Source organism: Cyclobacterium sp. (assembly GCF_014762705.1).
In the GTDB taxonomy this organism is placed as follows: Bacteria; Bacteroidota; Bacteroidia; order Cytophagales; family Cyclobacteriaceae; genus Cyclobacterium.
Genome location: NZ_JABURL010000091.1, coordinates 1 through 57,671 on the forward strand (window position 1 = coordinate 1; position 57,671 = coordinate 57,671).

Here is a 57,671-nt window from a genome sequence, read left to right on the forward strand (position 1 = left end):
CCAGTTATTCGGCAATTAGAAATCAGGCAGGCATCACGAAAACGGCACAAAGTGGGATGCCAGGATAAGCTATGAGGGAAAAATGGCAGATTCCCCCAAAAAGGATCGGGGCAGGTAATGTATCAAATAAAAACCAATTATTGACGGCCGGAACATTTGATCCAAATCAAGGAAAATAATAGGAAAGCCAAATGCCATTCAATTCAAGACAGGCACTTTTTCCCGTTTTTGCTGTTCCACCCTTTCTGGTTTTTTACCTTTTTTAGCCTTGACCTTTCTCCCGTACCACAATAAAAACCCGGTGATGGGCAAAGAGGCAATGATCAGGCTCAACAAAAAGGCCAGCACCTTACCAGGGAAACCCAAAATGGCACCCACATGCACATCATAGTTGATCCGCATGATTTTTTGCGCGACTGTGGCCTCGTGAAAACGGTTCCAAATATGATCCACGGGTAATTCTTCCAAAGTATTCGGATCAAAATACCGGTAATCCATCTTCCAGTAGGTACCCGCATCCGGATTGGCATTGGCGGCTATGGCCCCATTCTCCGTTTCAGGAGGATGAACTTCTATCCAGTCTGCATCCGGATATGCTGCTCTCATGTTGAGCCAGACTTGATCCAGGGCCGGTAAATCTCCCTGATAGGATTGAGAGGAAGTGGATTCGGGCGTGTAATATTCCACATAATCTTTCCCTCCTGAAGCTACTGAATAGACCCCATCCCTAAACCAGGTAAAACCCCAAACCAAACCGGTAACCGCAAATACCAACCCAAAGGCCATCACATAAAAGCCAATAACACTGTGCAGATCATAATTCTTTCTTTTCCAACTCCCGTTTAGCTTTAATGAGAAACGCTGGCTTTTCGCCTTTTTATTTTTTGGCCACCATAGGATCAATCCGGAAATCATCATGACCAAAAACACCAGCGTAAAAGAAGCCACTACAGGCTGTCCGATTTCCGGAGGGAGCCAGAGATAAAAATGGCCATCCAACACCAGGCGGAAAAAGTCAGCAAATTCATCCTTGACTTTCAATACCTCTCCGGTATAAGGATTGACATACACGAAATAGTAATAGTGCTCCTCAAAACTATAATAAATGGCCTGAGCGGATCGATCAGGCTTTGGGTATAGTATGGCATGCAGGTGCTTATCGGGCAATGCCTGGTCAGCCTTTTCCCAAATTTGAGTAGGGGGTAAAACAGGACTTTGCTGTGGTTCTACAAATCTGTAAGACTGGGTTAAATCCTGAATTTCTGACTGAAAGGCATAAATACAGCCGGTAATCGCTACTATAAACACCACAAGCCCGGACGAAAGTCCGAGCCAAAGGTGAATTTTCCCTATTGCTTTTTTGATCTTCATTAAAATCTGTAATTGAGGCTAAAGGCTACATTTCTTAATTGCTGAGGAGTCACCGTGGACCAACCGGAATAATACCTTTCATTGGTCAGGTTATTGACCTTTAAGGACACCAGGTACTGATTTCCAATACCTGCATAAGACACAACTGCATTAAACACCTGATAGGCTGGCAGCGCAAAGGTACCGATATTGGCCCTGTTTAAAGTGAGGTGCTCGCTTGCTGCATTTCCACCAAAACCGAGCCCTACTCCTGTTAAAGGCCCTGTTGGAATGGTGTAACTGGCCCAGAAATTAACCAGTTCTGCAGGCCCCGATTCTTCAGGCCTGAGACCTAAATACCCACTATTCTCATTGTCTTCGGTTACTTCCGTATTATTATTACTGTAGCCTGCTACCAGATTCAGCCCATCTATAGGATTGGCAATCAGGCTGAATTCAAACCCTTTACTTACCACTTCTCCACCTTGTATGGAATTGTTGACATTATCAGGATCGGTCATCAGCCGGTTTTTTACACCGATGTTGTAATAACTTGCCGTTGCGGAGATTTTATCTTTATAAATATTGGATTTCACCCCAAATTCATACTGATTGGCTTGCTCCGGATCAAAAATTTTAAGTCTGGGATTTGACCCATCCGCATTGCTTACATTGGCAGGAGCCAGATTGACAAATCCGTTCATGTAATTGCCAAAAAGCGAAACTTTCTCCGGAACCACTTGATAGACCAAACCCAATTTGGGCGAAAGAGAAGTCTGGCTTTTAACTTCCTCTTCTATCCAGTAATCGGTTTTGCCATTAAAATTGTCAATACGCAGACTGGCCATTAGGGAAAGTGCATCAGAAAATTCAATGACATTGGAAATATAAGCACTAAGCACTTCACTGCTTCCTGTAGAATTGCCCTCAAATGAATCCTTCACCAGGTCATCCACCCCAGCCCGGGTCAGCACACCTGTATCGTTGCCATCTGAAAGGGTTACGACGCCATTGCCCACCCAGCCTGTACTGCCGTTAAAAACAGAAGACCTGAAATAATCGACTCCGATAACTGTCTTGTTCCTGAATGCGCCCAACATGAAATCGCCAATAAAATTTTGTTGTATGTCTGTGGTGATGGTCTGCCCATTCCTGTCAGATATATACCGGGTAAAGGAATCTCCGTCACTGTTGTCAAAAAGATAGTGGTAATAGCCATCCGATTTGGTAGAACTTCTTGACAATACGGTTTGAGAGGTCCATGAACCATTGATTTCATAAAAAGCCTGGGCCTGAATCCCGTAAGAGGAATTTTTGATATCCAATCCATTTCCCGTAAAGGAGGTCTCATAGTTCCTGTCAAAGAGTTCCATGTTGGAAAAAGTCAAAGGATTGGAACGATTGAGGAAAATCATGGGTGCATTTACGGAAACGGCATCCAGAAATTCGGTGTTGATCAGAAACCTGAGTTTTTCACTTGCCTTGAATTTGAAGGAAGGGGCAATAAAAAAGGACCGGCTGCTACCTGCATCCTGAAAAGTGTTTCGTGTTTGGTAAGCAGCATTCAGACGAACCGCTGAAGTTTCGGATACCGGCTCATTGATATCAGCTGTCAGGCGATTTAAACCGAAACTCCCAGTCACGAAACCCACTTCTCTTCTAGCCTGGTCCAAAGGCTTTTTGGTTGAAATGTTGATCAGGCCTCCGTAGGAGATCATCGGGCTACCAAAAAGGGTTCCTGATGGCCCCTTGATCACATCCACACTTTCCACATTGGCAGGATCAAGTCCTCCGTTATTCACACTGGGCATGCCATTGACCATGGTAGGTTGTACGGAAAAGCCCCGCATGGTATAGTATTCTGCACCATCACCACCCCGTCCCGTAGATTCCCATAAACGGGTTACTCCAGTGGCATTTTTGAGGGCATCATTCATGTTCGTTACCACCTGTTCTTTCAATAATTTGCCACTGATTGAATTGTAAACCTGTGGATTTTCCAGGTCTTTTAAAGGTAATTTGGAAACGGTAAAGTTACTATCGGAGTAAAAACGGTTGGCATTGAAGTCGGTTACCAAGACCTCCGAGAGATCGGTTGAACTTTCTGCCAGCCTAAAATCTACAGTCAACCTTTGTCCCGGCTTCAATTCAATGCTTTTCTTCTGGCTTTTGATGCCTACGAAAGATGCCTGCAGGGAGTAAGTCCCTGCTTCCAAATCCCTGATCAAAAATCGCCCTTGCCTATCGGTAGTGGCTCCTTTGGCCAGGCCTGTGACAGCAACATTTACAAATTCCAGTGGCTTGTTGTCCACCGTTGTTACCCTGCCGGTGACAGACCCGTTTTGAGCATAAGCTACAGAGAAAGCAAAAAGTAAAAAAACTGCTATCAATAAGGAGTACTTGTTCTTCATTGTATGTATAAATTTTGACAGGACAAAAGTATTAATAAGATCAATTCTAAACAATGCTATTTGGAAATAATCTTAATTAATTGAAATGATAGAAATTATCTATCTCTATCGGAAAAGTATTCGGGAATTTCCAAAGAAGGAGGAAAAAAAGTATGCCATTTCGGATTGAAACTCCTGTATCAGGACTTCCGAAGGCAGGCCAGGCATTGGGCAAAGGTTTCTGATCATTTTCAGGGAAAGTGGAATTTTCCGGTTTAATAGAAAATGGAAAAGAGGTTGCGTTAATGTAGTATCCATACAATAAGTATAGCTATTTTTTGTAGTTTTAAAACTGCAAAAAACACCATCTTCGGACCCAAACTCAATCACATTTTTGAAAAAATGCTTTTCGCATCAATCGTTTTTTGCAGTGGGAAGCAATTCATGTTCCGGACAATCCACCCGTAATTCATTTTCAGCCAGAGAGCTTTTCAAAAGTTTGCAGTAATGCATTCCCTCACGAAGCTGGTAATTGGTGCAGGTAAAACACATGCGTTGAATAGTGATGATCCCGGATTTGTTCAAGTCATAAATCAATTTAAGCAATCCGTTGAGCATGATTGTTTTCTGTTCCTCCGATAGATTTCCTATGGGCTGCTCCATGGAAGAGGCGAATAGGGATGCTTTTTTTGCTATTTTCTTCCCCTCAGTTGTAAGCGAAAGCGAATAACTTCGCGTGTCTACAGGGTCTGTTTCTTTGCTAACCAGGTTTTTGGCCAAAAGTACTTTTACACTGTCACTAATGGTGGCTTTGGTCATGTTAAACTCATCTGCCAGGTAGCCTACCTTGCATTTCTCTATGGAATGAAAAGAAATAAAAATTAGAATCTGCATTTGTATGGGACTGAGCGCATTTTCTTTGCTTTCGTTCCAAAGCAAAACCCTGAAAGCTTCCGATATTCGCTCCAAAGCCACTACAATTCGGCTTTCGACCTTTTGATTTTGCTCGTTTAAATTAAATGATGAGTGTTGCTTCATTTTTTATTCAATTTTTTCCACATAAATCCAGGCCTTCTTCCCTGAACCAACTGTTTCGCGAATTCTATGATATTGACTGACTTCATAATGGTCGGTTATCACAAGTTCGGACTCCGTTATCTCAAATAGTAAGCCCTCTATAAAATCTGTCTTATTTTCTGATTTTATAGCAATTGGTTGGTATTCAAGTTGACTTTTGGCAAGTACCGAAGATTCTGTTATTTGTATTTTATCGAGCCTATATCCGGCCAATGTATCCCGCTTTCCCTTTACGATCCGGCCATAATTTTCAAGCTGTACTTTCTCTGACCCTAAAGTACCATAAGAAAAGAGTAAATGTATTGTTTTTTCCATTGCATTTTTTTCTACTTCAATTATCGAATAAGCCATTGGTTCAATGCAGGCTGCATTTTTTTGAGGCTGAAAATAAGTCAGGAACCCAAATTTAATTAGGATTCCTAACCTATAATGTCAAATTTTTTTAGCCTTTCAGGTCATCTATAGATGCTCCGAAATTGAGATGAAGCACATTCCCGTTTGGAGTAAGCAGTGCAGGAACTGATTTTACACCCGCCTTTTCTGCTTCGGGTATCCGGTTACTTTTCTCGCCAATGTGAACGATTTCCACATTGTTGGCTCCAATGAGATTTACAATGTCCTGTTCTGCGCTGACACATACAGGACAACCCGCATGATAGAAAATTGATTTTGCCATTTGAATAAAGTTTAAAGTGTTGACTGGCGATATTGCCTTGTCAAATATAGTAAGGATTCCTTACTATTCAAATGATTTATTTTTATTCATGCAACCCAGCCCTATGGCTGAGACCTCGGAACTACCAATTTTCCCTTTTTAAGATTCCTTTTGCGCATCCGAGTTCCATTTTGATTAAACAATGCAAATTTCGGAAGGCTATAGGCAAAGAAATAATAGGAATCAAACCAAAGATTACGTAATTCAACCATAAATTGGCAACAGCAGATCATACTTTCTGCCAGTGGAGAAAAAATTCAGCGATTAATGAGTGTTTTCTACTGAAACAAATCCGTTACTTCTCTTTAGCAAGTAGTGGGTCCCGGGGTTTACCAGGTTTAAGCCTGGTCTTGGGAAAAATAATTTTTAGGCTTCCAACAATAAATATTGAATTATTACGCCCAAACTCGGTTTTAAAAAATAGTGGACAGTGGAATTCATTAATTTTAATAGATGTTTATTACCGTTCATTAACCTGTAAATATAGGGAACTAGAAATAGCCAACAAGCCGGGTATGTATGGATTTTTTTTCTGAATGAGCTTTTTGGCCTCTTCTCGAAAAGGAGCAATCGTATCTACCCTATAATTCATTAAGAAAATCACTTAATAGTTGTGCTTTTTTCATTCTTGTAGATACATGAGTCAAAAATACAGAAATTGGGACATGAAAAACTAAACGTATACCATGATAGGACATGCCCACACTACCTCTCGCAAATCCTCCCTTCGCCCGGATTTCAAACCCCGGTTCTCCTCCTGACACCTCTGGGGAGTTGGAGCGGATGGGTATAAAAAAAACCTACCCTGAAGAGGATAGGTTTTTTGTGTCGTCCTCCCGGGACAATTTTCGAACCATTTTTTGGAAGATTTAAAATTATTAGCCTCGAAAAACGATGCGTAAGTAATTAAAAATAAACCACATATATTGAATTTATTTTTCTTCGTATACAATCAGAAAGAGAAAGATTCGTCTTGGTTCGAACTAACCGGTGCAAAAGTATGAAGAAAATATCGAGAAGCAAGGAGACACCGCTGTTTCTTATCATTTTTATTTTGACAGGCTAAATTTACGCTTCCTTTCAACAAGAGATGTAAAGCTCCAATTATGAGGTTGCAGCAAAAAAAAATCTCCCAACTTGGGTAGTACTTGGGGAAATATTGTGCTCAAAATCATAAAGTTTGTACTTCATTTGGGAATACTTGTCTCTAAAAAGCCTGTAGCCCCATAAAATTGGCGGATATGAAACACGCTCTACAAAACATCATTTTGGAGATACACCAAAAGGAAGACAAGATTTCATCGCAAGGCAAAACATTGATTGATGAGGCCTACGAAATGACACTGTATCTCCAAGACCTACTATTCTCGGCTAAAGGACACATTATCGAGAATGGCTTCTGCAACGATGCTGAAGAAATCAACTTCTTCCGAACGATAAAACCGCAGATACTCGGTAAACTAATCTACTACAACAAGGTTTACCGCATTGAAACAGCCTGCCCCGTGGACAACGGGAAAATGTATTATGGATATTTTTCAACGCAGTTGGCCAACCTAAAACGGGAATACATGGCACATGTCTGTAATACCGATTTTTACCGTTATTACCGCTCAGGACGAACGGATCGTGACGACACCTATTTTAAGCGTGGAAATATCAATTACCACGATGGACTTAACAGTATAGTGTTCGAGATAGATCCGTTATTCTCAACTTTTTTTGATTACAAGATCGCAAGGATCATTGCCAATGAATTGCTTTATTCCTACCTGCTGACCAAAATCAATCCTGAAGAAAACCCGGACACCATATTGCAGAAGCCGGAAAGTTCCAATGACGTTTTCTGGACAGACAGCAAAAACGCGCTCATTGAATTGGTTTATGCACTTCACGCTTCCGGTGTTATTTCACATGGTAAGATCGGCATCCGAAAAATAAGCCTGATGTTCCAGATACTTTTCCGTATTCCTCTCGGAGACCTGCATCACGCTTTTCACCGGATGAAAACCCGGGCTGGTTCGAGAACCGCATTTCTGGATCAGTTGAAATTATCTCTCGAAGAATACATGGATAAAGATCTTTGACAGCATCCAAAAGGTCAAGTTCAAGGCAGTGCATTTTATGTGCTGCTTTCTTTTTGCCCATATCCGCCAATTGGTAAAATCTCTGTTCCGTTCTCCAACGATATACTCTACAAGAATTAACCCATTGTTTTTCAGCTAATTCTCATTACTGCTAAAATTTTAAAAAAACAGCTAAACCAATTGGCTAGCCTTGGCAGACAAACCCTTCCACACTCCTGAATTTTGTAATGAAACAAAAACGGAGTCCTTATGAATATTGATAAAATGGAATTTACGGCATGGATGGAACGCATTATGGGGCGCTTTGACATACTTAGCGACCATTTAGAGGATGTGCAGAAAAAACGCAACTGCATAGATGGTGAGGAGTTGCTCGACAATCAGGATCTGCTCCAGATGCTAAAAATAAGTAACCGTTCCCTGCAACGCTACCGCTCCATCGGCAAGTTGCCCTATTACACCATAAGTGGAAAATTGTATTACAAGCTCTCCGACGTCCATCGCTTCATCCGTGAGAGTTTCAGGGCTCCGGTCCCCAAAACGAACGCCAACAAGTGACAAACACTGCCAGTGGATGCCAATTGAAGCAAAACGATGAGTACGTCTTTTACTTTCGGCACTGAACTTTAAAATTTTCAAGCGATGAGTGAGCAAACGTTAGATAAACCACAAGTACCGGAACAACTCTCGGACATATTGCTGGTACTGGATAAGGAGAAAAAGAAAATCCAGGCTGTAAAAAGCATTGACAAAAATGGGAAAATGGAAACGGTTGATCCTACAAGGAAAAACCAGAACCAGTTTATGCGGGTGGACAGACATGGCGATTTCTTTTCCAACTTCTTCTCCAACTTTTTCAGCCAGTTGAAGAACCCCACCAACTTCTCTTTTTTCAAAGTTCCCTCACCTATTGCCATTGATACGGCGGATAAAATGCAAAAGCAGGTAAGCAGTCCAACTCCTGAAGGCGAACACCTACTAAAACAGCACGAGATCAAACCGGAAATAAAAGAGAAACAAAAACAAGAAAATCAAAATGATATGGAAACGACACAGAAAACCCCGGAAACCAGCGAATACCGCTACAAGCTGGAACAGATTGATTGGGAAACCATGAACAATCTTGGATTAGGTAAGGAGCGCCTTGAAAAAATGAACCTCCTTGAACCTTTACTGAAAGGCTATAAGACCAACGAACTTGTACCGGTAAGCCTAAACCTTGGTACTGCGGTAACCCGAATGGACGCCCGCTTATCCCTGCAACCCAATGATGACGGACAGGTGGTGGTTGCCATTCACGGCATCCGTAAAGAGCCAAACCTGAACTTTGAGTTTTTCGGCCATAAGTTTACCGATGAGGACAAGAAAAATCTACTCGAATCAGGAAATATGGGACGTGTGGTTAACCTGACCAATCCCAAAACAGGCGAAACACTTCCGTCCATTGTCAGCGTAGACAGGCTGACCAATGAACTGGTCGCATTACGGACGGATTTTATCAGAATCCCGGATGAGATCAAAGGGGTAAAACTGGGCGATGCGCAAAAACAAGCCTTAATGGAAGGTAAACCGCTTTATCTGGAAGGTATGATTTCCAGGAAAGGAACCGAGTTTGCGGCTATGGTTCAGTTCAACGCGGACAAACGCTATGTGGAGTTTCTTTTTGACAGGAACAATTCCAATCGGCAAACACAGAGCAATGTTCAAAACAATCAGCAAAACCAGCCGCAGGAAGCTCCACGAACATTCCGGGGCAAGGAACTGGACGAAGAGCAATACAATAAGTTCAAAGCCGGTCAAACGGTGTACGTAGATGGCCTGGTGGATAAAAAGGGGCAAAAATATCAGGGATATATCACGCTGAATCAGGAAACAGGCAGAACGGAATTTTCTTTCCGAAATCCTGATAAGCTCAAAGAGCAGGCAAAACCTACCGAACCCCACAAAACCCAAACAGCAGTCAACTCAGAGGGAAAAACCAACGAAGCTACCAAGAATATCAAAGAGCCTTTGAAGACAGCGCAACAAACCCCGAAAGACAAAAAACAGCAGCAACAACAGGAAAAACCCAAAACACCTGCAAAGGCCAGAAGCAGAAAAATGTAGTAAAGTATGAAAACAGTCATTGCAGAAAAACCAAGTGTAGCAAGGGAAATAGCCAGCCTGTTGGGAGCCACCGAAAAGAAGGAAGGTCACCTGACAGGCAACGGCTATTTTGTTACCTGGGCATTCGGACACCTTGTCGGGTTGGGAATGCCCGAAGATTATGGCATAACGGGATTTGACAAAGCAGCTTTGCCGATATTGCCCCATCCGTTTTTACTGGCAGTCCGCAAGGTGAAAAAAGACAAAGGCTACACCACCGACGCAGGAGCGATAAAGCAACTGAAAATCATTGAACAGCTTTTTAACCGAAGTGATGGCATTATCGTAGCGACCGATGCCGGACGTGAGGGCGAGCTCATATTCAGATACATTTACGAGTACCTGAAATGCATCAAGCCCTTTCAGCGACTTTGGATCAGTTCCCTTACGGAAAAAGCCATTAAACAGGGTTTTGACAACCTCAAAGACGGAAAGGAGTTTGACGGACTATACCAAGCGGCACAAGGCAGAAGTCGTGCAGACTGGCTGGTAGGAATCAATGCCACGCAGGCACTCTCCATTGCGGCTGGCAATGGTGTTTATTCGCTTGGACGGGTACAGACGCCAACACTAGCTTTGATATGTAGGCGTTACTTGGAAAACAAAAACTTTTCGGTACAGAAATACTGGCAGATACAGTTGTCGCATACCAAGGAATTCATCGAGTTTAAAAGCCTTTCCAAAAATAAGTGGGATAACCAAAAACTGGCAGAGGACACCTTGAAATCCATAGAGAGAAACGGGAATACGGCTGCTGTCACATCCGTAGAAACCAAAAACGTTACAGAACAGCCGCCCTTGTTGTTTGACCTGACCGGCTTGCAAAAAGAAGTAAACAAAAAACTGAACCTATCTGCGGAAGAAACCCTCAAAATTGCTCAAAGTCTTTATGAGAAGAAGTTTATCACCTATCCACGTACCGGAAGCAAGTACATACCCGAAGATATGTGGACAGAGATTCCCAATCTCATAAGAGCTTTGCAGGATAGGGACACCTGTAAACAAGCCGTTGCCAAAGTGAAATGGGGACGTTTCAATAAACGCATCGTGAATGACCTGCGCGTGACCGACCACCACGGGTTATTGACTACCGACACAATCCCATCGGCACTGAATGCAAAGGAAAATGCGGTTTATGATATGATTGCCTTTCGACTACTCGAAGCGATTTCCGGTGCCTGCACCAAGGAGGCCACTCATATTACTTTACAGGCATTGCATTACGATTTTACGACAAAGGGCTGCAAGGTGCTCGAACCCGGCTGGCGTTCCATCAAAGGTAACTTCACCGATGATGATGCAGAACCTATAGAGGATCTACCGGACATAAAAGAAGGTGATGTACTCAAAATCAAACAAGCCGCAGTTTTGGAAAAGAAAACCAAGCCTCCCGTATTATACACCGAAGCAGGGCTTTTGTCGGCTATGGAAACGGCGGGAAAGGATATCAAGAACGAGGAAGAACGGAAAGCTTTGCAGAATATCGGTATTGGCACTCCGGCTACAAGAGCCGCAATAATCGAAACCCTGTTTACCCGCAATTATATCCAGCGGGAAAAGAAATCTTTGATTCCTACGGAAAAGGGATTGCAGGTATATGAGTTGGTCAAAGACCGGAAAATTGCAGACGTGGCCATGACCGCCGAATGGGAACTGGCACTTCAGAAAATCGAAACCAGTGAAATGAATGCCATAGCATTCCAAAAGGAAATGGAGGCCTATACCAAATCCATCACCGGAGAACTGTTGCAAACTTCCATTGCCAAGGATAATTCACCCGAACTTGTCTGTCCGAAATGCAAAAAACAAAAACTGCTCATCCGGGATAAAATCGTGAAGTGTCCGGACGAGGCTTGTAATTGGGTCCAGTTTCGCATTGTTTGCGGCGTGCAAATCGGCATTGTTGATATTGAAAGCCTGGTGGATAACGGCAAAACATCGCTTATCAAAGGAATGAAAAGCAAGGCGGGAAAGACGTTCGATGCCTATATCGTCTTGAACGACAAAGCTGAAAGCTCCTTTGAATTTGAGAAGCGGAAAAAGAAATAGTTTATATAGATCTTATTCAACGGCGATAAACGCCGTTATTTTTATTTTATATAAACAAAAATATTTACGTATCTTTGTTTTGACGGCGATAAACGCCGCCTAAAATAAATTATGTAAACATGGCATCCAATCCTGAAAGACGACGATTATTGGAACAGATAATACCCGAAAGTATGATTGTAACCCGTAACTGGCTTATGGAAGAGGCTTCTTTGGACAAACATGCCATAGACAACCTGGTAAAAAGCGAACAGTTGAAATTACTGTGGAAAGGGCTATATACAAGGGGGAGTATCCTGCTTTCCTGGCAAAGTATGGTCTATACCTTGCAAACCGTTATGAAAACGGATTATGTGGTAGGTGGGCTGTCGGCTCTTGAATTAAAAGGGTTTTCGCATTACATACCCGTTTCCCAAAAAGAAACCATCCGTCTATACGGTAATGATAAATTACCCTTATGGACGAACGAACTATCGGAAAACATAGCTTTTATACGCCATACCCGGAATGAACTTTTCTCCGGTATGGAAAGAGATATTTCCGGGAAATACACCAGTTCCGTTTCTTGGAAAGAAGGTTTCAAAGACCTGAAAATATCATGCCCGGAAAGAGCCTGCTTGGAAATGCTCAACGACGTTCCCAGAAAAATATCATTTGAACATGCAGATCAGCTCATACAAGGAATGACCTCCCTTTCCCCCCGAACCTTGCAACGATTATTGGAGGCGTGCACAAATGTCAAAGTCAAACGGCTTTTCCTTTGGTTCGCTTCAAGGCATAATTATACATGGTTTTCAAAGCTGGATACGGAACATATAGCCCTTGGGTCCGGCAACCGGGTAATTGCAAAGGAAGGAGAGCTTGATAAAACATATAAAATAACCGTACCCAAGGATTTTCAACCCTAACAGATGAAGAAAGACAGTATTTATTACCGGCAGGTCCAGTTATTGGTACGCATCCTGCCACTTTTGGACAGTGAGAAATGTTTTGCCCTGAAGGGCGGAACCGCCATCAACCTTTTTTACAGGGAACTTCCCAGACTATCAGTTGATATTGATTTGCTCTACCTGCCCTCAGAGGGACGTGAAGAAGCACTCGCTAATATCCGTGAAGCATTATCGAGATTGAGCGAACTGATTAAGAAAACCATTCCGGGCATTCGCATACAGAACACGCACGAACAGGGGAACGCACTCCGTCTTATTCTGCAAGTGGAAGATATACGTGTCAAAGTGGAGTTGTCACCGGTTATCCGGGGATCGGTATTCCCTGAGGTTCGCATGGAAGTTTGTGAAACCGTAGAGCGTGAATTTGGTTACGCCGAAATACAGGTAGCATCATTACCCGATTTATACGCGGGGAAGATTGCCGCGGCATTGGACAGGCAACATCCCCGTGATTTGTTTGATGTAAAGTTTCTGCTCGAAAATGAGGGGTTTACGGAAAATCTACGAAAAACATTTCTTGTGTTCCTGATCAGCCACCAGCGACCAATGGCTGAACTGCTTGCGCCACACCGCAAAGACATACGTGAAATATATGAATCAGAATTCGCACAAATGGCAGAGGTGGATATTTCCGTAGAAGTACTGGAACGGACAAGGGAGCAACTGGTGACCGTTATCAATAAAGAAATGACTCCAGATGAGAGGGCATTTTTGTTGTCTTTTAAAGAACGAAAACCGCAATGGGAGTTATTGGGTCTGCCCAATATGGAGGAAGTCGCTCATTTGCCATCTGTTCAGTGGAAACTGCTCAATCTCTCAAAAATGGACGAAAAGAAACACAGGCAAGCAGCCGAGAAACTGAAAGAGGTACTTTTCAATAACAAAACGTGATATTTTAAAAGCATCCTATTGTTGGCAGGATAATTCAAATTCTTGACAATCCCATAAATGCCCTCCGACATTCCGGAGGGTTTTTGATTTTAATTACTGTCCTGTAAAAAGCAACGATAAGCCAAGTCCTACCCTTCAACGCCAAGCCCTGCCACTTCTATAAAAATCCCTATTTGCTGCTCTAATTTTAGACTTCAAGAAAATTCTAAAGAAAATTAGTATGGATACGCAGCGAAAAGACTTGTCTTATTTCAGGCTACAGCTACAAGAACTATTAAATACCAGCTTTCCCGAAAAAGCTTTTGACACAAAATTTATAGACCAGCGTTCCTCCTGGGCTGCCAATGCCTATGAGGGCGCTTTTATGGCGGGAAATCCCATAGAACAATGCGATGAAATAGCAAATTACATTCTTTTTGAGGGCTTGCATTTTTCCAGATTCGATACCGTTTTCCAAGTGGTCTGCAATGAGTTCGACACCAATATGGCAGATGAGGAGTTGCGACCGTTCGCCCTGAAAATGCTCCCTATTTGTGAACCTGTTTTCGCTCGATATGAACTGACCGATGATTTCGCATACGGGTATGAGTTTGACCTGCTCTATACCGAACTCACCGGAACCATAGCCATCTGGATAGAGGAAAATGGGCTTCAGTAAAAGGCAACATCTCCAACAGAATATTGATGCTTTACGGATTGCTTTTAAACTGGAAAAGGAGAAACGACAAGCCACCGTAGGCGAAAGACTGCTCTTGATGCAATACAGCGGATTTGGCGGTCTTAAATTCGTGCTGAACCCCATAGCAAACGAAACAGACATCAATCATTGGAGAAAAACCGAACACGATCTTTTTCCACTTACGCAGGAACTCCACCAGCTACTCAAAGAAAACTCCCAGGACGATAAGCAATATCGCAGATATGTGGATAGTATGAAAAGCTCCGTACTGACAGCTTTTTATACCCCGCCACAAGTCATTGATGCAATTTCATCAACCTTGCGTGACAGCGGTCTGAAGATGGATAAATTTCTAGAACCCTCCGCAGGAATTGGCTCATTCATCCAGTCCTTTTCAGAAAGCCAAATCCCAAGTATTACCGCTTATGAAAAAGATCTGCTCACCGGCAAGATTCTAAAGCAGCTATATCCCGAAAGTAATATCCGCATCAGCGGTTTTGAGGAAATACCCGAAAGGGAACAGAATACTTATGATGTGGTTGCCAGCAACATCCCGTTCGGCGATACTTCCGTGTTTGACCTTTCCTATTCTAGGAGTAAAGACACGGCAAAAGTACAGGCGGCCCGGAGCGTCCACAATTACTTTTTCCTGAAAGGAACGGATATGCTCCGTGAGGGTGGTGTATTAGCGTATATCACTTCACAGGGGATTCTAAATAGTCCGAAGAACGAGCCAATCCGCCGGGCATTGATGGAGAATAATAACCTGGTTTTAGCCGCTCGATTGCCCAATAACCTGTTTACCGACTATGCCGGAACAGAGGTTGGCAGCGATCTGATTATCCTCCAAAAGAACACGGCAAAGCAAAACCTGAGCGAAGTTGAAGAACGGTTTTGTCAAAGCAGGCAAACAGAATATGGCACCCCGGGTAATGCCATTTTTCAGGACAACACAAGAATTGTACATACCGACTGGAAATTAGACACTGATCCCTACGGACAGCCTGCATTAATCTACACGCATAAAGACGGTACGAATGGTATCGCTAAAGACCTCAAACAAATGCTTTCCGAAGATTTTGGAAAGCACTTGAATTTGAATTTATACAAAGAGGAACGGAACGATCAGTCCTTTATACAAAGTCCTTTCACTCCAACGGTTAATCCTCCGGTTATCGATCCTGTCATCATTAGGCAGGAACCGAAACCCGTACCTGCTGCCTATCAAGAAAGTCCAAAAGAATTAAAACAGCTAAGCATTTTCGACCTGTTTGAAAATACAGACGAACCCGTAACAGTTGCTGCTACATCCAAAGGAACGCTACAACCCAAAAGGCAAACCTCTAAAAAAAGAAGGGCGGCAATAGGTCGCCAGACAAACCTGTTCGGTGGAGTGATGCAACAACCACATACACCACCAAAACCTAACGGAACTGCACAAATAAACGGAAAAAAACAGGAAGCTATCGGTGACCTGTTTTCACAAATAAACGGGAATGGTCAGACTGAAAAGCAAGCCGATTCCAGCATTATTGCTGAACCTGCCCCGTATAGTGGCGAATTGCAACCCTTCCACAGAAACGATTGCCTTGTAGTGGATAAGGGATGGGTGGGTCATTTGCAGGATGTAGATACAGCAGACGGTTCGGCTATTTTCCACCCGTTACAATTACCGCCTTTACAAAAGGCAAGAGCCGAAGCCTATATCGAAGTGCGTGATGTTTACCAAAAGCTCTATATCAAAGAAGCGGAACAACAGCGTGAACATCAAGAAGAAAGGGAAAAGCTTAACCGCCTTTACGACGTCTTTGTCAAAAGGTGTGGCAACCTTAATAGTGCCGAAAATATCAAGCTCATCAAAACAGACAGTTCCGGAAAGGAAATCCCTTATCTGGAGCGTGTTGTTGGCGGGGTGGTGCATAAAGCGGATATATTCCATCGTCCTGTAAGTTTCTCTACCGCAACATTAGCTACCGACAATCCTAAAGAGGCATTGGCGGCTTCGCTCAACAAATACGGAAGCGTGGATCTGGGCTATATGTCCGAAATCAGCGGTATGACCGACGATGCCTTGAAAGAAGCCCTGCATGGTCGTATTTTTTACAACCCACTCCAAAAGGAATACGAAATATCCGAACGCTGGATTGCTGGCAATGTGGTCGAAAAGGCTGGAGAGGTACACGCCTACCTCAAAAACAATCCCGATGATACGGAAGCGAAAGCAAGTCTTACCGTTCTGGAAGAAGCCCGACCAAGGCGTATCGAGTTTGAAGAGCTGGATTTTAACCTCGGTGAACGCTGGATACCCACTGGTATTTACGCCCGTTTTGCTTCGCATTTGTTTGATACGGAAGTGCTGATCCATTATTCCGATAGCACCGATGACTTTTCGCTAAAATGCGACCGGAAGAATGTGCATATATGGGACAAATACGCCGTCAAATCGGAAAGCCGAACCTTTGACGGGATAGCCCTGCTAAAGCATGCATTGGTCAATACTACACCCGATATTACCAAGAAAATTAAGGTCGATGATAAAGAGGTCAAGGTGCGGGATATGGAAGCCATCCAAATGGCGAACACCAAGATTGACGAAATCCGAACCGCTTTTTCCGACTGGCTGCATGCGCAAAACGATGAGTTTAAAAAGCGGCTGACAGACCAATACAACGACACCTTTAACTGTTTTGTCCGCCCAAATTACGACGGAACCCATCAGGACTTTCCGGGATTGGACCGCAAGGGATTAGGTATGCAAGACCTGTATTCCAGCCAGAAAGATACCGTCTGGATGATTAAGCTAAATGGCGGCGCCATTTGTGACCATGAAGTAGGTGCAGGAAAAACACTGGTTATGTGTACCGCTGCACAAGAAATGAAGCGATTGGGATTGGCACACAAACCTATGATTATCGGGCTGAAGAGTAATGTTCACGAAATAGCCGAAGCCTACCGAACTGCCTATCCGCATGCCAAGATATTGTATCCCGGCAAGCAGGATTTTACGCCCAAGAACCGCCTGCGGATTTTCGGGGAGATTAAAAACAACGATTGGGACTGCATAATCCTTACGCACGACCAGTTCGGAATGATTCCCCAATCGCCCGAAATGCAAAAAGAGATCCTCGAAATCGAACTGGACAGTGTGGAGCGGAATCTCGATGCGCTCCAAGCCCAGGGGAATGAAGTAACTCGGGGGATGCTTGCCGGAGCAATCAAACAGAAAGAAAACCTTGAAGTCAAGCTAAAGACATTGCAATACGATATCGAAAACCGCAAAGACGATGTCGTGGATTTCAAAATGATGGGCATCGATCATCTATTCATAGATGAAAGCCACCAGTTCAAAAACCTGATGTTCAATACCCGGCATAACCGTGTTGCCGGATTGGGCAATATGGCAGGGAGTCAAAAGGCGATGAACCTGCTCTTTGCCATCCGGACCATTCAGGACAGGAAGGATAGTGACATGGGAGCTACCTTTCTTTCCGGGACAACTATCAGTAATTCGCTGACAGAACTGTACCTGTTGTTTAAGTACCTCCGCCCACGTGCTCTGGAAAAACAGGGCATTAACTGTTTTGATGCCTGGGCTGCCATATATGCAAGGAAAACGACGGACTATGAGTTTTCGGTAGCCAATAACATTGTGGCGAAAGAGCGTTTCCGCTACTTTATCAAAGTGCCGGAGCTGGCTCAATTCTACTCTGAAATCACGGATTACCGAACGGCAAAGGATATAGGTATTGACCGTCCCGAAAAGAACGAGGTATTGTACAATATTCCACCCACACCGGATCAGCAGGTATTTATCCAAAAGCTGATGGAATTTGCCAAAAACGGTAATGCCACTTTGCTTGGGAGGGAACCGTTATCGCAAAGGGAGGAAAAGGCAAAGATGCTCATCGCCACCGATTACGCCCGTAAGATGTCGCTGGATATGCGTATGGTAAGCGGCAGGTACGAAGACCATCCCGACAATAAGGCTTCGCATTGTGCGGTAAACATTGCCAAATATTACAACAGGTACAACACACAGAAAGGAACACAGTTCGTGTTCTCCGACCTGGGCACCTATAAGCCCGGTGAATGGAATGTGTACTCCGAGATCAAACGCAAGCTTGTGGAAGATCACGGCATACCCGCACACGAAGTTCGATTCATTCAGGAAGCCAACAATGATAAGAAACGTAAGGAACTCATTAAGGGAATGAACGAAGGTAAAATCCGGGTGCTGTTTGGTTCTACCAGCATGCTGGGTACCGGGGTCAACGCACAGAAAAGAGCCGTTGCCGTGCATCATCTGGACACGCCGTGGAGACCGAGCGACCTTGCCCAACGGGATGGTCGGGCTATCCGCAAAGGCAATGAGATTGCCAAATTCTTCGCCGACAATAAAGTGGATGTTATCATTTATGCGGTAGAAAAATCATTGGACAGTTATAAGTTCAACCTTTTGTACAATAAACAGCTATTTATCGACCAGCTAAAATCCAACAACCTCGGCAAACGTACTATCGACGAAGGCAGTATGGATGAAAAATCGGGAATGAACTTTTCCGAATATGTAGCAATTCTTTCCGGCAATACTGACCTGCTGGACAAAGCCAAGATAGAAAAGCAGATTGCCGGATTGGAAAGCGAAAAACAAGCCTTCAACCGCTCCAAATTCAGTTCCAAGTACAAGCTGGAAGATACTATGGCAATGCTTGAAAGCGCCGAATCCCGCTTGCAGCGGATGAGTCTTGATTGGAATAATCTACAGGAGCGGATACAAAAGCGTTCGGACGGTACTGTTGCAAACCCCGTTCTGCTGGACGGATTATCACCCAATGCGGATATAAAACAAATTGGTGCAAAGCTCAACCAAATTGCTGACAAAGCCCGCACCGGAGGTGATTATCAGGAAATAGGCAGCTTGTATGGCTTTCAATTACTGGTCAAAACCGAAACATCTGAAAAAGAGGGGATGGATATACGGGTAAACCGCTTCTTGGTTCAGGGCGAAGGCAATATCAAATACACCTATAACAACGGTATCATCGCCAAAGACGAAAAGCTGGCCGCAATGAACTTTTTGAATGCCTTGGAAAAACTGCCCGGTTACATGGAGCAGGAACAGAAGAAAATAGCGGAACTTCAAAAAGATCTGCCAGTTCTCAAAGAAGTAGTAAACGGTACATGGGCAAAAGAAAGCAGATTAAGCGAGCTAAAAACCGAGTTGGCAGCTGTTGACCGTAAAATACAGCTATCCATTTCTCCTGAACCCAAGGAAGAGCAAAAAACGGCTGAGGTTATAGAACAAAGCCCTCTGGCAACCGTCGATATGGCTAACTCAAACTTGATGAGGAATGGAATTCACTGATCCCGAGGGCTATAATTTCACCCGTTTTGGGGAAATTAATTTTGCAACAGGAGTTACCCACAGTTACAGTTACACAGTTGTTATTGGGTATTTTTCTTGTCTTCGCCACGCCACTTTTCATTTGTTCTAATATCGGAATATGACACATATTGTCCAGTATTTGGCGCCCAATCAAAGTAAACTGCCTTCCCTAGTTCAATGTCCTTAGTCTGGTCTGTTGTCAGGGACAATTTTTGTTCAAATAATTTCTCCGTTTTATTGTTAGGGGTTTCAGCATATACTTCAAGTCTATATTCTCCAGAAACGAAATTCCATTGTTCATTTTTCGGCAGTAAAAAATGATGATAAACTGATATACCTGTCTTACTTGCAAAAAGTCCGCTACCTCTGACAATCCCATTGTCACCGTAAGCCCAAACATTAAAATTTTGTATTGTCTCAGCCCGGTGAATTTTCACAAACATATTTTGAATGTGTTGCCCTTGGTCAGCAGTCGCATAAAGTAATGTCCGAATAAATATTTTTGGTTCATCATTGCCATTTTGTCCAAGAAAACAGATGATTGAAGGTCGTGTCATTTTTAAACTGCCTTTCCTAATTCTCGTCAACCAAAAAGTTAGTCCAGAAATGATAAGTGATATTATTGAAATTGTCAAAGCCATGTTTTCTGTTGTCAATTGCCTGCACATCGGTTTCTGTTTTAAAAGGCCCTATGCCCCAAATATACGCATTAATCCCCTGTGTACGGAGACCATCGTAGCCCTTCCAACAATCACTTCTCATCCTGTTCATCCATCTTTTTAACAAGGCTTTCCCGCAGGGTGTCGATGAATTTGGTACGGTTGATTTTCCTGCCGCGCAGTTCCAGGTAGGTATGGTAAAAATCCCCTAGGTCAACATTGAACATCTTTTCAATTTTTTTTGTGATGACTTTTATATCAGCGTTTCCGTGGTCAAATACACCCTGAGCATGCATGGCATAGATGAGTTCGATTAAGGCCGTTTTGCTGCTCGTCCAGTTTAGGTTGGGATTTTTCGCCATTCGCTTGTCCAAGTAACGGGAATTATAAAGCTGGTCTTCGATATATACCTGTATCAGATCATTGGCTATAATTTCGGCAACCTTATAGTCGTGGGAGGAGGAAAAGTTGTGATCTGACTGGATATAGTACGGTTCTAAACAGAGTTTGTAATCGTGTTTTCCCCTGACAAAGAGGATTTCATCCAGGTAGGTGTTATTGGTGCGATAATACTTGTAAAACTCAAGATTCTCGTCAAAATACCGCTTGAGTTTGCGCAATTCCCTATTCAGGTACTTTTTAGTCGCTTTACAACCGTAAGGTTTCTTAGTCTCTATCCTGTAGATTGAGTTAAAGAAAATCAGCTTTGAGACGATAATCGGTTTCCTGTGTTTGAAAAACTGAATTTCCTCGTTGGTGTCCTTAAACCCCTTTGTTAAAACATGCTCTTTAACTGTAGCCAGGCATCGAACAATAAGCTCAATTCCAGCCTCGATGCGCTGTATTGAAAAATCAGGTTCGATCTCCAATTCTTTTATTCCTGATTCCAGTTCCAGCAACCTTTGATTGAAAAATTTCTCCATAACGTAATTATGTTTGATGATAAAATTATCTTGAAAGATATGTTTTTCCGGGTATATGAACCTTTTAATACCTTCTTGCCTTAGCATCAGCGTATTATTATAGAGCTACCCGTTATTTTTGTTTTCGCTCTCTTTCACAACAAGATGCTGCAAGCTTGGATCATTTTTGATTCGCTCCAGCTCGTTCCCGACAATACCCAAAATGTCCGATTTTATCTGGCGGTAATTGTTTTCAATCTGTTCTTTCATCTTATCCTCTCCCTGCTCATCAACGAAAGAAAGAATCTGAGGTATCTCCCGATACGCTTTGGTTTCGGCGGCAACCTTTTCATTGTCCACGACAATTTCAGCGTGAAAAATCTTTTGCTCAATGCGTTCATCGTAATTATCCGATACTGATCCCACGAACATCCCCTGCGTAAGCGTTGAGATTTTGGAAGCAGGTATCAAGCTGTCCATTTGAGTGGATATGGAGGTTGATTTGTCGTTTCGATTAATGGTCAGGCTCTGGCGTTTCTGCAATACCTTGCCAAAGCGTTCCGAAAGATTCTTGGCGGTTTCACCAACCACCTGACCACTGAATACATTACCAACGGTATTTTGTATCACTTTGCTTTCCTTATCGCCGTAGTCACGGGTTAGTTGCGAAAAATCCTGAAATCCCAAACATACAGCCACTTTATTACTTCTGGCAGTTGCGATTAAGTTATCCAACCCCCTGAAATAAATCGTGGGCAGCTCATCTATGATCACGGAGCTTTTCAATTGCCCTTTTTTGTTGATAAGCTTGACAATCCTTGAATTGTACAAGCCCAACGCTGCCGAGTAAATATTTTGCCGGTCGGGATTGTTTCCCACACATAGAATTTTTGGCGCTGCCGGATTATTGATGTCCAGCGAAAAATCGTCTCCGGTCATTACCCAATACAACTGCGGACTGATCATCCTTGACAAGGGGATTTTTGCCGAAGCAATCTGCCCTTGTAACTGATCTTGTGCGCCACCTTGCCAGGCATCCATAAAGGGCGATAGATAATTTTCCAGTTCAGGATAGGAAGTCAAGATCGTGAAAACGTCTGCGTATTTTTTATTCAACAACTCGATAGCGTGTGGAAACGTACAGTATTTTCCATTATCATAAATTTTGAGAAACCAGATGATCGCTGCAAGCAATATAATTGGGGATTCCACAAAGAAATCTCCCTGCTTTTGTATCCAGCTACGGTTCAGGTTTAGCATGATGGTATAAGCTGCCTCGTAAGCATCGGATATGTCCGTCATAAAGTCGGGGTTCAACGGATTACAACGATGGCTTCTCCGTGGGTCGTCAAAGTTGATGACGTAAAACTTCGGTTTTACCTTGTACTTATCGCTGTGCTTCAATAAATGGTTGTAGGCAATGGTGGAAAGGTCGTCAAACTTAAAATCATAGATATACAGGGAGAAACCTTTCTCGATCTGCTGCTTGATGTAGTTGTTTACGATGGCATACGATTTTCCTGATCCCGGGGTTCCGAGTACTATCGTAGCCCGAAAAGGATTGACAACATTGATCCAGCCGTTGTGCTGTTTCTTGCTGTACCAGAATTTGGTAGGCAGGTTAATGGAATACTCGTTTTCCATCAATCTGGTTTCCTGCATGAAACTTTCGTTTTCGCTGTTGAACACATCATCCATAAGGTTGTTGTTAAGCAGGCGGTGCATCCAAACACCCGCCATCAATAGGGCAATGTATCCGGCAGCAAGGGTGAGTATATAAAGGGAAGTCCCAGCGACTGGCGATAGCTTCAAGAGTGGCGTATTCAGGAAAAACAATACAAACCCAATTCCCAAAGCAACAAAGATCTTGCTCCAGGTTATCTTCTCGTTCTTGACACCTTTGGTACCCAGACAGCTTAATGCCAGCAAAACCAATGCAAACAGTTTAGTATAAAGGGGATGTGAAAACAAGCCCGCCGTCCGGTTGAAATTTCCTAATATTTTGTTGATGATTTCCAGTATCCAACCACGCTCTGAAAAGAAACCGTAGCAAAACCAATAAAGGTGCATCAACACCAAAAGGATACTTACCGCACGCATAAAAGCCATGATTTTGGCCAGCCCCCGTAAATCGTCTTCTCCCTGCATTTTTTGTAATTAAATGTCCAAACGGAAATTTAAGGGAGAAGAAGACCGGCGATACGAATGTGGCAGTCAGTGGCGGAGCGTGGCAATGTTTGTCCAGATGCTATTGATGACCTCTTCGGCGTTTTTTTCTTTTCTTCATCCTATTAGCAAAAGCCTGTTCCTCATAATCTTCGCCTTGCGCTTCTGGCAGCAATCCACCCAATGCTTCGATTAGGCCACTTTCAGGCTTTTCAGAAGTATTCAAGAAGTTGAACAAGTGGTGCGGTTCTTCGGCAGGAAGAACAGCATCATTTGATGTGGATAGTTTGGATGGTGCCAGGGCAGGCTCTTTTATATCCGGTTTGATATTGTGGTTCCAGTAACCATTAAAGGTGTTGGCAGAAAATTCCTTTCCTAATCGTGAGCCGTTCCAGACCGTCTTGGAATTGTGGTCAATGAACGTCATTCCATAAATACGCCCGGTATCATTTCTCCGTGCCACTACGTTAATGCCCTGTTCAGCTAACTGCTTTTTAAAAGCCTGCTCATCGCTTGTGTTTTTCAGGGCAATGGTAACGGCTGCTTTTAAGGTCTGCTTGCTTGGGTCGTTTTTTAATGCCGTTTTACATTTTGCAAAATGCAATTCCAAAGCCGGAATCCCAGCATTCTTCCCGAAAAGCGAAGCCTTGAACGGATGTCCGGATTTTTCACCTTTTTCATTTAAGGGAATGTACAATAAACCTTGTTGGGGCTTTCCCTGTAATTCGCCCTCCACTTTTTCAGTAGTTATATTGAATAGGGAAAGCAAAGCATTGTATTCTCCCAAAGTCTGGAACTGGTAATAGCTGGGCAAGTGGCGAACAACCGAAGCGATTTGACTTTTTATATCACCTGCTCGGTAGTCCACCGGACGGAAAATCTTTTCGTTCAGCCGTCGTTCCTTATCGGTTGCAGGTATCAGACCGTACTTGCTTTCCAATTCGCGGCATACCTTCATCGACCGCACTTTCTCAAACTTGTCAGAAATCTTTTTGCCCTGCTCGTCCACGCAGACCGATACGATATGGATATGGCTTCGGTCAATATCGGTATGCTTGAATACGACAAAAGGCTGTTCACCGTAACCCATTCCCCGCATATATTCTTCCGCCATCTTCCGGAACTTCTCGTCGCTTACCTTGTCTTTCGGGTCCGGATTAAGGGAAATATGCAGAGTATGTTTTTCGGTATTGCGGTTGGCAATCAGATAAGGAGCAAAAGATTGGGCTAATTGTGGCACGGAATAATGCCCGCTTGCGTTTTCAATCATCTTATTGGCAAACAAAATCTTACCGTTTTCCTGCTCCACTTTAAGCTGATTGTACGCCAATGCCCCATATAAATTTGCGCTTCTACCGATCTTCGCAATCATTTTTACCGCTGTTTTTTCAGATATTTTGCATCAAACTCCGCGCTTATCTGAATGATTTTTTGACAAAGCACCGCCATTTCAGCCGTCTGTTTTTCCAGTTTATACAGATATGCTGCTGCTTTTTTCTCGGAAAAATGACGGTACAGCAGTTTCACCACCTGATTATAATTCACGCCAACGGAGCGGAATTGACTATGAAAGGAAGTCAAACGCATATAAAAATCCACCGTTCCTTTGTCAATTTGAATGGTCTTTACCGTGTTGTTGAAGATACAGGACATTATAAAATGTGCCTTTACCTGCATACTCGATTTGTCAAAAAGAGCAAGAAATCGAGCGTGTCGTTCTTGATTAAAGGAAATGGTGTACCGAATCTTCGCCGGATCCTTTTTTGGCCGGCGTCCGGTCTTTTTCACTTGTTTTTTGTTGTTCTCATTCATCGCTAATCCATTTTAATTACCACAGAAAACCCTGACTTCGGAAGGTGTTTTTAGCTCCCTGCAAGGGCAAGTTGTTTTGAGCATCGGAAATCGTTTGGAGATGCTCAAAACACAACTTGCCGTGTTCCGGTGAACACAAGAATCCGCCCTCCGGGACGGATTAGATATAGCAGGGAAAAACGGCTTTAGGCCGTTCCTGTTACCCCCCCATTTTGTCAAAAGTCCTTTGCATAAATCTGCTATTAAAAATCCTTCTACAAAGTAAAGTCCTATCCATTAGAGCACTGCACTGTTGCGCAGTGCCAAACACTGCCCCTCAACGCCAAACAGTGCCACAGCTACGCCATCGAATAATATTGATGGGTTCTTTGTCCTTGAATGTTGGCAGGAAGACAGACCGTCCGTGCTTCAGGACCAACAGACGGCGTGCATTCAAGATGGCTGGTTATCCAGCCTGCTTGATTTCCGGAATACAAGAAAGCAAGATTGCAGGAAAGCTTGCTATCCATATATCCTGCCCACCTGATGAAATGCTTGAAGGACGGAATGAAAGCAAGACGTCAATCCTGCCTGATGAGCTACCGGAATGAATGCCGTGCTGCCGCACTGCAAGGAAGCAGGTATGATCGCAGGCAAGGCTGATAGCTATCCTGATAGAAAGCGGGAAATCAGAACGGCTTGCCGGAACGCCTGCAAGCCTGCAAACAGTAATTTGAAAACTTTAAATTTTTAAAATATGGACACAAAAAAGAGAACTCTGTTTATCGCCTTTTCTTCTCAAAAAGGAGGGGTTGGCAAAAGCACATTTACGACGCTTGCAGCGAGTACCCTGCACTATCGCTTAGGTTACAATGTAGCCGTATTTGATGCAGATTTTCCGCAGCACAGCCTGATGAAAATGAAGAAAAGGGATTTGGCCATGGTCATGGAAAACGAGGCTTTGAAAAAGCTGGCATACAAACAATTTACGACCATCAATAAAAAGGCCTATCCCATTATGCAGCACAGAGCTGACAGTGTGTTGGAAGCGGCTCAGGAGTTTGCAAATACTTCGTCTGTTCCTCTTGATGTGATTTTCTTTGACCTGCCCGGAACGGTCAACACGCCCGGAATCCTGAAGGCATTGGCTGGAATGCACCACATTTTCACCCCCATTACGGCAGACCGTGTGGTAATGGAAAGTACGCTCATCTTCACTCAGCTTTTGCAGGACGTGATTATGAAAAAGGGAGAAACTTCCATCGAAACCATTAACCTCTTCTGGAATCAGGTTGATGGCAGGGAAAGGACGCCGCTATACGCCGTATATCACAATCTCATCCATCAATTAGGGTTGAGTCTGATGCAGAGCCAAGTCAAGAACAGTACACGCTTTCGTAAAGAAAGCGAAGTGAACAGCAAGACCGTTTTCCGCTCTACCGTAATGCCTCCCGATGAACGCTTGATGAAAGCCTGCCAGTTAGACCTGTTCATCAGCGAATTTTTGAAAATCATTCAATTATAGCCTTATGGAGAACGATCATAAAAGAAAAGCCACGCCGGATATTAATGAGGAACTGATGATGAACCTGATGGTCGATGGCGTCAAAAAAGAAGGGATACGGCTTCCTCCTGAACCACCCGAAGTTCGGGAAAAGGAAGTGGCAAAAGAAGGCGTAAAACGGGAAGAATCACCACGGAACAAAGCTGTTCAAAGAGAAAAGAGCCGGGCGAGGAAAAATCTTGACGGAAGTTACGGCGACCATTTTTTGAAAAGCCACGCCATGACAAAGCGCGGTGATAAAAGCATTTATATCCGGCAAGAATACCACGAACGATTATCCCGTATTGTCCGGGTTATTGGAAAAGATGAAATACCCCTGTATGCCTATCTTGACAACATTCTGGAGCATCATTTTGAAATGTTTGAGAAAGCGATTACGGATGATTTCAATGAAAATTTTAAACCCATTTTTTAAAGCATTTGATAATGGAAATAGTAATGGTGATTTGCCTGCTGATAGTCATTGCCCTGCTTTTGCAGGACAAGATTGTCATCAATAAAAGATCAGACCAAAAACCCACGCAGGAAAAAGTGAATCCACACCTGCCTGATATTATGGGGCAACCCAAGCCTGTAAAACGACTTTCGGTGCCAAAGACTGCCAGGGAACGCCAAATTGAGGAACCGGAAGCGAATCCTGATAACTTAGACATCGAATACGACGAGAATGAGCAAGTCGCTATTCAAGTTCCGCAGGAAGAACTGGATGAAGTATTCAGCAATACGCCTGATTTTGAAGAAGAGGAAGAAGAATGGAACAGGTATGGAAATTCCGGAGGCGATAACGGTCTTGCCCAGGGGGTTACCTTCGAGGAACTAAGCACCGTGGGGATGCTGCTGCAAAAAGACATATTGGAGCCATCCCAGAAGGAAACAGCAGTAGCCATAGTTCAGAAAATACAGGGGACCGAATTATTCAGCCTACTGGAAAATTCTATGGAAAGTGCTTCCCAAAAAATAGCCATGCTGTTGGATAAAAGCCTTTCTGCTGAAACGGAAGCCGGTTCTTCCACTTTGCGGACAACTCATCTGGATGATTTTGATATCGGGAAGTTTGTGTAAGCAAGCTCCCTTTTTCACGCGAATAAATAATAGTTAATTTTTTTGTTTTTCAATCATTTATAAAAATCAGTTAAGAACATCTTTTAGGTAAAATTTTCATGCACATGCTCTTGGTGATACTCTTTTGTGCTTAACTGATAAGGTCAGTTTCATTTTCGTGGTTTTCCCAATAGTAAAATTCGACCTTTGTTAAAACTTATGCTACTTGAAAAGCTTCCTCCCCAAGTTGTGCTAATTGCTTTTTGTAATAAGCAACCAGCTTATCTCTCTTAAAATTGTCGAGGTGGTCTGCTCCCAGTTCTTTGTAATCTACCTTGTCCTTGAGTATGTGGTAGGAGGCAATCAGGATTTTATGTCCTAAAGCAATAATGGTTTTCTTTTGCCCCGTCTGCCCACCAAAATTTTGTATTTTGTTTCAAAATAGATGTTTTTTGTCCTGGATGCTGCCCAGCCCAGCTCCACCAGTGTGGAACGTAGGTATTTGTTGCCATAGGTTGGAACCTTCAAGGGTTGGACTACATGGCAACAATCAGAAGATTAGGATTGATAGCTTACCGAATCTGCATGATATTTTCCGCTTTGCGGATCATGGAAGTGCGCCACATTATACACGATAAAAATATTGGCGCATTCGACAGTGCCACTGGAGAAATATTATCCAATAGCTGTCAAACAGGCGACACTTCCCATAAACTGATTTGTGAGGAAAGGGATTTTCAAGCTTCGCTTTCAATGGTCAAAGTACTGGTTAAGCATTCAAGCAAAGTATTTGGAGAACTTCCACAAGAAGAGCCTAAGCCAACTCGCATGAATAAGAAGGAGAAGTTTCTGTATGCCTTACCACAAACCTTCAACCGTCAGAAGTACCTCGAAGTAGCAAAAGTAATGAGCATTCCGGCAAAGACAGCCGAAGGCTACATTGCCAACTTTGTGAAATCAGGTCTTATCCATCGTGAGGCACACGACCAGTACATAAACACCTCACTTGAGGAATCGAATTAAAAAATGTTAATTTGCAATACCCTTGCACATTAACATTTTGCGTGTGTCTACGGGTATATGAACTCCATCTTATCCATATCGTTCAGTTTTCTGTTCCTGATGCAATTGCAATCCAAACTACCAGTAGGTCAAAAGACAGTTAATTTCCGCTGACATTTAACAGACAAATCGGCATGATGAGGGGCTGAGGTTATCAGCCCCTCCTTCCAAGCAGATTTTTACAAGCGGCTTCTCCCAAGGTCGCTTGTGGAATGTTGCCATAACTAACGGTCATGCTTGCATCAAAAGCCTCAACCGAAAGAACAGTAATCTCAGTATCCAACTTCAACCGGTGACTATTCAGGTAGTGAAGAAATTCTTCACTGGAATTCGCAACTGCCAGCAAAGTGAATTTATCACCTGCCTTGCAATCGCTGAGCTTGTTATATTTCGGTTTTTCAACATTTCCCTCATTGTCAGGAATCGGAGAGCCATGTGGATCAATGGTCGGGTAGCCCAAAAGCTTGTCCATCCGCTCAAAAAACAAAGGTGAATGCACGTGCTCCACCTGTTCGGCTATTTCGTGCACCTCCTCCCAGCTAAATCCCATCTTCTCTACCAGGAACATTTCCGTGAGCCGATGCTTTCGCACGATGAGCCCTGCTTCTTTAAGCCCCCGACTGGTCAGTTTCAGAGGTTTGTAACTTTCGTAATGCACCAAACCTTTTTCAGCCAGCTTTTTCATCATGCTGGTGGCTGTGGGCATTTTTATAGATAACTGATCCGACAGATCCTTGACGCTCACATCTCCATTTTCATGGGAAAGGTGAAAAAGATTCAGGAAGAGGTGAGGAATAATGGATTTTCAGCCAAGAATGCTGAAGTCACCATCGTTGGCCAGTTGGTTAAGAACGAAAATGCATGGCAAGTAAATGTTAATGGGGAGACTTTTATTGTGAGTTCTGATACACCTTCAGAAATAGTCAAATCCCTAAACACCGGGAAGATCAAGCTAAAAGTTTTTGGGAAAGATAAAGAGGACAATCACTTAAACGGTACTTGGGATATAAGGATAGTTGAAGTTCTAAAATCTTGAATTTTACAATGAAGAAAATACATTATTAAGCGTAAGCCTGCTTTCTGTTATCATCTGTTAAAACCGAAGGAAGGGGATTGTTGCGTGTATTGCTCCTATGGCTCAGCACCTTGTCCACCAGTACAATTAGATTCTGATCAAGCATGTTGCTAGCGTAGACAATGCTTTATGTGACATACATCATGTTTTGACATGTGCAATGTCATAGCCCTCTCAATAACCGTTGCGTACTTTTGAGTCATATTGAAGTGGATACTAAATAGATTCCCTTTCAATGAATGGCATTTTACATTAAAAGGCTCATGAAGCGCAACTTATATATCGTCCTGCTCATTGTAATGCTTCTCCCTGGCAAAGGGATGGCAGTGTTTCAGCACTTTTGCGGGGGCGAACTGATCAGCTTCGAGCTTTTTCTAAAACACTACGAACCATGCTGTGAGGATCATAGCAACCCTTGTGATGGCTGTGAGGATCAGGAAACCATCTTCTCTCTCGATGATTTCAGGACACCTCATTCTGACATTTCGGTCATTGATTTTTCACATGCGGCAATGGCTCAGCCATCGTTCCATTTGCCTTCTACACAATTTTTCGAGTCAAGAAACTACACAACTCCTAAAAAGGCTCCCCCCGGCTGGTCAGGGCGGTATCGCTCTATCCTGTTCCAGTCATTTCTTCTGTAATTCTACATTTGACGTTCAATTGTATTGTCACACACACAGCTTCCTGTAGTGTACAATACTTTATCAAATGTAAAATCTAAACAAAAGAAGAAATGAAAACTTCACATATCTACATCAAAAACATGGTGTGCGAGCGGTGTATCATGGTGGTGCGCCAGGGGCTCGAAAACCTCGGTTTCCAAATAGCCTGCATCCATTTGGGTGAGGCAGTGATTATTGGGGAGCTCAATGATGAACGGATCAGCCTGATTCAGGAATTCCTAAAGTAATCAGGACTTGAACTTATCGAAGAAAAGAAGCTCCGGCTCATTGAGCACATCAAAAGCCTTGTAATCGATTACGCACGCTCCGGGTACCAAGTGCAGGAAGAAAAAATTTCAAGCTATCTGTGCCGACATCTTGAACACGATTACGGCTATTTAAGCACCCTGTTTTCGTCTTTTGAAAACATTACCATTGAACGCTACCTCATCCTGCAACGGATTGAGCGGGTGAAAGAACTGCTGATCTACAATGAACAAACCTTGAGCGCCATCGCCTTTCAGGCGGGTTACAGCACGGTTCAGTATATGACCAGCCAGTTTAAGCAATATACAGGAATGACCCCTAAAGAATTTCAAAAGCTCTTTCTCAACAGGAGAAAGTTTATTGATCGGCTATGCTAGTCAATAATTCTGTAAAAAACGGATATACAGACTATAATTTCCTGAACGAACGCTATTCAAAATGTGAGATAGCTTGAATTTATCACAATTAAATAGTTGATAATCAATAATGTAGATGATTTTAAATTTTAAACTTCAAAATGGAACACCAAGAAAATTACGTAAAAGATCAGGCTTGTTGAGCCAATAAATTTGCAGGCGTTTGGCGCTATTTGGATTCGTTCGGTTGGCGGTCTACAACCAAACGCAGGATGCGAAAGGAACAGACTAAATGTCAATTTGACTGATGTGTCAATGTTAGAAAGTATTCATTTAAATAAATAACCATGTTACCAAAAACCATGAAAGCGGCTGTGGTCACAGAGTTTGGCCAACCGCTTAAAATTGAAGAGATACCTGTAAAGGCCCCAAATGAAAACCAAATCCTGGTGCAGGTAATGGCATCAGGAGTATGCCATACGGATTTGCATGCAGCTGATGGCGACTGGCCTGTCAAGCCCAGGTTGCCGCTCATTCCTGGCCATGAAGGCATTGGCTATGTGGCGGCTGTGGGCTCCAATGTAAAAAACACCAAAGAAGGTGATATAGTGGGTGTTCCCTGGCTCTACAGTGCCTGCGGTCATTGCGAGCATTGCATTACAGGTTGGGAAACACTGTGCGAGTCGCAGGTAAACGGAGGCTACAGCGTAGATGGCGGCTATGCGGAATACGTATTGGCAGATCCCAATTATGTAGGGCGGTTCAGCGGAGCCATAGACTTTGTGCAAATGGCCCCTATTTTATGTGCGGGTGTAACGGTGTATAAAGGCCTAAAAGAAACCGAAGTGCGACCAGGACAGTGGGTGGCCATTTCAGGCATAGGTGGCCTGGGTCATGTGGCAGTGCAATACGCAAAAGCCATGGGTTTGCATGTGCTTGCAGTGGATGTGTCAGATGACAAATTGAACCTGGCCAAAAAGCTTGGAGCTGATAGAGTGGTCAACGGTAAAAATCCCGATGAAGTGATGAATGCCCGGAAAGAAACGGGTGGTGTTCATGGCGTGTTGGTCACGGCTGTGTCACCGGTGGCTTTCCGGCAGGCACTGGACCTGCTACGCAGAAAAGGAACGCTGGTAATGAATGGACTTCCTCCAGGTAGCTTTGACCTGCCCATTTTTGAAACCGTATTGAATCGCTATACGGTGCGTGGCTCCATTGTTGGCAGCAGGAAAGACCTGCAGGAAGCTATCGACTTTGCAATGGAAGGAAAGGTAACCACCACGGTAAAATCCGCTCCGCTGGAGGATATCAACCTAATCTTTGATCAAATGAAAAAGGGACAGATAGAAGGCCGTATGGTGCTGGATATTGGTCATTAACCCACCTAACAATGAAACGATTCATAAAAATAAAAACTTATATCCTGCTTTTAGCAGGAGTGGCGCTTTCCCTACCGGCAACTGCACAACAGCACTATGAGCTGATGGGCAGTCAATCTTTAAAGGTAACAGGAACCTCCACTCTACATGATTGGGAGATGGTTTCTGAAAAATCGGAGGGTTCGGCAAGTATTACGCTGAGCGGTGAGCGGATCAAGGAAATAGCGTCCTTGTCGGTAAGCATACCGGTAAATACGTTGAAAAGCGGCAAAAGTGGGATGGACGAAAATGCCTATAAGGCGCTGAAAGCGAAGCAACATCCCAACATCCACTTTGAACTGACCAGGGCACAGGTGGATGACCTCACCATCTTTGCCGGTGGCAGGCTCACCATTGCCGGTACTACCAGGCCAGTTGAGTTCAAGGTAGACTATCGGGTTTCTGGAAAAAACATTCGCTTCAAAGGAAGCCTGCCCGTGACTTTCAGTCAGTTCAATATGGATCCGCCAACAGCAGTATTTGGTACCATAAAGACAGGAAATGACCTGAAGATTTCTTTCGAAACCTTTTTTAAACAATCAAACAATTAAAAATTCAAACAAAATGAAAACGAGAAATACCTAAAAAACTCAGAAGAGTGGCAGTCTGGGACGAGAAAAACCAACAGACCATAGAAATCATCACCAACAACTTCACCTGGGCAGCACAGACAATCGGAGACCTTTATAAATCAAGGTGGGAAATTGAAGTTTTTTTCAGGGATATTAAGCAGCTACTCCACATTAAGACATTCATTGGAACTTCAAAAAACGCAGTAATGATACAGATATGGACTGCCTTGATTACAATTTTACTGTTAAAAGCAATGAAAGCATCCGCAAAATACGGATGGCATCTGTCAAATCTAGTAGCATTTATCAGATTGAATATTTTCGTCAAAATTGAATTGCAAAATTGGCTGGACAGACCTTTTGAAGATCATGACAAACCCCCAAAATATAACCCACAGGGGGTTCTTTTTCCAGATTATAAATAAATCACTTCACAATTACCTCTAAGCTAATATTCTTAGAGAAGAAAAAATTATTTAGGACAGCATTGTCCTTAAATAAATAAAAATAATTGAAGGCAGTCTGTAAAAAATTAAAATTCTTGCTTGATTTTTGTGATTGCAACAAAAAAGCTTAATCCCCCTATAACCTATGAAAAAGGTAATTTTGACAGCAGGATTGATAATCGCCTTCATCCATGCTTCATTTTCACAAATTGAAGCCGATTCTTTGAAAATCAAACGGCTTGAAAAAGAAATTGAAACGCTTAAAAACTACAATGAAAATCTATCAGGCAGCTTGGAAATCACCAACATGGCTTTGAATGACCTGATCCGTGACAAAAATATTTCAGATGAGACAAGATGGACCAACCTAAAATCAAGCATTCTTCATTCGACCCAAATCTATAAAAAACTTAGTGATGACATCATCAATCTAAAGTCCAGGATGACGGATCAGGATTATCAGGGTTTCATCAATTCGTTGGGATCCATTGAAGGAGGGCCATTGGGTTTTTCATTTGAGGAAGTAATCATGGAATCCGTAAAAAGAATTGGAATATTTGAGAGCAAGTCCAAGATGGACCGCTTTCTGGAAATCACCAATTCCGTTATTGCCAGTCCGATCGCTGCCGGAATCCCATTTGTTTCTCAAGCTGTATCCGCTTCCAATTCCCTTTTGAATGTTGCATACAGTTCCCTGATGACCGAAAAGAAACCGGATTTCCAGAAATTGAACCGATTTGAAACAGAACTGAACAAGTACCTCACCTATTTCGCTGCCTTAGACAAAGCCAATGCAGCCAATCAGTCCTCCTATAACGATAGGATTTTACTTCTTGAAAACCTTCAGCTGGAATTGATGTCAAGGCTTAAAAAAGAAGCTCCAAAGTTAGGTTACCAAGTCCCTGATAGATTCAATAACGAAACCATCGATGCTTATTTTAACCGTGTTCTAAACGGTTTTTCCTATGATTATGTGCAACTTTATCTGACTAGGATTGAGAATAGGTATAAAAACAATAGGGGTGAAATCAATTACTCAAATTTGCTCCAACGCGAAACTGAGTTAAAAAACTTCAGCACCCACATGGGTACCTTGGCTGACTTGTCAAAGAGGTTTATCATGTACTATGACAATTTCTTCGAAATTGCAGATAGCTACCATACCAGGGTACTTGAAGCTCTTGATCTGGCAAATAACAATGGCATCATCAAAGGAAGAAAGGCAGGTGGTACTGAAGAGACCCCCAAACAGGTTTATGAACGCATCAGCAAAAACCTGAAAGACAAAAAATCTACCCGGGACAACGGCATCAAAGACAGTATCAATATCAGCGACCTGAGGCAAAAGATAGAAAAGATCGAGGAGTTCAGGTCATTCTAATTGGTGAAAAAAAGGTGAAGTTGGATTTCGAAAGACGGAATTCGGAAAAGTTTTTTTTAAAAAAAATGAATTGAAGTGTTTATTTGAATCATTAAGGATTTAAGGCAGAAAGGCCTTCATTAAGTTCTTATTCAGGCAATGCTCTAAAATATTCATTTACCATGGGGATAGTATTTTTTGAAAGATTGTCTGAATAAAAATTCATCAATTAACCTTGTGGGATTTTCAAAAGCCGCATATAAGTCAATAATTGGGCTTCGTGAACAGCCAAGAGACAATCAACTGTCTTAAGCTCAACGATGATTGATTCATTGACTATTATGTCTGCCCTCAATTCAACTTCAAGCTTAAGATTTTTATAGAACAATGGTGCTTTCACTTGTTGCATAACCTCAAAGCCCTTTGATCTCAATTCATGGGTTAGGCATTTTTGGTAAACACTTTCCAAAAGACCCGGACCGACTTCTTTATGGACATTAATTGCGCAGCCTAGCACATCATAAGACAGTTGAGTAATCTCCTTTTTATTCATATCTAAAGCAACTTCAAAATAAAGTTATCCTAATTTCACACATCTTAAAAACCCTAATTGGATATAATCGGATAAGTTTCCAAGGCAAGATTTTCTCTGGTAAGTGATGTCTATTAAAAATCCAATTTACCGTTAGGTACGACTTTTCTGCATATTAATTATTTAAAAAAACCTTAATGAAATTCTTTAAAGCCTTAACTCCTAATTAGTGAAAATCCCACTTAATACCCATACTTCCCCTTCCACCTATCCTTCAAAAACCTCCTCAATTCATTTTCCCGGGCATTGTTCCCGGGCTCATAAAGTTTGGTGTTTTTGATTTCCTCTGGCAAAAATTCCTGCGCCACAAAATTCTGTTCATAATCATGGGCATATTTGTATTCCTTCCCGTAATTCAGGTCCTTCATCAGTTTCGTGGGGGCATTGCGCAGGTGTAGGGGAACAGGAAGATCTCCCGTTTCCTTGACCAAAGCCTGGGCCCGATTGATGGCCATGTAAGGCGCATTACTCTTGGCAGAAGAAGCCAAATAAGTTACACACTGGGAAAGGATAATTCTCGATTCGGGATAGCCGATCATTTTCACCGCTTCAAAGCAGTTGGTCGCCAACAAAAGGGCATTTGGGTTGGCATTGCCTATATCTTCGGAAGCCAATATAACCAATCTCCTGGCGATGAATTTGACATCCTCCCCTCCTTCTATCATCCTTGCTAACCAATATACCGCAGCATTGGGGTCAGAGCCCCGGATAGACTTGATAAAGGCAGAGATGATGTCGTAATGCTGCTCTCCGGATTTATCGTAAAGAGCAATTTTCTGCTGAGCGATCTGTACCACCTTTTCATTGGTGATCACACATGGATCCTCGTTGATTCCATTGATGACTATTTCAAACAAATTGAGCAGCTTCCTTCCATCCCCTCCTGACATCCGAAGCAGAGCTTCTGTTTCCTGGAGTTCGATACGCTTTTTCTTCAACTCCACATCCTTTTCCATCGCCTGCTGCAACATGGACTCAAGTTCATGCTTACTCAAGGAATTCAGGGTATAGACCTGACACCTGGAAAGCAGGGCGGCATTGACTTCAAAGGATGGGTTTTCGGTGGTGGCTCCGATCAGGCGGATGACACCTTTTTCTACAGCCCCCAAGAGCGCGTCCTGCTGGGATTTGTTGAAGCGGTGGATTTCATCGATGAAGAGTACGGCTCCCCTTTGGTACTTGGCTTTATCGATGACTTCCCTGATATCCTTGACTCCTGAACTTATGGCACTCAGGGTGTAGAAAGGAACTTTGATCTCATTGGCAATGATGTTGGCGATGGTAGTTTTACCCACCCCGGGAGGTCCCCAAAAGATCAGGGAAGGCACATTCCCTGACTTGATGGCTTTGTACAAAAATGCCGTTGGGGCCGTCAGGTGTTCCTGTCCTATCAGCTCTTCCAATCGGGAAGGCCGCATACGTTCTGCCAAAGGGGTGCTGTCGATCATTTGTCCTGGAAATTTTGAAGATGCAAATTAGTAATAAGACGGTAATTGGAAAGACTATCCATAAAATTAGAAAACAGCAAGCTACTAATTTGTACAGCTTTTTGTACAATAAGTCAAATTGCTTAAATTTGTAAAAAAGAACAATCATGGAAATCACAACTTACTCAAATTTCAGGCAACATCTCAAAAGCTTTTTGGATAAAGTATTCCATGACAGGTCTCCACTTTTTGTTACAAGGGCCAATGGCGAAGACGTAGTGGTAATGTCCAAGACGGACTATGAGAGCATGCAGGAAACATTTTATTTGTTAAAGAGCCCTAAAAACGCTGAGCGACTTTTGAGAGGAATAGAAGAATTTGAAAAAGGCTTGGGAGAAGAAAAAAATCTTTTTGAATAATAAGTATCTCTTTCACCATGAAAATCATTTTTTTAAGCACCGGATGGGAAGATTATCTTTTTTGGCAACAGCATGACAGAAAAACCCTCAAAAAAATCAATGAGTTGATCAAAGAATCCATAAGAACACCATTTGAGGGGACAGGAAAACCAGAACCCCACAAACATAACCTTTCAGGTTGGTGGTCACGAAGGATCAATCTAGAACACAGGTTGGTTTATAGAGTCGAGCATGACTCAATTTATATCCTTCAATGCCGGTATCACTATTAGGAAGTATGATTTGAAATCTGCATAAACAAAATATAAACACTATGTGAAAGCCTTATGCTACAAGGTTGATTAGATATTCATGGATATTGATTTTGAGACTAATATCCAATATCATGAAATAAATATCAACCAATATCAACTATACATTTTTCGAGGCCTATCCCGAATCGCTAAAGCTCTCGGGATCTGCGCTACGCTCCGATTTCTACTATATCTCCTTTATCCTCTCCCCGAATAACTCTAGCATTTCATCATTGAAATCCAGATGCGTCACAAAACGGACCTGGTCTTTGCCGAACTTCACGGCTTTGATGCCTTTGTCGGCCAGTTTGGAAAGAAAATCTTCCGGACTGATGCCCTGCAATCTCGCAATCACGATATTGGTCATCACTGGAAAAACCTCTGATACGAGGTGATGCTTTTCCAACATTTGACCAATGACCTTCGACCTGGCATGGTCTTCAGTCAGACGATCCACATGATGGTCAAGGGCATAGATAGCAGCTGCAGCTAAGTAACCAGCCTGTCTCATTCCTCCTCCAAAGGACTTCCTGATTTTTCTTGCCCTCTTGATATCGGCTTTTGTCCCTAACAGCACTGATCCAATCGGACAGCCTAAACCTTTGCTCAGACAGATGGAAATGGTGTCAAACTGGACACCCCAGTCTTTGGGGCTTTCACCGGTCACCACCAAGGAGTTGAACAGCCTGGCGCCATCCAAGTGGAGTTTGATCCCATGTTGATCACAAAGGGTTTTGATCGGCTTCACTTCCTCCAAGGTATAAATACTTCCCCCTCCCTTATTCATCGTATTTTCCAGAGATACAAGTGATGTCTCACAGGCATGCACATCATCGGGACTGATATTGTCAGCCACATCCTGGGCAGTAATCTTTCCATACACCCCCTCCAAAAGTTTAACAGATGCATGGGCATTGGCCATGATACCTCCAGCCTCATAGAGGTAAATATGGGAATACTTGTGGCAGATAACTTCCTTTTGCGGGCCGGTATGCAACTTGACCGCTATCTGATTGGTCATGGTGCCAGAGGGGCAGAAAAGCCCGGCCTCCATCCCGAACATTTCCGCCAACTTTTGTTCTAAAGCATTGACGGTTGGGTCTTCTCCAAAGACATCATCGCCCACTTGGGCAGACCACATGGCCTCCAACATGCCCTTGGTAGGCTTGGTCACGGTATCTGAACGTAGATCGATTATCATATTTTTTAAGAGATTAGATGCGAGAAGCGAGATGCTAGACTTTTCCGCAAATGGTAAATATAAAGACTAAAAATCTTAGACATAAGACATAAGATGCAAGATTTGAGATCTGGAGCTTCCCGTCGACCGCCATTCGAAACCACACTTAAACCTGATCTCTCGCTTTCCATCTTCCTTTATCCTTAATTATTTCCGAAATCACACTTTCGAAATCCGGCTTTTCCACGCGCTGCAACCTGGCCCCTCGCTAAAAAGCTTTACTAAAGCTTTTATTTACGCTCGGTCCTCTTTTACCTTGGCTCTTAATGAATCCCTCAACTCCTTAATTGTTCAAAATCTTATGTCATAAGTCTTGTGTCTAGCATCTAAGTTCTTGCTTCTTACCTAAAATACTTCAACTTAGAACTATTCCCGGGAATCAAGTCCGCAATGGCCTCTGCAGCCTCGATTGGCCTGTCAGTTGCCAGGATATCAGCGCCCTTCTCAACAAACTCCGCATAGATTTGGTCCCCACGGGCAATGGCACTGCGGTCCAGGTTGCCCAAAACCCCAAGAATAGTGAAAACACCTTTCTCATGGAGCAATTCATTGAATTCCTTCGGACGCTCGGAAGTGCCGGTAAAGGCAATCCAACGGTCCACTGGGATACCCGACTCCTCAAACCGCTGAAGTTCTTCCTCATTTCTGATAGTCACGGACAACATCAGTTCCGGGTGCAATCTGTGCATTTTCTTTGCTGCCTCTACACTGTAGGTTATCACCGCAGCGTAGGGTTCGGCATTATACTTCTTGATAACATCCACGACCATTTCAAAAGGAACTTCTCTTTTGATATCCACAGTGAATAAGGTTTTTCCTTTTCCCCATGCCAATGCTTCCTCAAAAGTAGGTATGCGGAAATTTGTCTGATGGCCTTCTTTATCCACCAGGAATAATTCCCTGATTTCTTCAAAAGTATGATCAATTACCTTCCCTTTACCTGTTGTGGTTCGGTCCAAGGTATTGTCATGCATCAAAACCAAAACCGAATCTTTGGTCAGCGCTACATCAAATTCGATGATGGAAGGCGTATGTTTTAAAGTGTTTTCAAAAGCCTCTATGGAGTTTTCGGGATAACCCGGATAAGGTCCTCCCCTGTGGGCAGAAACCATCGGAATCCTATCGGAAGTCCAAGCGTAGAAGTCCCTGGCCTCTTCTACCCTGGAAAGCACTATCTTATGCAGATCATTTGAAGCAACAGCTGTTTTTTGACTGTCTGAGGCCTCTTTTTTACAGGAAAAAAGAAGCAACAAGATCAATAGTCCATAAATCTTAGTCTTCATTTTTATCTTTTTTAAACCAAAATCTGGAAGAGCGTTTTTGAAACAATTCTTCCATGTCCTGAATTTCCAAATTTAAGGCTTTGGTTGATATCAATATTTCAATCAATGAAATCCCCAAAGAAACCAATAAGGCCAGCATGCTCCCAATAAAAACATAATTGGCTGCCTCCTGGGCTTCAATGAAAATCAGGTACATACAAACCACACAAAGCAAAAAGCTCAATACCCCACAGAGCTGCATGTACTTGATCAAGCTCAATCGTCTTTTCAGGTTGTGAATTTGCTCAATGATGATGTTTTCTTCAGGGTTTTCCAGGTATTTTTTATGAAGCCCCCGTATCAGATTGGCAATGGCCAAAAACCGGTTAGTAAAAGCCAGCATCATCAAGGTAATGGCCGAAAAAAGCAATGCAGGTGTGGAGAGTTGGAGTTCCATAAATAAGGTCAATGTAAAGCTATGAAATATATACAACTAGCACTAATCTCTACAATTCTGAATTGAATCTAGAAAATTTTTACTAATTAAGAATGGTGAAGAATCACTTTCGAATGATTAGTTTGAGCATGAATTGCCTATTCAGCAGCAACAATTATACAACTTAAAATGTGTAAGACTAAACCTAAGATTGATTTCCGTATTATCAACTTTGTAATGATGTGGGTTGTTATACTTTTGGGAGCCTGCAATCATAAATCAGGTCATACTGCCATCAGCCATACTAAAGAAGGACTCAAAACGATCACTGATATGCGGAATGTTTCGGTGGATGTTCCCATTTCACCTGAACGGATCATTACCGTAAGTGATGGGATGCTAGAATCCGTATTGTGGGCCTTTGGAAAGTTAGATAAAGTAATTGCCCTAGGTTCAAGATGCGTGCAGCATAATTTTTCCTACGATATTCCCGGTAAGAACAAAACTTACAGGTACACAGATGGAATGAATCCTATCCGCGTGCTTTATCCGGAAACTGCACAATTGCCTTTAATAGCCAGTTCTGGATTACCACTGCAGTTAGAGCAGATGGTAGCCTTACAACCAGACCTTGTAGTTCTCAGAGAAGGAAGTTGCACCCTCAACAATTTGGATGACCCTAAAAGCCAACAGGCCTTATCCATGTTGAAGTCAATGGGTATTCCAGTAGTGGTTTTAAAGGGCACCACCTCCTACGACCCGCCAAATTTGGATATGTTGAACCAGGAAATCCTGCTACTAGGGATGTTGTTTGATAAAACAGAAGAAGCGCAGCAATTGGTGACTTATTTAAATGAAACCATTCAATTTATCAAAAACCGAACCTTTGACCTCCAAGAACATGAAAAGCCTAAAGTCCTTATGCTGGGACTATCTCCAGTAGCAAGGGAAGGTGGGAGTGCAGGTGTCACTAGAGGAACTGATACTATTGAAGGATATTTTATAGAAACAGTTATAAATGCCAATAATGCCATTCAGGGTAGAGGTGGAAGGTCATCCTCATTGATGCTTAGCGAAGAGCAGATCTTGGCTCTTGACCCTGATGTTATAATTTTACATACGGCTTCAGGTTATCATCCACCTGAGGAAATCTATGAAGCACCCTACTATTCCCGATTACAAAACCTTCGGGCCGTTAAAGAAAAAAAAGTCATCGCATTACCTTGGACACCTTGCAATTGCTCCAAAAGACTGGAATACCCCATAGAGGTAATGATGATTGCCAAAAGTGCTTATCCGGAAGCTTTTACAGACATTCAAATTCATGAATGGGTTTTAGACTTTTATCAAAAAACTTACCATATAGATCGGGAAATGGCTATCAAGCTAAGAAGCGCTCAATGGTTAGATTGGACAATTGATTATTTTTAAAACCATGCATAAGGTATTTGTTTCCAAAAAACATTACACTAGAAAGAAGCCACTTCTTCTAATTCTGGGGATTTTCGTGATCTTGACAGCCTTGATTTCTCTGAGTATTGGCCCATATGACTTATCAATAAAGGAGGTATTAAATGGGATCTTTCAGACCAAAAGTCTTCCGCTTCCTGCCACGGAAAGAGGGGTTTTGGCAAGGTTAATCATCTGGGAAATTCGAATGCCAAGAATCATATTGGCAGTTTTGGTTGGCAGTGCCTTATCCATTTCCGGAAACATCTTCCAATCTTGTTTTAGGAATCCTTTGGTGGAGCCTTATATCCTTGGAGTGTCCAGTGGTGCGGCTTTCGGGGCTTCGATGGCCATCGTTTTTCCTGCCATGTTTTTTTCTATTCCATTATCCGCCTTTCTTTTTGCCGGATTGACAGTCTTACTGACCTTGTCCCTGGGAGTTGTCAGGGGACAGATTCAAACATTATCCTTAATCTTAGCAGGGGTGGTCATAGGTTCTTTCTTTTCATCCCTAGTTTCTATTTTAAAATATTTATCCAACGATGCCGCTCTAAGAGAAATAGTATTTTGGCTTTTAGGAGGATTCTACCACAGCGGTTGGAATGAAATCTATCTTTTAGCTCCAATAATCATTCCTGTATCCGGACTCGTTTGGTTGTTAGGATGGAAGTTGAATGTGATTTCGATTGGAGATGAAGAAGCCAAGAGCTTAGGTGTGGACCCGAAAAAAAATAAGATTATCCTGATCCTGTGTGCTACAGTTTTAACATCCCTTTCGGTGGCCTACGTAGGCATTATAGCCTGGGTAGGATTGATGGTTCCCCATGCAGCAAGAATGATCATTGGGCCTGATAACCGTTATGTAATTCCATTATCCGCTTTAATTGGAACCTTATTCTTACTTTTTTGTGATACCCTTGCCAGAAATATGGCCACTGGAGAAATCCCGATTGGTATTCTTACTTCAATCTTAGGTGCTCCTTATCTGATTTATTTACTAAGAACGAAAACCGTATAACATGTTGCTGCAAGTAGATCAATTAAGTTTTCAGTATGATACCAAACCTGTTTTTCAGGATGTCAGTTTTGCTTTGAAAGCCGGGGAGCTATGTGCTATTTTGGGTATTAATGGAAGTGGAAAGTCCACACTCTTTAAGTGTATTATGGGCTTTATACATGCAAAAAGGGGGAGCATTTCTTTTGATGGAATCAATGCCAAACGACATAAAATCATCGAAATCGCCAAAAAAGTAGCTTATGTCCCTCAAGATCATCCCATTACTTTCCCTTACTTGGTCAGAGAAATGGTTCTCATGGGAAGAACTTCACGCATCGCTAATTTTTTTAAAATATCAGATGAGCAATACTTCAAAGTAGAAGAGGCATTACAAGCACTTTCTTTAGTGGATTTAGCGGATAAACCCTTTAATCAGCTAAGTGGTGGACAGCGGCAAATGGTTTTAATCGCACGGGCACTGGCCCAGGAGACCAAATTGATGTTATTGGATGAACCCACTTCCTCGTTGGATTTTAAAAATCAATTGCTGATTTGGCGTACATTGTTACAATTGAAGAAGGAGGGAAAATCAGTCCTGGTCTGCACCCATGATCCCAATCATGTACTTTGGTTTTGTGACCGCGTACTCATTTTGGACAATAAGAAGTTGATTGCTGACGGTCCACCAAAAGAAGTGATGACAGAGCAGTTACTACAGCAGGTTTATGGTACCATGTGTACCTTGGAAGCTGTTGCAAACAAAAAGATGGTCCTTCCTCGAATGAGTTAGTTGGGTTGATTTTGTTACACCATAAATTAAATGCCTGAATTCCACTAACTTTCCCCTTCTTCTGCAATAATATTTTTAAGTTGGTTCAATTTTTCTTGATGTTGCTGGGCCTCACGCATAAATTCTTCACCTGCGTGGATGTCCATCAATTCATCGATCCGCATTTGCATCTCATGAAGCCTGCCGGGATTGTTTTCATCAGAAGAATTATCGGCATACCATGAAGCTTCTAAGTAATTCAATAAAGTAATACTTCTTTCAATCGGAAAATTTTCCGCATCCCTGACAGCCAAAGCCTCTTGAAAATAGCTAAGTGCTTTTACAAAGTTATCTGACCTTACAGCTTGTGGGTATTTCATCAAAGCGTTCCCATAATGGGTACAGACTCTGGCATAATCGTAAGGGAATTCTTCTTTGGTAAAAATGGTCAAGGCCTCTGCAAAGCACGAAGCTGAAACTGCCGCCCAAACACTTTTCTTTTTCGCTTCATCAGGGATTTCTGAATAAATGATCCCTAAGCTTTCTTGAATCTCTGCATAGGCCAAGGGGAAATATTCCTTCGTAAAAAACCTACTGGCCTGTTGATAGGCTTCCATAGCCGGTTTAAAAAACTGAGGATTGCCTTTTTGAGACCAAGTGGTTAGCAGTCTTGCCTTTTGCAATAAGGCTTGATGGGCAAATTCTTCCATTCCCTCTTCCTGAAAAAGCTTGATGGCTCTGGTATAGTAGCCCAATGCTTCTGAAAAGCTTTCAGAAAAGCTGGCTATCATCCCAGCGTCCAAAAGACATTGCGCTTCTTCTACTTTAAACCCGTGAATATCATAGTAGGTGACGCATTGCCACAACTTATCTTTTAATACTGTCAAACCTTTCTCATCATAAGGAGGGCTTAACAACTGCGTGGATAGATGGGCCAATGTAGCCTGTATTTTCATTTTTCCTTCTTGGGAAATTTCTGCTGTATGAATTCTTCTCAATTGTCCCTCCGCTTCAGCAAATCTCCCTTCATCAAACAGATAATTGAAATAATGAAAGGCTGAAAATGCAGCGTATTCCTCAGTTGGGGCAGACATCGTAGCTTCCTGGTAATAATAGTCCACTTTAGAGGCATCTTTTACATGGCCATAATGTCTTACCACGGCATGATTATGCATCAGCCTATAGTCATCAAACTCCTCATAACTCTCTACAGAAATCAGCCGAGGATCTATTTCGCCGCCTTCCATCAAACCGATAATGATTTGAAATTCTGATTTTAGTGTCGGGGAAAATGAAATAAGTTGCAAGGATTTCTCAAATTCTCCCAATCTTATCATGACTAAGGCCAAAAGTGCCTTTTCACTGAATAAAATTTTTTCCGGAAGGAGATAGGGAGGCATTGCATTTTGCCAATCAACAGGCAGGGTAATATACCCTTTATCCACGATAAGATGGTTAGCAGATGCTGAAGGCTTAATGGTCTCAATATCTGCAAATGTGAGCCATTCTTGAATTTTAAAATCGAAATAAACGGCATCTTTTATTTCTTCCCATAAGCCAATGTGACAGAATAACTTGATCATAAAATATGTATTTCTAAAATACCTTCTTTTTCGTCAAAACTATATTTCAGCACCTGATTTTCTTGAGATAAATCAGGATGATCTGCAAAAAACTCTTGTAAGGAAATTGATTTGTCCCCTTTAATATTCTTTTGTTTGACAAATAGCATAATGGGTTTAAACTTTGCCTTAAACGCCTTATTACTTGCCTTTGTCAAAAGAATTTTCCTTTCTTCTGGCATCATCGCCGCATAGGTTTGTCTTTCCTCACCAATCACCTGGTTTGCCAAATCATTTTGGATAATCAGGTGTTGATTTTGGAGTTGAACAGGAGTATCCAGTATTTTGCTTTGCTGTGGAATATTTTGATTGAAATCAAAGGCCCTTTCCATTTTTCTCAAATAGTTCTAAATCTTCAATAATTTTATTGGCCAAGTTGTGCGCAGATCGTTGGATGACTTCTGACATACCAACGCTTAATTTAGTATCTGTGATTGCTATCAAATAAACGGTGATATTGTCTTCAGGAAATTCATCCCTAAAGATTTTTTTGGCGTAGGAGAGCGCTTGGTCCCACTTGAGACTGTGCAGAAAAACCATGGGATCATCTTGTATGGCTGATTGGATCTCCTCAGCAGGCAATTTAAATAGACTTCCGTCTTCGTGGCCAGAATGTATGACACCGTCTATGAGTAAAATCCTATCATGATTTTTAAGCGAAAACAAGACCTCGAAGGCTGAAGTCCCCATATCAATAATGGTCAAGTGCTCATTAACAGGATTCAACTTATCTTTTAATAAGCGAATTACCTCACAACCTACAGCATCATCACTTCTCACAGGGTTACCAAATCCAAGTATGGCAGTTTTTATCATGATTTCTAAAAGAGTAAATAACAGTGGAAATCCCTAAAACTTGACAAATGCCAAGTTATGAAAATAAAAAAGTGGAAGCCTTTCCAGGATTCCACTTTTTAGCTGGGGAAGGCATTATAATTTAAACTTGGTCAATTCTTTTCCACTCTTTCCATCATGGGCATGAACTGTACATACAAGGCAGCTATCAAAGGACCTCGCCACCATACCCACTTCTACGGGATCATGCGGATCTTCGATTTCAGTTCCCTCGAGCGCTGCTTCGATAGGGCCAGGGTTTCCTTTACCATCATTTGGGCCTACATTCCATGTGGTTGGGGCCATCACTTGATAATTTTCAATCACACCATTTTTGATCTCAACCCAATGTGCCAAAGCACCACGGGCCGCTTCAGTTGCTCCCCATCCTTTTCCATCTCTTTCTTCTGGCTTGATGTAGAATTCACCGTCCAGATCTATCTGACTGAGCCATTCATTCAAATATTCATAGATTCTTGGGGCCTCATGAAGCCGGGCCAAAGTTCTTGTAAATACAGAAGGTCCTAATTTATCCATGATATCCAAAAACAAAGGGTCTCTGTTTTGGTGCTCCAAATTATCAGGATTTCCTGCCATAATCACCCTGGATAATGGACCTGCTTCAGCAGCAAACCCCATATATCTCGGAGCTTTAGACCAACTATACTTACCTGAAAAATCAGTATTTTCCAGATTCTGAGAAGGTACCGGTGTCGGAATAGGCTCATCCCAAGGGTGGGCAGGTGGAACTTGTTTGTACCAAGCGTGATCCACATGCTCCTGAATATCCAGATGGTTTAAGCGGTGAAATTTGGATCCATCATAAAATCCTCCAGCTGAAATAACCGCATCATTCCTCCCCTCTATGGTCGGATGATTATATCTATCCTTGTGCAAATAAGTACCATAGGCGATAAATTTGCCTACTCCCTGTCCAAACTTATCTATTCCAAATTCTAGACCGGCTCTGATAAACAGTCCCAAATCACTATTTCTCTGACTTTCATTTTCCTCTACCCAGGCCAACATATCATCCCATGATTTTATTTGTAAATACCTTTCTATAGAGCCGCCTAGGAAGTTTGTCTCCAACCATCTGTTTCTGAAATGATTCAGGATTGCATGTGCTCTTGTGATATCTTTCAAGGTGGGGGCGCACATTACACCTCCTGGAACCATATAAGAGGAATGTGGCCATTGTCCTCCAAAAATAGCATAGACCTCCACCGGCAAAGCAGAGGCAGTTAAGCCAGTTTGAAAGGAAGTACCCACATATGCTGCAAATCTTTTGGTCACTTCTTCATATAGCGGCTTATTCGCAAACTTTTTATTGGCCATATCGGTGGCAAAAATGGCATAAAACCACCTTGGTATACTCTGTAGCGTCTCAGTAGCCTGTCCTATAGCCCTTAACAAAAGGGCATTTGGAGTGAGCTGTGTCTTCCATATGGTATCTAAGGCAGAGGAGGCACAATACAGGTGTGACCCACCACATATCCCACAAATTCTTGGGGTGACTATTAGCCCAGACTGAGGGTCTTTTCCGGCCATGATTTGTTCAAAACCACGGAACATGGCAGCCTGGGTATGTGCTCTTGTCACTACCCCGTTTTCCATATACACTTTTACGTCCAAGTCTCCTTCTACACGTCCGACCGGAGATATATTTAATTCTTTATATGTTGACATTGTTTTGGTTATTTTGAGCTTTCAAATTGAGGTCTTGTTCCTACAATCACCTTATCCAGGGTACCCATCGCTTTTTCAAATCCGGCTCTCGCATAGTACCCTGCTTTGGTATTACCGGCCGGGACTGACTTTGGTAAAAAACCCAAGTATTTCATGGTTTTGAAAACAGAGCCTTTTACAAGATCATTGTGAGGGAAGCCAGGCTCTGTACAGCCTAAGCAAGGATGGTTTGCCCTGGTCTTACTGGATTGGCGGTTCCATAATATACGGTTACAACTAGCACGGGTCATGGGACCTCTACAGCCTACTTCGTAAAATAAGCATCCGCCCCGTTTACCGAACTGACCATCCACTTTTTGGGCAAATGAAATGGCATTTGGACAACCTGTCTGAACAAAATCGGTGAAGAAGGTTTTAGGTCGATGAAACTCATCCAATAAAACGTCCCCTATTCTTCCTGTAGAAATGGCTACTAAAATTTGGGTAATCCAATCAGGGTGCGCGGGGCATCCTGGGATATTGATTACCGGTAATCCTCCTTTGGAAACATAATCAGCACCCAAAAAACCTCCTTTCTCTTTTTTGAGAAATTGCATTCCGGTACTTTCAGAAGGATTTGGCGGCACCGCTGGAATACCTCCCCAAGTTGCGCAGTCACCTATCGCGACCACATAGCCTGAAACTTTGGACAAGTCTTTGATCCAATCCATCATAGGCCTTTCAGCAAAATAATTCATCGTACCGGTTCCGTTTGGCCCTTGTACGATGGAACCTTCATAAACCAGAATATCCAGTTGGGTTTTACCAGCAACGATGCTTTCCAAAAGGTCAGAGACCTGATGGCCTATTTCAAGACCTATAGATGGATGCCAGAGAATATTGACACCAAAATCGGTTACCAATTCCACTACAGTTGGCTCCTCTGCATTTAAAAAAGACATGGTGTTACCACTACATGCCCCTCCTTGCAACCAAAGAACATTTGCCATTTAAGTTGTTGTTTTAGGTTAAATTGTTAAATGAAATTCACTTGATCACAAAACAAAATATTGAAATCAAGCAATGATATTAAATTTAAAAATTCTCAATCAAATTAGAAAGCGTTTCCTAATTTTTTTTGAATATTTTTTTCTAATTTTTAGAAAAATTTTTCTAAAAATTAGAAAAATGATAACTGAGAGGGTTTTGAAAGCATACTAATCTTAAATCCTTGGATTTTATCAGTTTATGTAATAAAAAAGAGCTTAGATAAGAATGGGATATATATAAGCCACAAACTCTTCTTCTCCCCTGTCTGTCAGGTAGGGTGTCATTTGACTCCAAACGGCCTCTTTGAAAAGTTTCTCCTCAGCTGGAAGCCCTCTTAATATTCTCTGCGGTAACCAAAAAATTATAGACATCCAGATATTACTGGAAAGTAACTCATTCATTTCATCAGATTGAGGAACAAGGACACCCCGCTGAACATCAAATTCAATCCTGGATTTGACCTGTAATAACATCCGGTTGGAATACTTGTGCCATTTCTCCAGGATATCTGGATAATTTCGCTCTATCTCAAACATGTCCGTAAAGAAAAAGCGGTACTTCATGAAAAAAGCATAGTATTGCTCGAGATTTCTGTCCAGTCCTTGAAAGTTCTCTATAAAAAGATAATCAGACAATATTTCAGAGAACTCACTAAAAATGAAGTCATAGACATGAGAAACTATTGCCTCTTTGTTTTTAAAGTGATAAGCTAAGTTTCCTACGCTTATATCCGCAGCATCCGCTATCTGTTGCAACCTTACATTGGCTACCCCATGTTCATTAAAAGTGCTTATCGCTGCTTCTAAAATTCTGTCTTTAGTTTTAGACATTTTCCCAGCTGTTAATTATAATCCAAATTTAATAACCCCTCTTTGATCATCAATGTTCCCCGTTGATCTTTTGCTGCTTGTCGCCTAAACAACTGGGACATAATTTCCGCCTTTTTTCTATCTGATTGGACTGTAATGTTTCGGACCAAGAACTTTAAGGGTTGTTTATGATGTGCAAAAACAAGATCTATTCTAAAAGCTCCTCTTCGGTAAATCAACCTGTCTATTACAGCAGTATCTACAAGCCATTCGTTGGATCGCAAGAAATTAAATTCTGTCTCGTTTCCCAATCTATCCTCATACAATGATAATTGATTGATGGAGCGAAGTAACCAATTATACGTTTGAAAATCTAAAACCGGATTTTTTTTCATAGTTCATGTATTATAACCCTATTTTCAAATTCTTCTATTCCTGTATCCGTAAAGTAAGGCCTCAACAAAAACCAAACCATTTCCAGATAGCTACTTTTATCCAATTCTTCTGCACCTGTTACTGCCTGCCTACTGATCCAACTTTCACTGGCCCAAACCAAAAGCGAGGACATTTTTTGTACGAAATCCTGATTCCCTTTTGAGTCCAAAGCCCCCCTTGCTTCATTGAAAACCAACATTCCTTGCAATTGTAGCTCTTGCCAGGTCAAATGTTCCCTGTATTGCTTCGAAATGTTTTCATACAACCTGGTCAAGTCCAGAGCATCTTTGTAAAAGAACACATACCGTTTTTGTAAGTCAAAATTAGAATTGAGAAAACGGTTAAAATCTTCAAAAAGTGGCAAAACACGAAATTCAGACAGTAAAAGCTTTTGTTCTTCCACAAAGTCACTGAATAAGGCATAAAGAATATCATTTTTTGTTCTGAAATGGTAACCAATATTTCCCAAACTAAGCCCACAGACATCTGAAATGTGCTGTAATCTAACATTGACGAAACCATCCCTGTTAAAAAGTTTCAGGGCTACCTCCTTAATTCTTGTTTTGGTATCTTTCCTAGGCATTGTAATCGGGAATTTAGTCTTCAGGCATATGCTTCACACTAGGTTTGACAATCAAACGGCTTTGGCTCGAAGGAAGTCAATCAATAAGTTCAACCCCTGAAATCAACAACTCATTTCCCTGGGTTACCTTATTGGTAGGTTTATTACAAGAACAAACAAACTTATAATTAACCACTTCCGATTCTTTATTACATTCATCGCAATGTACTAAAATAGGCAATACTTCAATACAAAGCTCGCAATCCCTATACTCTTTTCTTTCTGTAGCCACTACCGCTTCAAATGCATTTTGCATCAAAATGGGCTCAACATTGGAAAGTAGCCCAACTTTCATATGGATCTTTTTAATTCTTTTTCTTTCCTTTTCCGGATAGACTGAGTCAAGGGATCCGAAAATATTTTTGACCAATGATATTTCGTGCATGATTAGTTATTAATATTTTTTCTCTTTGCAATTACCTCTCTTATCCTGACAGCGCTTTGATAATCTTCCTTTTCCAGTACCTTTTGTAAGAGGTTCTCCAATTCTTCCATGGTATACGAAGAAAAGGCAGTTCGCTTGCTTTCCCCTACATAAATGTCCATATCTATGCGTTGTTCCTCCAAAAGTTGCTTAGGAATTAAGATCGGGCTATCAAACCTTAAGGCTAAGGCAATAGCATCAGATGTCCTGCTGTCCACGCACAGCTCCTTACGCTCAGCCGTTTTGAAAACAATTTCGCTCTTAAAAATATTATCCTTGATCTCTTTAATCCAAACATATTCCACTTTGGCGTGAAACAAACTCACCACATCGAAAAAAAGGTCATGGGTAAGTGGCCGCTGGGTTTTAATCTGCTCCAAAGCAACCCCAATGGATAAAGCTTCAGCCTCGCCAATAAGCAAAGGAAACCTGTTTTTTTTATCCAAGTCCTCCAAAATCAAAGCGAATTTACCAGGGAAATTCGTACTTGGTGACATGGCAACGATAAAAACTTCCACCAATTCTAAAGTATCCTTCATTTAGCTGTAAGTTTTAATAAATCCACATAGTTCCTCAAGGTCATCAAACGGAGCGATGACATCACCCAAATGGATGAGCTTATAAAGAGCAGGGCCTTCTACCTCAATTACATAGCCATTCTGTGTCTCGATATGCTTCCCATGCTGAGTCAAAACCGGCAGGTTAAATTGCTTCATCATTTCTAACAAGCTCTCTGTCCCATTCATATGTTAACCTTTTTAAGACATTTGTAAATCACACAATACGATCCGATGATTACCTGTATCAGCAATTACTATTTGATTTTTCGCAGGAAACATACTAAAACTGAAAGGCCAGTACAGAGACTTTTCAGTGCCAAATACTGTCTCCCCAAATTCACTGCCCGTATAAAAATCCGGCTTACCAATCAAAGCGTCCGCAGATACACCATGCTCTTTAGGAATTTTTTCAAACCAGAGAATTCTCGAATTCCCTGTATCATTTACAAAAACCCCCTCTTTGTAAAATCCTGCAAAATAACACCAATTCAATGTATTTGGACCTGGTGATAAGCCAAATTGGTTTTGCCCATTGGACTCAAAATTGGGTTGGCCAACAAGACATGTCGCTTGCTGATTTAACGAATCTTTCCAATGATTCCAAAGGAGGACCCTATAGTACTGTGTATCTGTAATGGCCAACTCTCCTTTTGGCCCAAGGGCAACTCCATAAGGCCAAATGGCATTCTCTGGATCATAGCTTCTACTTTCCAAATTTTTTTGGCCAATAACCGCATCTGCCGCTTGCCCTGAACATTCAGGGATTTGATTAAAAACCAGTACCCTTCTATTACCGGTATCAGCCACAAATAATCTTTCATCATGCACAGCTATCCCGTATGGCCAATAAAGAGATTCAGCGGAAGGGTCTGAGTTAACTCCTTTTCTATTGGGTAGGTTACCTTGAAAATCCTCCTGACCCAACACAACATCCGCAGGTTGATGATTTTGCTGAGGAAATTCCTTCCATATCAAAACCCTATGGTTCCATGCATCTGCTACAATTAACTTTTTCCCATCAGTCCATACTGCCGAAGGATATTGAAGGGATTGGGCAGAAGCTTCTCCACCTTCATTTCTACCGGTATTCTTTAAATCAGATTGACCGATAATCAAATCTGGTTTTTGCTTTTCACTCTTGGGAATCTGATGCCAAATGAAAACCCTGTTTTGCCCTGTATCAGACACCAATAGTTTATTGCCATGAACATATACTCCTCTTGGGGCAAGAAATGGACTCTCCGTATCCCCTAAAAAAAACTTACTTTTACCCTCAATTATTGGAATTTCCTTAGCAGGGCTTACGGAAGGAGCAGGAGCTCTTTTCAAGGTAATATTCAGCACTATATTTGGTTCTTTTTTATCCATATCAACAAATTCTCGGCAACTGCTCCCCAACCAACATATTGACAACCCTTCTCCCTCCAATTTGACTATGGAATACCACCTGACCGGGATGTTGGTCGGCAACTTCTCCAATCACTGCTGCATGCAACCCATTTTCCCAACTTTTTAATTTTTGGACCACCTGATCCGCAATAGAAGCCTCTACAAATGCCACAAAAACTCCTTCATTGGCTACATATAGTGGGTCCAAACCCAATAATTCACAAGCTCCTGCGACTGATTCATCTACGGTGATGTCTTTTTGGTGAATGGCAATTCCTTTGGATAGAGACTGGGAGACCTCATTCAAAATGGTGGACAATCCGCCTCTGGTAGCATCCCTTAAAAAGTGAATTCCATTTCCAAAATCTTCCAAAAGCTGCTCTACTATATGATTGAAATGACAGGTATCACTTTCTATATCGGATTCGAATTCCAAGCCCTCCCTCACACTCATGATGGCAATACCGTGCCTTGCAATATCATTGGATATAATCACTTTATCCCCTGTTTTGATTCGGTCAACCGATATAGCTGCTTCTGGATGTACCTTTCCAACACCACTTGTGTTGATAAAAATCTTATCCCCTTTTCCACGCTCTACTACCTTGGTGTCCCCTGTTACTATTTTGACTCCGGCATGATCTGCTGCCTGTTTGATATGCAATAATATTTCCCAAAAATCACTTACCCGTAAACCTTCCTCAATGATAAAAGACAATGAAATAAACGCCGCTTTGGCGCCACACATACAAAGGTCATTCACCGTCCCATTGATCGCCAGTTCCCCAATATTTCCTCCCGGAAAAAATATGGGAGAAACCACATAGCTATCTGTGGTAAATGCCATCTTTCCAGGAGTTACGTCAAAGACAGCCCCGTCATGTTGCTTGTCGAGGTATTCATTGGAAAGGACATCAAAAACCCCCGCATCCAGAAGTTTGTGGGTAAGCATGCCCCCACTACCATGTCCCATAGTGATGATCTCAAAATCTAGCTTGGGCATTGGACAAGATGCCGATAAAATACTTTTATAATCCGACATAAATTAAATTTATTCTGGTTTTAAGTGTCAGGCTTCAGTTAACTGACCGCTGATTTTGGAAAAATGGTAATAAGCAGCACAGGCGCCTTCACTGCTTACCATAGGCGCACCAAGTGGTCTTTCCGGTGTACAACCTTTTCCAAACTGTGGGCATTCATGTGGTTTCTTTATCCCTTTCAAGACCTGACCTGCAATACATTCCGGGTTTTCCTCCACTTTGGGTATTTTGATAGAGAATTTTTTATTGGCATCAAATGCTGCATACTGCTCTTTTACTTGATATCCACTTAAGGGGATATTCCCCACTCCTCTCCATTCCCTATCCGTAATTTCAAAAACCTCCTCAATCACTTTTCTTGCCTCCGGATTGCCCTCCGGCCTGACTACTCTGGCATACTGGTTTTCAAGTTTATGCTCACTTTTTTCTAATTGCTTGACTACCATTAATATCCCATGCAAAATATCTACAGGCTCAAACCCTGTAACGACAATAGGTACTTGGTATTTCTCTACCAGAGGGCCATATTCCCCAATTCCCATAATTGTACATACGTGTCCTGCTGCAAGAAAACCCTGTATATTTACCAAATCATCATTCATCACAGCATCTATAGCTGGAGGCACAAGGACATGAGAAGCCAGAATGGAGTAATTTTCCAATCCCTCCCTGTGGGCATGAAGCACAGAAAGGGCATTGGCAGGCGCAGTGGTCTCAAAGCCCACCGCAAAGAAAACCACCTGTTTATTAGGATTATCCTTGGCCAATTTCACAGCTTCCAAAGGAGAATACAATATCCTTACATCCGCTCCCTTGGACTTGGCTTCCAATAAACTATCTGTAGACCCCGGCACCCTTAACATATCTCCAAAGGAACATAAAATCACCTTTTCTTTAAGCGCCAGATAAACTGCTTTATCTATCAGGTGCATGGGCGTCACACAAACCGGACAACCTGGTCCATGAACCATGGTAATTTCTTTGGGAAGCAATTGGAGCAATCCATTTTTCACAATACTGTGGGTCTGTCCTCCACACACTTCCATGATCATCCAAGGTTTTGTACAGGATTGGCGTATTTCATCTAAATATTTCTTTACCAATTCAGGATTTCTGTATTCCGATAGGTATTTCATTTCGATCAGATTTTGTGGTTAAGTGAGTTTATTGTTTTTAGAGCAAGAAATTTAAAAATCAAGCCTTGCTTATAATATAACCTTAAGCACCATCCGCCGATTGGCTTTTACTTGAATTGATGGAAGGCAGGTCGTTCCTGTCGGTTTGGGTATGTTCGATCAATTCATCAATTTCACCAATCTGCTCTAGGTATTCGAATGATTTCATTGCCTCCTCCTCGTCCACAATACTGATGGCAACGCCAACATGGACAAGCACATAATCCCCAACTTTTGCTTGGGGAACCATTTCAAGGCTGGCCTGCTTTATAATGCCTCCAAATTGGATTTTAGCCATTCTGACCAGACCATCATACATGGTCTCTATACTTTTTATTTTACCGGGAATCGCCAAGCACATAAGATTTTATTTTAAGGTTTTGTGATCTATTTTTTATATGATACCAGGCCATTTGGCCAAGGGATATATTCTCGTCATTGGGTGACAACTGTTCATGGAATAAAAGTTGATATTCATCCCCCAAGTATTGCTGAAGCAAATCAACCAAAAGGGCATTTTGGAAAACTCCTCCTGAAAATCCAATTTTCCTACAAGATGTATTTTGGATGACTTGAGAAATGATGTGAACCAAGGTCAGATGAAATTTGGCAGCAATAAGGCCTGAATCCAAGCCGTTTGACTTATCCTTTATTATTTGAGAAATTAAATCAGCACCCGAAATCTTATCTTTTACAATGGAATCCATAAAATAAGATTGGGTAGCAGCATGACCATTTGCGTCAAAGTAGTTCCTGGCCAATTGTTCCAATAGCATGGCGGCCTCCCCTTCATAGGTGTTGAAATCACAAAGCCCTAAGATGGAAGAGACCGCATCAAAAATCCTCCCCATGCTGTTGGTTTGGGCATGGCCACCTTTATCAAGCATTTTGGTATAAAGTACCCATTCGGTAGTAGAATACTTTTCTTTGAGGAAGTCAAGCGGTTCTCCTGTATGATAATAAAGCACCAAAGCCGAAAGTCGTGGTTCAATGGACATTTTGTCCCCCAGGATATAATCAAAATAGTCAAAAGAACAAACCCGCTCAAATTCTCCTGAATTGAAAACAAAAAATTCTGAGCCCCATAAAGCTTCATCATTTCCAAATCCCAGCCCATCCCAAATCACTCCCAAGATGGGTTCATCAGCATCAAGAGCAGCATGTTCCCAAAGCAAGGCGGCAAAGTGTGCTTCATGATGGGGAACTTCTGTAACATTCACATGAGGGAAATTGCCTGAAAACCTTCTGCTATGGTACAAAGGATGCTTATCCATCAATATTTGCTGAGGTTGGATACCAGTAAGGTCTAAAAACTTGGTCAAAGTGTCCAGGTATCTCTCCTGTGTATCAAAACTGTCCAGGTTTCCTAAGTACTGACTCACATAAACATTATACACATCCCAAAGTGCAAAAGTAGCTTTTAAATCAGCCCCTAATGCTAAAATCGGAAGCTCAGTTTTTATCCTGACCTTATTCCAAAAAGACGGGGCCAAGCCCCTGCTCCTTCTCAGAATTATTTTTTGTTGGGAATTTTCAGCAATGCGCAAAACGCTATCATCTTGAGGGAAATGGATTTCCCTATTGTGATAAATGACGGCATCGGCAATTCCGAGAAGATTTTGTATGGCTTCTTGATCTTTAAATTGCAAGGGGCTTAGGTGAAGGTTACCGCTAGTGGCAATAATCGGTTTGCCAACTTTTCTGGAAATAAGGAACATCAATGGGTCTGCAGGCAAGTAAACACCTAAAAGAGAAAGACCTGGAGCAACCCAAGCTTGAGTGCCATGAAGAGCAGTATATTCCTTCGGTTTGCAAAGCACAATGGGCCGGGCAGCTGACCTTAACAACTCTATTTCTTCATGTGAAACTGTGAAAAAATCTGAAAGCATATTTTCATCATGAACCATCAAGGCTAAGGGTTTTCTGGGCCTCTGCTTTCTTTTTCTGAGTAATTTTACAGCATCCGAATTGGTAGCATCTGTTAGCAATAAAAAGCCTCCTGTTCCCTTTACTGCAAGAATTCCACCTGATTGGATAATAGTTACGGCATGATCTACAAAATCAATGGGCTTAGAAATAGTAGGACCCGTTTCGGG

57 protein-coding genes and 1 pseudogene (1 of these 58 running past the window's edge) are annotated in these 57,671 nt (G+C 42.2%); 26 read left to right on the plus strand and 32 right to left on the minus strand.

Annotated features, from left to right (window positions below):
- Positions 1-198: 198 nt before the first annotated feature.
- The 5 genes from HUJ21_RS17075 to HUJ21_RS17095 all read right to left on the minus strand — a co-directional run bounded on the left by HUJ21_RS17075 (position 199) and on the right by HUJ21_RS17095 (position 5,493).
- On the minus strand, positions 199-1,371 hold the full coding sequence (locus HUJ21_RS17075) for a PepSY-associated TM helix domain-containing protein (RefSeq protein ID WP_291371858.1): 1,173 nt from the start codon (positions 1,369-1,371) through the stop codon (positions 199-201).
- Complete coding sequence (locus HUJ21_RS17080) at positions 1,371-3,761, minus strand: TonB-dependent receptor (RefSeq protein ID WP_291371859.1); 2,391 nt, start codon at positions 3,759-3,761, stop codon at positions 1,371-1,373. The genes HUJ21_RS17075 and HUJ21_RS17080 overlap by 1 nt, the downstream gene beginning before the upstream one ends.
- A 393-nt stretch (positions 3,762-4,154) precedes the next feature.
- On the minus strand, positions 4,155-4,778 hold the full coding sequence (locus HUJ21_RS17085) for a MarR family winged helix-turn-helix transcriptional regulator (RefSeq protein ID WP_291371860.1): 624 nt from the start codon (positions 4,776-4,778) through the stop codon (positions 4,155-4,157).
- 3 nt (positions 4,779-4,781) lie between these two features.
- Positions 4,782-5,168: a gamma-glutamylcyclotransferase family protein gene (locus HUJ21_RS17090; protein WP_291371861.1), complete on the minus strand. Its 387-nt coding sequence runs from the start codon at positions 5,166-5,168 to the stop codon at positions 4,782-4,784.
- 91 nt (positions 5,169-5,259) lie between these two features.
- Positions 5,260-5,493 carry a thioredoxin family protein gene (locus HUJ21_RS17095; RefSeq protein WP_291371862.1) on the minus strand — a complete coding sequence of 78 codons (234 nt, stop codon included), beginning with the start codon at positions 5,491-5,493 and terminating at the stop codon, positions 5,260-5,262.
- Between the two features lie 1,280 nt (positions 5,494-6,773).
- Here HUJ21_RS17095 and HUJ21_RS17100 point away from each other — a divergent pair.
- The 8 genes from HUJ21_RS17100 to HUJ21_RS17135 all read left to right on the plus strand — a co-directional run bounded on the left by HUJ21_RS17100 (position 6,774) and on the right by HUJ21_RS17135 (position 19,698).
- Positions 6,774-7,619, plus strand: a complete 846-nt coding sequence (locus HUJ21_RS17100; RefSeq protein WP_015267014.1) for an RteC domain-containing protein — start codon at positions 6,774-6,776, stop codon at positions 7,617-7,619.
- A gap of 249 nt (positions 7,620-7,868) precedes the next feature.
- Complete coding sequence (locus HUJ21_RS17105) at positions 7,869-8,177, plus strand: helix-turn-helix domain-containing protein (protein WP_015267013.1); 309 nt, start codon at positions 7,869-7,871, stop codon at positions 8,175-8,177.
- An 84-nt stretch (positions 8,178-8,261) separates the two neighbouring features.
- Positions 8,262-9,725: a DUF3945 domain-containing protein gene (locus tag HUJ21_RS17110; protein ID WP_184493589.1), complete on the plus strand. Its 1,464-nt coding sequence runs from the start codon at positions 8,262-8,264 to the stop codon at positions 9,723-9,725.
- A 6-nt stretch (positions 9,726-9,731) separates the two neighbouring features.
- Entirely contained in the window at positions 9,732-11,813 is a 2,082-nt protein-coding gene (locus HUJ21_RS17115) for a type IA DNA topoisomerase (RefSeq protein ID WP_184493591.1), read from the plus strand.
- A 119-nt stretch (positions 11,814-11,932) separates the two neighbouring features.
- A complete protein-coding gene (locus tag HUJ21_RS17120; protein ID WP_015267010.1) occupies positions 11,933-12,721 on the plus strand; it encodes a type IV toxin-antitoxin system AbiEi family antitoxin in 789 nt (262 codons plus the stop codon).
- A 3-nt stretch (positions 12,722-12,724) separates the two neighbouring features.
- Entirely contained in the window at positions 12,725-13,654 is a 930-nt protein-coding gene (locus HUJ21_RS17125) for a nucleotidyl transferase AbiEii/AbiGii toxin family protein (RefSeq protein WP_015267009.1), read from the plus strand.
- 220 nt (positions 13,655-13,874) lie between these two features.
- Entirely contained in the window at positions 13,875-14,312 is a 438-nt protein-coding gene (locus HUJ21_RS17130; RefSeq protein WP_137404685.1) for a DUF1896 domain-containing protein, read from the plus strand.
- Positions 14,299-19,698 carry an N-6 DNA methylase gene (locus HUJ21_RS17135; RefSeq protein ID WP_291371863.1) on the plus strand — a complete coding sequence of 1,800 codons (5,400 nt, stop codon included), beginning with the start codon at positions 14,299-14,301 and terminating at the stop codon, positions 19,696-19,698. Before HUJ21_RS17130 ends, HUJ21_RS17135 begins: the two co-directional genes overlap by 14 nt.
- Before the next feature lie 80 nt (positions 19,699-19,778).
- Here the strand turns inward: HUJ21_RS17135 and HUJ21_RS17140 are convergent, their stop codons facing one another.
- The 5 genes from HUJ21_RS17140 to mobA all read right to left on the minus strand — a co-directional run bounded on the left by HUJ21_RS17140 (position 19,779) and on the right by mobA (position 25,258).
- Positions 19,779-20,360, minus strand: a complete 582-nt coding sequence (locus HUJ21_RS17140) for a hypothetical protein (protein WP_174316899.1) — start codon at positions 20,358-20,360, stop codon at positions 19,779-19,781.
- A 110-nt stretch (positions 20,361-20,470) separates the two neighbouring features.
- A complete protein-coding gene (locus tag HUJ21_RS17145; RefSeq protein ID WP_291371864.1) occupies positions 20,471-21,301 on the minus strand; it encodes an RteC domain-containing protein in 831 nt (276 codons plus the stop codon).
- Between the two features lie 105 nt (positions 21,302-21,406).
- Entirely contained in the window at positions 21,407-23,428 is a 2,022-nt protein-coding gene (gene mobC, locus HUJ21_RS17150; protein WP_015267003.1) for a conjugal transfer protein MobC, read from the minus strand.
- A 100-nt stretch (positions 23,429-23,528) separates the two neighbouring features.
- Entirely contained in the window at positions 23,529-24,818 is a 1,290-nt protein-coding gene (mobB, locus tag HUJ21_RS17155) for a conjugal transfer protein MobB (protein WP_137404687.1), read from the minus strand.
- A gap of 2 nt (positions 24,819-24,820) precedes the next feature.
- Entirely contained in the window at positions 24,821-25,258 is a 438-nt protein-coding gene (mobA, locus tag HUJ21_RS17160; RefSeq protein ID WP_015267001.1) for a conjugal transfer protein MobA, read from the minus strand.
- Positions 25,259-25,994: 736 nt separating this feature from the next.
- On the opposite strand from mobA, the gene HUJ21_RS17165 reads away from it, so the two are divergent.
- From HUJ21_RS17165 to HUJ21_RS17180, 4 genes are all read left to right on the plus strand, one after another.
- On the plus strand, positions 25,995-26,762 hold the full coding sequence (locus HUJ21_RS17165; protein WP_015267000.1) for a ParA family protein: 768 nt from the start codon (positions 25,995-25,997) through the stop codon (positions 26,760-26,762).
- A 4-nt stretch (positions 26,763-26,766) separates the two neighbouring features.
- Positions 26,767-27,216, plus strand: a complete 450-nt coding sequence (locus tag HUJ21_RS17170; protein WP_015266999.1) for a DUF3408 domain-containing protein — start codon at positions 26,767-26,769, stop codon at positions 27,214-27,216.
- An 11-nt stretch (positions 27,217-27,227) separates the two neighbouring features.
- The gene (locus HUJ21_RS17175; protein WP_015266998.1) at positions 27,228-27,863 is read left to right on the plus strand and encodes a hypothetical protein; all 636 of its coding nucleotides are present in this window, start codon (positions 27,228-27,230) and stop codon (positions 27,861-27,863) included.
- Between the two features lie 519 nt (positions 27,864-28,382).
- A complete protein-coding gene (locus HUJ21_RS17180; RefSeq protein ID WP_174316898.1) occupies positions 28,383-28,865 on the plus strand; it encodes a hypothetical protein in 483 nt (160 codons plus the stop codon).
- 193 nt (positions 28,866-29,058) lie between these two features.
- Here the strand turns inward: HUJ21_RS17180 and HUJ21_RS17185 are convergent, their stop codons facing one another.
- Complete coding sequence (locus HUJ21_RS17185) at positions 29,059-29,703, minus strand: metal-dependent transcriptional regulator (RefSeq protein WP_184494496.1); 645 nt, start codon at positions 29,701-29,703, stop codon at positions 29,059-29,061.
- Between HUJ21_RS17185 and HUJ21_RS17190 the strand changes: the two genes are divergently transcribed.
- The 9 genes and pseudogenes from HUJ21_RS17190 to HUJ21_RS17230 all read left to right on the plus strand — a co-directional run bounded on the left by HUJ21_RS17190 (position 29,662) and on the right by HUJ21_RS17230 (position 35,084).
- On the plus strand, positions 29,662-29,940 hold the full coding sequence (locus tag HUJ21_RS17190; RefSeq protein WP_291371865.1) for a hypothetical protein: 279 nt from the start codon (positions 29,662-29,664) through the stop codon (positions 29,938-29,940). The two genes, HUJ21_RS17185 and HUJ21_RS17190, sit on opposite strands and share 42 nt — an antisense overlap.
- A 54-nt stretch (positions 29,941-29,994) precedes the next feature.
- A pseudogene (locus tag HUJ21_RS17195) lies at positions 29,995-30,093 on the plus strand (GDCCVxC domain-containing (seleno)protein); the annotation flags it as partial.
- Between the two features lie 149 nt (positions 30,094-30,242).
- Positions 30,243-30,623 (plus strand): hypothetical protein, encoded by a 381-nt coding sequence (locus tag HUJ21_RS17200; RefSeq protein WP_291371866.1) that lies wholly within the window; start codon positions 30,243-30,245, stop codon positions 30,621-30,623.
- A 92-nt stretch (positions 30,624-30,715) separates the two neighbouring features.
- Entirely contained in the window at positions 30,716-30,892 is a 177-nt protein-coding gene (locus tag HUJ21_RS17205) for a hypothetical protein (RefSeq protein ID WP_291371867.1), read from the plus strand.
- A 90-nt stretch (positions 30,893-30,982) separates the two neighbouring features.
- Complete coding sequence (locus tag HUJ21_RS17210) at positions 30,983-31,288, plus strand: helix-turn-helix transcriptional regulator (protein ID WP_291371868.1); 306 nt, start codon at positions 30,983-30,985, stop codon at positions 31,286-31,288.
- Positions 31,289-31,614: 326 nt separating this feature from the next.
- Entirely contained in the window at positions 31,615-32,646 is a 1,032-nt protein-coding gene (adhP, locus tag HUJ21_RS17215) for an alcohol dehydrogenase AdhP (RefSeq protein ID WP_144606310.1), read from the plus strand.
- Between the two features lie 11 nt (positions 32,647-32,657).
- On the plus strand, positions 32,658-33,236 hold the full coding sequence (locus HUJ21_RS17220) for a YceI family protein (protein ID WP_144606312.1): 579 nt from the start codon (positions 32,658-32,660) through the stop codon (positions 33,234-33,236).
- A 47-nt stretch (positions 33,237-33,283) separates the two neighbouring features.
- Entirely contained in the window at positions 33,284-33,682 is a 399-nt protein-coding gene (locus HUJ21_RS17225; protein ID WP_242617423.1) for a transposase, read from the plus strand.
- 166 nt (positions 33,683-33,848) lie between these two features.
- Positions 33,849-35,084 (plus strand): hypothetical protein, encoded by a 1,236-nt coding sequence (locus HUJ21_RS17230; protein WP_106567546.1) that lies wholly within the window; start codon positions 33,849-33,851, stop codon positions 35,082-35,084.
- Positions 35,085-35,292: 208 nt separating this feature from the next.
- On the opposite strand, the gene HUJ21_RS17235 is transcribed toward HUJ21_RS17230, so the two are convergent.
- Positions 35,293-35,616: a GxxExxY protein gene (locus tag HUJ21_RS17235; RefSeq protein WP_250161360.1), complete on the minus strand. Its 324-nt coding sequence runs from the start codon at positions 35,614-35,616 to the stop codon at positions 35,293-35,295.
- 221 nt (positions 35,617-35,837) lie between these two features.
- Positions 35,838-37,103 (minus strand): replication-associated recombination protein A, encoded by a 1,266-nt coding sequence (locus HUJ21_RS17240; protein WP_291371869.1) that lies wholly within the window; start codon positions 37,101-37,103, stop codon positions 35,838-35,840.
- A 146-nt stretch (positions 37,104-37,249) separates the two neighbouring features.
- On the opposite strand from HUJ21_RS17240, the gene HUJ21_RS17245 reads away from it, so the two are divergent.
- Together HUJ21_RS17245 and HUJ21_RS17250 are read left to right on the plus strand one after the other, a co-directional pair.
- Positions 37,250-37,501: a type II toxin-antitoxin system prevent-host-death family antitoxin gene (locus HUJ21_RS17245; protein WP_144606316.1), complete on the plus strand. Its 252-nt coding sequence runs from the start codon at positions 37,250-37,252 to the stop codon at positions 37,499-37,501.
- A gap of 17 nt (positions 37,502-37,518) precedes the next feature.
- Positions 37,519-37,773: a Txe/YoeB family addiction module toxin gene (locus HUJ21_RS17250; RefSeq protein ID WP_106567542.1), complete on the plus strand. Its 255-nt coding sequence runs from the start codon at positions 37,519-37,521 to the stop codon at positions 37,771-37,773.
- Between the two features lie 208 nt (positions 37,774-37,981).
- Here the strand turns inward: HUJ21_RS17250 and HUJ21_RS17255 are convergent, their stop codons facing one another.
- The 3 genes from HUJ21_RS17255 to HUJ21_RS17265 all read right to left on the minus strand — a co-directional run bounded on the left by HUJ21_RS17255 (position 37,982) and on the right by HUJ21_RS17265 (position 40,753).
- On the minus strand, positions 37,982-38,995 hold the full coding sequence (locus tag HUJ21_RS17255) for a GntG family PLP-dependent aldolase (RefSeq protein WP_144606318.1): 1,014 nt from the start codon (positions 38,993-38,995) through the stop codon (positions 37,982-37,984).
- 380 nt (positions 38,996-39,375) lie between these two features.
- Positions 39,376-40,317, minus strand: a complete 942-nt coding sequence (locus HUJ21_RS17260; RefSeq protein WP_144606320.1) for a glycerophosphodiester phosphodiesterase family protein — start codon at positions 40,315-40,317, stop codon at positions 39,376-39,378.
- The gene (locus HUJ21_RS17265) at positions 40,307-40,753 is read right to left on the minus strand and encodes a DUF2721 domain-containing protein (RefSeq protein WP_144606322.1); all 447 of its coding nucleotides are present in this window, start codon (positions 40,751-40,753) and stop codon (positions 40,307-40,309) included. The genes HUJ21_RS17260 and HUJ21_RS17265 overlap by 11 nt, the downstream gene beginning before the upstream one ends.
- Positions 40,754-40,921: 168 nt before the next feature.
- Here HUJ21_RS17265 and HUJ21_RS17270 point away from each other — a divergent pair, with 168 nt between their 5' ends.
- From HUJ21_RS17270 to HUJ21_RS17280, 3 genes are read left to right on the plus strand one after another with little or no spacing between them, the layout of a single operon-like run.
- Positions 40,922-42,163: an ABC transporter substrate-binding protein gene (locus HUJ21_RS17270; protein WP_144606324.1), complete on the plus strand. Its 1,242-nt coding sequence runs from the start codon at positions 40,922-40,924 to the stop codon at positions 42,161-42,163.
- 4 nt (positions 42,164-42,167) lie between these two features.
- Complete coding sequence (locus HUJ21_RS17275) at positions 42,168-43,199, plus strand: iron ABC transporter permease (protein WP_144606326.1); 1,032 nt, start codon at positions 42,168-42,170, stop codon at positions 43,197-43,199.
- A 1-nt stretch (position 43,200) separates the two neighbouring features.
- Positions 43,201-43,968: an ABC transporter ATP-binding protein gene (locus tag HUJ21_RS17280; protein ID WP_144606328.1), complete on the plus strand. Its 768-nt coding sequence runs from the start codon at positions 43,201-43,203 to the stop codon at positions 43,966-43,968.
- A gap of 44 nt (positions 43,969-44,012) precedes the next feature.
- Here HUJ21_RS17280 and HUJ21_RS17285 read toward each other — a convergent pair whose 3' ends face one another.
- From HUJ21_RS17285 to hypF, 16 genes are all read right to left on the minus strand, one after another.
- Positions 44,013-45,530 (minus strand): hypothetical protein, encoded by a 1,518-nt coding sequence (locus HUJ21_RS17285; RefSeq protein WP_144606330.1) that lies wholly within the window; start codon positions 45,528-45,530, stop codon positions 44,013-44,015.
- Positions 45,527-45,799 (minus strand): hypothetical protein, encoded by a 273-nt coding sequence (locus tag HUJ21_RS17290; protein WP_291371870.1) that lies wholly within the window; start codon positions 45,797-45,799, stop codon positions 45,527-45,529. Before HUJ21_RS17290 ends, HUJ21_RS17285 begins: the two co-directional genes overlap by 4 nt.
- A gap of 85 nt (positions 45,800-45,884) precedes the next feature.
- Positions 45,885-46,385, minus strand: a complete 501-nt coding sequence (locus HUJ21_RS17295; protein WP_130277234.1) for a hydrogenase maturation protease — start codon at positions 46,383-46,385, stop codon at positions 45,885-45,887.
- Positions 46,386-46,499: 114 nt separating this feature from the next.
- Positions 46,500-48,092: a nickel-dependent hydrogenase large subunit gene (locus HUJ21_RS17300; RefSeq protein ID WP_130277235.1), complete on the minus strand. Its 1,593-nt coding sequence runs from the start codon at positions 48,090-48,092 to the stop codon at positions 46,500-46,502.
- Positions 48,093-48,100: 8 nt separating this feature from the next.
- Positions 48,101-49,081, minus strand: a complete 981-nt coding sequence (locus HUJ21_RS17305; protein WP_130277236.1) for a hydrogenase — start codon at positions 49,079-49,081, stop codon at positions 48,101-48,103.
- Positions 49,082-49,336: 255 nt separating this feature from the next.
- The gene (locus HUJ21_RS17310) at positions 49,337-49,951 is read right to left on the minus strand and encodes a TetR/AcrR family transcriptional regulator (RefSeq protein ID WP_130277237.1); all 615 of its coding nucleotides are present in this window, start codon (positions 49,949-49,951) and stop codon (positions 49,337-49,339) included.
- An 11-nt stretch (positions 49,952-49,962) separates the two neighbouring features.
- Positions 49,963-50,325 carry a hypothetical protein gene (locus HUJ21_RS17315; protein WP_130277238.1) on the minus strand — a complete coding sequence of 121 codons (363 nt, stop codon included), beginning with the start codon at positions 50,323-50,325 and terminating at the stop codon, positions 49,963-49,965.
- Complete coding sequence (locus HUJ21_RS17320; RefSeq protein WP_130277239.1) at positions 50,322-50,948, minus strand: TetR/AcrR family transcriptional regulator; 627 nt, start codon at positions 50,946-50,948, stop codon at positions 50,322-50,324. The genes HUJ21_RS17315 and HUJ21_RS17320 overlap by 4 nt, the downstream gene beginning before the upstream one ends.
- A 76-nt stretch (positions 50,949-51,024) precedes the next feature.
- Positions 51,025-51,372, minus strand: a complete 348-nt coding sequence (locus HUJ21_RS17325; protein WP_130277240.1) for a hydrogenase maturation nickel metallochaperone HypA — start codon at positions 51,370-51,372, stop codon at positions 51,025-51,027.
- 2 nt (positions 51,373-51,374) lie between these two features.
- Positions 51,375-51,950: a bifunctional nuclease family protein gene (locus HUJ21_RS17330; protein WP_130277241.1), complete on the minus strand. Its 576-nt coding sequence runs from the start codon at positions 51,948-51,950 to the stop codon at positions 51,375-51,377.
- On the minus strand, positions 51,951-52,157 hold the full coding sequence (locus tag HUJ21_RS17335; RefSeq protein WP_130277242.1) for a hypothetical protein: 207 nt from the start codon (positions 52,155-52,157) through the stop codon (positions 51,951-51,953).
- A gap of 12 nt (positions 52,158-52,169) precedes the next feature.
- Positions 52,170-53,339 carry an NHL repeat-containing protein gene (locus HUJ21_RS17340; RefSeq protein ID WP_144606334.1) on the minus strand — a complete coding sequence of 390 codons (1,170 nt, stop codon included), beginning with the start codon at positions 53,337-53,339 and terminating at the stop codon, positions 52,170-52,172.
- Position 53,340: 1 nt separating this feature from the next.
- On the minus strand, positions 53,341-54,363 hold the full coding sequence (gene hypE / locus HUJ21_RS17345; RefSeq protein WP_291371871.1) for a hydrogenase expression/formation protein HypE: 1,023 nt from the start codon (positions 54,361-54,363) through the stop codon (positions 53,341-53,343).
- 66 nt (positions 54,364-54,429) lie between these two features.
- Positions 54,430-55,536, minus strand: a complete 1,107-nt coding sequence (gene hypD / locus HUJ21_RS17350) for a hydrogenase formation protein HypD (RefSeq protein WP_144606338.1) — start codon at positions 55,534-55,536, stop codon at positions 54,430-54,432.
- A gap of 82 nt (positions 55,537-55,618) precedes the next feature.
- Positions 55,619-55,936 (minus strand): HypC/HybG/HupF family hydrogenase formation chaperone, encoded by a 318-nt coding sequence (locus HUJ21_RS17355; protein WP_144606340.1) that lies wholly within the window; start codon positions 55,934-55,936, stop codon positions 55,619-55,621.
- Positions 55,914-57,671: the 3' portion of a carbamoyltransferase HypF gene (gene hypF / locus HUJ21_RS17360; RefSeq protein ID WP_186300123.1), read on the minus strand. It continues 573 nt past the right edge of the window; only the last 1,758 of its 2,331 coding nucleotides appear in the window; its start codon lies off the right edge, out of view; it ends in the stop codon at positions 55,914-55,916. Before hypF ends, HUJ21_RS17355 begins: the two co-directional genes overlap by 23 nt.

Bases quoted from the DNA above. Each gene is read 5' to 3' on its own strand.
- HUJ21_RS17075 (WP_291371858.1), bottom strand. From the start codon at position 1,371: ATGAAGATCAAAAAAGCAATAGGGAAAATTCACCTTTGGCTCGGACTT.
- HUJ21_RS17080 (WP_291371859.1), bottom strand. From the start codon at position 3,761: ATGAAGAACAAGTACTCCTTATTGATAGCAGTTTTTTTACTTTTTGCT.
- HUJ21_RS17085 (WP_291371860.1), bottom strand. From the start codon at position 4,778: ATGAAGCAACACTCATCATTTAATTTAAACGAGCAAAATCAAAAGGTC.
- HUJ21_RS17090 (WP_291371861.1), bottom strand. From the start codon at position 5,168: ATGGCTTATTCGATAATTGAAGTAGAAAAAAATGCAATGGAAAAAACA.
- HUJ21_RS17095 (WP_291371862.1), bottom strand. From the start codon at position 5,493: ATGGCAAAATCAATTTTCTATCATGCGGGTTGTCCTGTATGTGTCAGC.
- HUJ21_RS17100 (WP_015267014.1), top strand. From the start codon at position 6,774: ATGAAACACGCTCTACAAAACATCATTTTGGAGATACACCAAAAGGAA.
- HUJ21_RS17105 (WP_015267013.1), top strand. From the start codon at position 7,869: ATGAATATTGATAAAATGGAATTTACGGCATGGATGGAACGCATTATG.
- HUJ21_RS17110 (WP_184493589.1), top strand. From the start codon at position 8,262: ATGAGTGAGCAAACGTTAGATAAACCACAAGTACCGGAACAACTCTCG.
- HUJ21_RS17115 (WP_184493591.1), top strand. From the start codon at position 9,732: ATGAAAACAGTCATTGCAGAAAAACCAAGTGTAGCAAGGGAAATAGCC.
- HUJ21_RS17120 (WP_015267010.1), top strand. From the start codon at position 11,933: ATGGCATCCAATCCTGAAAGACGACGATTATTGGAACAGATAATACCC.
- HUJ21_RS17125 (WP_015267009.1), top strand. From the start codon at position 12,725: ATGAAGAAAGACAGTATTTATTACCGGCAGGTCCAGTTATTGGTACGC.
- HUJ21_RS17130 (WP_137404685.1), top strand. From the start codon at position 13,875: ATGGATACGCAGCGAAAAGACTTGTCTTATTTCAGGCTACAGCTACAA.
- HUJ21_RS17135 (WP_291371863.1), top strand. From the start codon at position 14,299: ATGGGCTTCAGTAAAAGGCAACATCTCCAACAGAATATTGATGCTTTA.
- HUJ21_RS17140 (WP_174316899.1), bottom strand. From the start codon at position 20,360: ATGGCTTTGACAATTTCAATAATATCACTTATCATTTCTGGACTAACT.
- HUJ21_RS17145 (WP_291371864.1), bottom strand. From the start codon at position 21,301: ATGGAGAAATTTTTCAATCAAAGGTTGCTGGAACTGGAATCAGGAATA.
- mobC (WP_015267003.1), bottom strand. From the start codon at position 23,428: ATGCAGGGAGAAGACGATTTACGGGGGCTGGCCAAAATCATGGCTTTT.
- mobB (WP_137404687.1), bottom strand. From the start codon at position 24,818: ATGATTGCGAAGATCGGTAGAAGCGCAAATTTATATGGGGCATTGGCG.
- mobA (WP_015267001.1), bottom strand. From the start codon at position 25,258: ATGAATGAGAACAACAAAAAACAAGTGAAAAAGACCGGACGCCGGCCA.
- HUJ21_RS17165 (WP_015267000.1), top strand. From the start codon at position 25,995: ATGGACACAAAAAAGAGAACTCTGTTTATCGCCTTTTCTTCTCAAAAA.
- HUJ21_RS17170 (WP_015266999.1), top strand. From the start codon at position 26,767: ATGGAGAACGATCATAAAAGAAAAGCCACGCCGGATATTAATGAGGAA.
- HUJ21_RS17175 (WP_015266998.1), top strand. From the start codon at position 27,228: ATGGAAATAGTAATGGTGATTTGCCTGCTGATAGTCATTGCCCTGCTT.
- HUJ21_RS17180 (WP_174316898.1), top strand. From the start codon at position 28,383: ATGGCAACAATCAGAAGATTAGGATTGATAGCTTACCGAATCTGCATG.
- HUJ21_RS17190 (WP_291371865.1), top strand. From the start codon at position 29,662: ATGGGAAAGGTGAAAAAGATTCAGGAAGAGGTGAGGAATAATGGATTT.
- HUJ21_RS17200 (WP_291371866.1), top strand. From the start codon at position 30,243: ATGAAGCGCAACTTATATATCGTCCTGCTCATTGTAATGCTTCTCCCT.
- HUJ21_RS17205 (WP_291371867.1), top strand. From the start codon at position 30,716: ATGAAAACTTCACATATCTACATCAAAAACATGGTGTGCGAGCGGTGT.
- adhP (WP_144606310.1), top strand. From the start codon at position 31,615: ATGTTACCAAAAACCATGAAAGCGGCTGTGGTCACAGAGTTTGGCCAA.
- HUJ21_RS17220 (WP_144606312.1), top strand. From the start codon at position 32,658: ATGAAACGATTCATAAAAATAAAAACTTATATCCTGCTTTTAGCAGGA.
- HUJ21_RS17230 (WP_106567546.1), top strand. From the start codon at position 33,849: ATGAAAAAGGTAATTTTGACAGCAGGATTGATAATCGCCTTCATCCAT.
- HUJ21_RS17235 (WP_250161360.1), bottom strand. From the start codon at position 35,616: ATGAATAAAAAGGAGATTACTCAACTGTCTTATGATGTGCTAGGCTGC.
- HUJ21_RS17240 (WP_291371869.1), bottom strand. From the start codon at position 37,103: ATGATCGACAGCACCCCTTTGGCAGAACGTATGCGGCCTTCCCGATTG.
- HUJ21_RS17245 (WP_144606316.1), top strand. From the start codon at position 37,250: ATGGAAATCACAACTTACTCAAATTTCAGGCAACATCTCAAAAGCTTT.
- HUJ21_RS17250 (WP_106567542.1), top strand. From the start codon at position 37,519: ATGAAAATCATTTTTTTAAGCACCGGATGGGAAGATTATCTTTTTTGG.
- HUJ21_RS17255 (WP_144606318.1), bottom strand. From the start codon at position 38,995: ATGATAATCGATCTACGTTCAGATACCGTGACCAAGCCTACCAAGGGC.
- HUJ21_RS17260 (WP_144606320.1), bottom strand. From the start codon at position 40,317: ATGAAGACTAAGATTTATGGACTATTGATCTTGTTGCTTCTTTTTTCC.
- HUJ21_RS17265 (WP_144606322.1), bottom strand. From the start codon at position 40,753: ATGGAACTCCAACTCTCCACACCTGCATTGCTTTTTTCGGCCATTACC.
- HUJ21_RS17270 (WP_144606324.1), top strand. From the start codon at position 40,922: ATGTGTAAGACTAAACCTAAGATTGATTTCCGTATTATCAACTTTGTA.
- HUJ21_RS17275 (WP_144606326.1), top strand. From the start codon at position 42,168: ATGCATAAGGTATTTGTTTCCAAAAAACATTACACTAGAAAGAAGCCA.
- HUJ21_RS17280 (WP_144606328.1), top strand. From the start codon at position 43,201: ATGTTGCTGCAAGTAGATCAATTAAGTTTTCAGTATGATACCAAACCT.
- HUJ21_RS17285 (WP_144606330.1), bottom strand. From the start codon at position 45,530: ATGATCAAGTTATTCTGTCACATTGGCTTATGGGAAGAAATAAAAGAT.
- HUJ21_RS17295 (WP_130277234.1), bottom strand. From the start codon at position 46,385: ATGATAAAAACTGCCATACTTGGATTTGGTAACCCTGTGAGAAGTGAT.
- HUJ21_RS17300 (WP_130277235.1), bottom strand. From the start codon at position 48,092: ATGTCAACATATAAAGAATTAAATATATCTCCGGTCGGACGTGTAGAA.
- HUJ21_RS17305 (WP_130277236.1), bottom strand. From the start codon at position 49,081: ATGGCAAATGTTCTTTGGTTGCAAGGAGGGGCATGTAGTGGTAACACC.
- HUJ21_RS17310 (WP_130277237.1), bottom strand. From the start codon at position 49,951: ATGTCTAAAACTAAAGACAGAATTTTAGAAGCAGCGATAAGCACTTTT.
- HUJ21_RS17315 (WP_130277238.1), bottom strand. From the start codon at position 50,325: ATGAAAAAAAATCCGGTTTTAGATTTTCAAACGTATAATTGGTTACTT.
- HUJ21_RS17320 (WP_130277239.1), bottom strand. From the start codon at position 50,948: ATGCCTAGGAAAGATACCAAAACAAGAATTAAGGAGGTAGCCCTGAAA.
- HUJ21_RS17325 (WP_130277240.1), bottom strand. From the start codon at position 51,372: ATGCACGAAATATCATTGGTCAAAAATATTTTCGGATCCCTTGACTCA.
- HUJ21_RS17330 (WP_130277241.1), bottom strand. From the start codon at position 51,950: ATGAAGGATACTTTAGAATTGGTGGAAGTTTTTATCGTTGCCATGTCA.
- HUJ21_RS17335 (WP_130277242.1), bottom strand. From the start codon at position 52,157: ATGAATGGGACAGAGAGCTTGTTAGAAATGATGAAGCAATTTAACCTG.
- HUJ21_RS17340 (WP_144606334.1), bottom strand. From the start codon at position 53,339: ATGGATAAAAAAGAACCAAATATAGTGCTGAATATTACCTTGAAAAGA.
- hypE (WP_291371871.1), bottom strand. From the start codon at position 54,363: ATGCCCAAGCTAGATTTTGAGATCATCACTATGGGACATGGTAGTGGG.
- hypD (WP_144606338.1), bottom strand. From the start codon at position 55,536: ATGAAATACCTATCGGAATACAGAAATCCTGAATTGGTAAAGAAATAT.
- HUJ21_RS17355 (WP_144606340.1), bottom strand. From the start codon at position 55,936: ATGTGCTTGGCGATTCCCGGTAAAATAAAAAGTATAGAGACCATGTAT.